The sequence below is a fragment of the Marinobacter arenosus genome, from assembly GCF_019264345.1.
Taxonomy (GTDB): domain Bacteria; phylum Pseudomonadota; class Gammaproteobacteria; order Pseudomonadales; family Oleiphilaceae; genus Marinobacter; species Marinobacter arenosus.
Map to the genome: position 1 here is coordinate 1 of NZ_JAHVAO010000003.1, position 57,671 is coordinate 57,671.

A 57,671-nucleotide genomic window follows, 5' to 3' on the forward strand; every position below is an offset into this window, starting at 1 on the left:
TGGTTAATTTTTTAAAGAGCGTTTGAGCCGTTGCTCAATCAAGGCCGCGTATTCTACATCGAACCGCCACCTTGTCAACCGTTTATTTTTCGTTGTTTTCCGTCTCCGGAAACCGCCGAAAAACCACCCGGCTTACTGCTTGTTTCGGGCTGCGCATTCTACGCTGAATCGCTACCCTGTCAACCGTTTTCTGAAGAAGTTTGAAACTCATTTTCTTCAATACTTTCAAACGGTTATCCTTCGATTTCTGGCCCGCCTCAGTGGCGTTCCCCTCGAAAGAGATGCGCATTCTACAGACCTGCTCGGAGGTGTCAACGGTTCGTTTCAGGTTTTTTCGAAAACTGTCATTTTGCCAACACCAGAGCCTGTCCAGAAACACCGTAGAGCACCGGAAAAACTAAAGCTCTACCTTCACCGCAGCCGCGGAATGCCGTGCTTTTTCCCGCGCCTTCTCAACGGTTTCACCGAGTGCCAGCGCCACCCCCATGCGCCGACGCCCTTTGAGCTCCGGCTTGCCAAACAGCCGCAACTGGGTGTCTGGCTCAATCAGCGCGTGTTCAATACCACAGTACGAGACATTAGCAGAGTCACCCTCGGGCAGGATCACGGCTGAAGCCGAGGGCCCGTTCTGCCGAATCGCGGGAATCGGCAATCCAAGGATCGCACGAGCATGTAGAGCGAATTCGGACAGGTCCTGGGAAATCAGGGTTACAAGGCCGGTGTCATGAGGACGCGGGGATACCTCTGAGAACCAGACATCGTCTCCTTTTACAAACAGTTCGACGCCGTACAGACCGAAGCCGCCGAGATTCTCCACCACAGCCCTCGCAATCTCCATGGATCGATCAAGGGCGGATGCCGACATTGGCTGCGGCTGCCAGGATTCGCGGTAATCGCCATCCTCCTGCCGGTGCCCAATTGGGTCACAGAACGAGACGCCATCACGGTGCTTAACTGTCAGCAGGGTGATTTCGTAATCGAAATCCACGAACCCTTCTACGATGACCCGACCTTTACCCGCCCGTCCGCCGGACTGAGCGTAGTCCCAGGCGGACTCGATATCCGGATCGGAAGTGACCGTACTCTGCCCTTTACCGGACGAACTCATCACCGGCTTGACGACCAGAGGCAATCCGATTTCATCGACCGCCGCCAGATATTCTTCGCGGTTACCAGCAAACCGGTACGGCGAGGTCGGCAACCCGAGTTCTTCTGCCGCGAGCCGGCGTATGCCCTCACGATTCATGGTCAGGTTCACGGCACGAGCCGTCGGGATAACCCGGTAACCTTCCTCCTCCAGCTTCACAAGCTCGGGAGTCGCAATCGCCTCTATCTCGGGAACGATAAGATCCGGCCTTTCCTGTTCGATAACGCCACGAAGGCTTGCCGCATCCAACATGTCGATCACGTGACTGCGATGAGCCACCTGCATGGCCGGCGCATCGGCATACCGATCAACAGCAATGACCTCGACCCCAAAACGCTGCAGCTCAATGACCACTTCTTTACCCAGCTCACCCGAGCCGCAAAACAATACCTTGAAGGCACCTCCCTTCAGGGGCGTGCCGATTCGAACTGTGTTGGTACCTGCTGTCATATCACTGCCTGCCTGAGTATCTGTTGTTGGGCGTCGTTACCGATGCGGGTCGTCAGAGCGCTACCTTTTCTTCGCGGATGGCGACCTGTCGCAGAACTTCCCTGCGCTCGTCATTGGTCATCTGGGTCCATCGAAGAATCTCATCGCCGGTGCGCTGACACCCAATGCACATATCATTTTCATCCAGGGCGCAAACCTGAACACACGGCGACCGCACTTTATCTGACACGCTCATCTTTCGGGCTCGCACTCTGTCAACGTTTCGAGATAACGCGCGGCATTCTGCACATAGTGCTGCGCACTCATCTCCAACATCTTTCTCTGGCTGTCGTTGAGCTCCCGTTTGATCTTGCCCGGCGACCCAACCACCATGGAGCCATCGGGTATTTCCATACCTTCAGGAATCAGCGTGTTAGCACCAATCAGGCAATGCTTGCCAATTTTTGCGCCATTGAGAACAACGGCATTAATCCCGATCAGACTGTAATCCCCGATGTCACAACCATGCAGCATTGCCTTGTGGCCCACCGTCACGCCCCGCCCCAATGTCAGCGGGATGCCCGGATCGGTATGAAGCACGGATCCGTCCTGGACATTGCTCTCCGGACCGATGGTGATCAGGTCATTGTCACCACGAATGACCACGTTGAACCATACACTGGCCTTCTCCATCAGGCGCACACTGCCAATGACCGTCGCGTTCTCCGCAACAAACTGACCGTCGCCGTTCAACACAGGCTTTCGGTCTTCCAGCTTGTAAAACATGTCAGCCTCCTCGGGGCGGTTCCAATAAATCGATTCCGGCATCGTACACAGCGTTCATGAAATCAACCAGAACCACGGCTGATAACCCCCAGATCTCGTAACGCTCCCACCGATAGCAGGGAACATAAAAGGTGTGATTCAGGAAGTTCAGAGCGTCTGTGCGCTCCCTTCGATCTTCGTGGAAGAACGACAGGGGTACACGGAATACGCTTTCGATTTCATCCGGATTGGGCTCCAGGGGATGATCTACCGGAATAACGCCGACATACGGCGTGACCAATATACCGTACCGGGACATGACCTGGCTGAGAGGCGCGATGACCTCGACGTGCTCCGGCGGCAGGCCGATCTCTTCGTGGGTTTCGCGCAGTGCCGTAGCAGCCAGAGACGGATCCCCCGGGTCCCGCTTGCCACCCGGATAAGCAACCTGACCACGATGAGTGCTCAGATTCGAGGATCTCAACGTAAACACCATTTCCGGGTTACGATGATCGTCGGTTACCGGAACAAGGACGCCAGCTTCGGGGTAATCCAACGCCAGTTGACGGGGTGCGTAGCCGGATAAACGCTCGGCGAGTAGATCGCGCAAATTTCAGCTCCGTGGAACATCACAATGTTGGATGAGACACAGGCAGCCACGATGGTTAAACTGACTACCTAACCAATTTCCAGTATACGGGGAAACACATGAAGTACTGCAGCACATGCGGCCATCCGGTTGAACAACGCATCCCTGAGGGGGATAACCGCCACCGCTATGTATGCATCAGCTGCGAGACCATACATTACCAGAACCCGCGCATTGTCGCCGGCACGGTTCCGGTCTGGAACGGGAAAATCCTGTTGTGCCGCCGAGCCATTGAACCCCGTTATGGCTACTGGACGCTGCCAGCCGGTTTCATGGAAAACGCCGAAACCACCATCGAAGCTGCCGCCCGGGAAACCATGGAAGAGGCGTTGGCCGAAGTACACATCGAAGGCCTGTATTCAATCATTGATGTGCCACACATCAACCAGGTTCACATGTTCTACCGGGCCACCCTCAAGAACGGTCAATTCGGCGCTGGCGAAGAGTCCCTCGAAACCCAGCTGTTCGAGCTCGAAGACATTCCCTGGGATGAACTGTCATTCCCGACCGTCAGGAAGACGCTCGAGTTATTCATTGAGGATTTTCGCCGCGAATCTTTCGGCGTGCACGTACAGGATATTCGCCATCCGATGTCAGGCACTGCGGCCAGACGCTGATCACATCTCTTCCATCCGGTACACTTCGTAAGCAGGCTCCTCATAGGGGTGAGCCTGCTTGAGCGCTTTAAGCGCCTCGCCCACCAGATTATCCTCGCAGACCAGCTCAACCTTGTACTCATCCACAACTTCCAGGGCACCCTTCTTGCCTAGAAACGGGTCACTGCCATCAAGCGGTCGAAACTGGCCCTGACCCGCGCATTGCCAGGCACAACTGTCGTAATCGCCAATCCTGCCGGCGCCGGCTTCGAACAACGCACGCTTGGTCGTTTCAAGGTGAGATTCAGGCACGAAATAACACAGCTTGTACATAATCATCCCTCCTTCAATACGGGTATTTTTTGTACAGATTAATGGCTTAGACACTTACCCACAGAATCTGTGGATAACTCTGGGGAAAGTTTTGGGGAACACGGCTCCCGCCCCCGTAATCACTGTACTTCCGTTAAATTGGCGACAAAATCGCCCAATTACTTTTATCTTTATTTTTCAAATAGTTATATATCGAGGACAAAAATTGAACCAAATTCTCATTCTTTGTACACAGAACGCACAACCAGGCACCAGGAATGTGCATAAAAATACTGAGTCAAGCTCAGATTGGCCGATTTTACGAATTTTCTCCTTTAAAAATCGCGCCGGAACCGGGCACACAGGAACAAAAAAGCCGACCGTGAAAAATGCCTTGAACAGACACCTTCCAGGGCCGGCTTTTCAAGCCGAGGCGCTTAGCCGAACCACCGCCTCGCATTCCTGAACATACGAATCCAGGGGCCGTCTTCCTGCCAGCCCTCTGGACGCCAGGAATGCTGAACCGCCCGGAATACCCGCTCAGGGTGAGGCATCATGATGGTGACTCGACCATCGCGCGTCGTGACGCCGGTAATACCGCCTTCTGACCCGTTCGGGTTGAAGGGATAGCGAGTCGTCGCCTGGCCACTGTTGTCCACGTATCTCAGGGCAACCAGTTCATTGTCGGTGAGCTGAGCAGCAGAGCTTCCGCCCGCAAACTCGACCCGCCCCTCGCCATGAGCCACTGCAATCGGCATGCGTGACCCTGCCATACCGTCAAGGAATGCGGACGGCGAGGACATCACCTCGGCCATCACCAGGCGCGCTTCAAACTGCTCCGACTGATTGCGGACAAACCGCGGCCAGCCCTCGCTGCCCGGAATCAGCTCGTGCAGATTGGAGAGCATCTGGCAGCCGTTACAGACCCCAAGTGCCAGGGTATCCTGACGATTAAAGAAGCCGGCAAACTGGTCGCGTACCCGATCGCTGAACAGAATTGACTTGGCCCAACCCTCGCCGGCACCCAGAACGTCCCCGTAGGAGAAACCACCGCAAGCCACGAGACTATTGAAGCCCTCCAGAGTCACGCGACCGGACAACAGATCACTCATGTGGACGTCCACGGATTCGAATCCCGCACGATCAAACGCCGCGGCCATTTCGACCTGACCATTGACGCCCTGCTCCCGCAACACCGCAACTTTTGGACGCGCGCCCTTACTGATGTAAGGCGCGGCCACATCGTCGTTGATGTCGTAGGTGAGGTCCGCACCAAGACCGGGATCGGAAGCATCCAGCAGATTGTCGAACTCTTCCTGGGCGCAATCCGCGTTGTCGCGCAGGGATTGGATGCGATAGCTGGTTTCCGCCCACAGACGCTGCAGGGATACCCGGGATTCATCAACCACCGTCTCCCCTTCAAAGGTCAGACGCAGCTGATCGTCTTCGTTCAGGGTACCGATCACGCTGGTATGGTCGCCCAGGCCAGCGGCAGAGAACTGCTGCAGAACAAAACCGGTGTCGTCACGGCGAACCTGAATGACAGCGCCCAGCTCCTCGTTGAACAGCTCTCGGGCGAACTGGGACGGATCTTCCGCCAGCCCATCCAGCTTGATGTCGACACCGGTGTGACCGGCAAAGCACATCTCGGCCAGGGTAACGAACAAGCCGCCGTCCGAGCGGTCGTGGTAGGCCAGTAGCTTGGCGTCGGCATTCAGGCCCTGGATCACCGCAAAGAACGCCTTGATGTCCTCGGGGTCGTCCAGATCCGGTGCCACCGCCCCCACCTGCCGATACACCTGAGCAAGCGCTGATCCACCAAGCCGATTCTGGCCGGCAGCCAGGTCAATCAAGATCAGATCGGTTTCACCGCCATCCTTGACCAACTGGGGGGTCAGGGTCCGGGCCACGTCCGTGACCGGTGCAAACCCACTCACGACCAGGGACAAGGGGGCAGTGACGCTCTTCTGCTCGCCATTATCCTCTTCCCACATGGTCTTCATGGACATGGAGTCCTTGCCAACCGGGATGGTAATGCCCAGCGCCGGGCAGAGTTCCATACCCACGGCGCGCACGGTTTCGTAAAGATTCTCGTCTTCGCCGGGGTGCCCAGCAGCGGCCATCCAGTTGGCGGACAGCCGAATGTCAGAAAGCTTCGCGATGGATGCTGCTGCGAGGTTGGTAACCACCTCCCCAACCGCCATTCGTCCGGAGGCCGGCGCATCAATCACCGCGACCGGGGTGCGCTCACCCATGGCCATGGCCTCGCCCGCCCGGACATCGAAAGAACTGGCCGTGACAGCAACGTCACTCACCGGCACCTGCCAGGGCCCCACCATTTGGTCCCGGGCAACCAGGCCCGTGATGGTGCGGTCCCCGATGGTGATCAGGAAACTCTTGGAGCCCACCGACGGCAAACGCAGGACACGGCGAATCGCGTCGTGCAGATCGATCTTGGTGGAATCGAAAATTGGCTTTGTGAAGGACGCGCGGCTCACACTGCGATGCATGCGCGGCGGCTTGCCGAACAGCACTTCCATCGGCAGATCCACCGGTTTGTCGTCAAAATACGAGTCGCCCAGCTCCAGATGGTGTGTTTCTGTCGCTTCGCCGATGACAGCGTAGGGGCAACGTTCGCGACGGCACAGCGCATCGAATTGCTCCAGGTTCTCCGGGGCAACCGCCATGACATAACGCTCCTGGGACTCGTTACACCAGATCTCCAGGGGCGACATACCAGGTTCATCGCTCGGAATATCGCGAAGCTCGAACTTGCCGCCCCGTCCGCCATCCTTGACCAGCTCCGGCATGGCATTGGACAGGCCGCCGGCACCCACGTCGTGGATGAAACAGATCGGGTTGCGCTCACCCATCTGCCAGCAACGGTCGATCACTTCCTGGCAGCGGCGTTCCATTTCCGGGTTGTCACGCTGGACCGAGGCAAAATCCAGGTTCTCGTTGCTTGAGCCGGAGTCCATGGAGGACGCCGCGCCGCCACCCAGTCCGATAAGCATCGAGGGGCCACCCAGAACGATCAGCTTGGCGCCGACGGGGATTGTGCCCTTTTCGACGTGCTCCTCACGGATGTTGCCCAGGCCACCTGCGATCATGATCGGCTTGTGGTACCCGCGCACTTCTTCGCCCGCGGCCCCCGGCACCTTCTCTTCGAAGGTCCGGAAGTAGCCGGCCAGATTCGGACGTCCAAATTCGTTGTTGAACGAAGCGCCCCCGATGGGACCTTCGATCATGATATCCAGCGCGGAGGCAATTCGCTCCGGCTTGCCGTATCCAATTTCCCACGGCTGGGGATCGCCGGGCAGATTCAGGTTCGACACGGTGAAACCGGTCAGACCGGCCTTGGGTTTGGAGCCGCGCCCCGTTGCGCCCTCATCCCGAATCTCACCACCGGACCCCGTTGCCGAACCCGCAGCCGGTGCGATGGCCGTCGGATGGTTGTGGGTCTCCACTTTCATCAGGATGTGAATGTTTTCTTCGTTGTAGCCGTAGACGCCGGTTTCCGGATCCGGGTAGAAACGGCCGCCGCGACTGCCACGGATTACCGAGGCGTTGTCCTTGTAGGCCGAAAGCACCCCTTCGCTGTTCATCTCGAAGGTATTGCGGATCATGGCAAACAGGGACTTTTCCTGGCCCTCGCCATCGATATCCCAGGATGCATTGAAGATCTTGTGGCGACAGTGCTCCGAGTTGGCCTGCGCAAACATCATCAGCTCGACGTCGGTCGGATCCCGCTGGAGATCGGTAAACGATTTCGCGAGGTAGTCGATCTCATCCTCCGCGAGCGCCAGACCCAGCCGGGCATTGGCTTCCACCAGCGCCGAGCGACCGCCGGCCAGTACCGACACCCGACCCAGTGGGCGAGGCTCCTCATGGCTGAACAACAGCTCGGCGCCTCCCATTTCGTGAAACACCTTCTGGGTCATGCGGTCGTGCAGCAGAGCCGCAATTTTTTCACGCTGGGACAGGCTCAACTTGCGGTTGGCCCGCACATAAAACGCGGTACCGCGTTCAATCCGTTGAATCTGGCGCAGACCGCAGTTCCGTGCGATATCGGTGGCCTTGCTCGACCACGGGGACAAAGTGCCCGGCCGGGGAACGACCAGGAACAGAACACCGTCGGGGTCCTCCACCGGGACACTCGGGCCGTAGGTCAGAAGACGGTCGAGAATCGCCTGGTCGGATTCGGAAAGGCTATCCTCCAGATCCACAAAGTGCATGAACTCGGCATACACATGCTCGACTTCAGGCACAACATCCTGAATCCGGGTATGCAGTTTGCGGGAGCGGAAGGGCGAAAGCGCGGGAGCGCCGCGAAGTTCAAGCATGATATCAACCTGTATCGCGCGAAACGGGGAAGCCTGGGTGCAATTTGAAAGGCCGCCATGATACTCGAAAGCGAGGTCGGGATACAGCGCCGGTCACCTTAAATCCATCCTGTATAATTGACATTGTTTTGCATGTTAATTAACCAGCTTTATTGACCAATGTAGCAACAGCGACGATCATATAAAGGTGGAAGCGGAAGCCACAGCCATGACACACCGGATGCGTCCAATCCCCACTGACTGACGTATCCCGACGATCCAGCGGTATTGGAGCCTAGGGACTTGTCCAGATTTCTGACTGCTTTCGCGGCTGCGCCGACCCAGGCGGCACTGCTTTTCGGTGCCGTCATTGCGGTTGCCGGCTGCTCGCGCCCAAGCACATTGCAGGAGGTTCTCGCGGAGGACGTTCTGCACGTGATTACCCGCGAAGCGCCCTCTATCTATTACGAGGGTCGGGACGGGGCAACCGGCTATGACTACGAGTTGGCAAAACTGTTTGCCGAAGAGCTCGGGGTCGAGCTTCGGGTGCGCGTGGCGAATGACAACACGGAAGTGCTGTCGGTCCTTTCAAGAAATTTCGCTCACATTGGCCTGGCCGGATTGTCTGGCCAACCCGGCATCGCTGGTCAGTACAAGATTCTGCCAACCGGCATTGCGGCCCAGTCCGTCGTGGTATACAACCGGGATGCCGCAAGACCGGGTTCGCTCGACGACCTCAGTGGCCAGACCCTCCACCTGGTTGCAGAGAGCAATCATGAGTACCTGCTTGAGGGCGAAGAAGCCGGTTTCGACTGGCAGGTACATCCCGGCCTTGACCCCGCGGGCGTCCTGGCGCGGGTGGAGTCCGGCGAATTCTCCTATGCCGTGGTTTCCTCAAATGAGCTGGAACTGAATCACGTCTTCTTCCCCCAGGTAAAAGAGGCGTTCTACCTGGGGGAACCCGAAGAACTGGCCTGGCTGTTCCCTGATGAACAGGACGACACCCTGATCGAAGCTGCCAACGAATTCCTGGCCAAACTGCAGGCCGACGGTACGCTCGCACAACTCGCAGAGCGCTTCTATGGACACCTGGACCAACTGAATTACGTAGGCGCCCGGACGTTCATGCACCACGTAGAAAACCGCCTGCCAAAGTACGAGTCCCTGTTTAAGGATTACGCGGCCGAGTATGGAATCGACTGGCGCCTGCTTGCGGCCATTGGCTACCAGGAATCGCACTGGCGCCCGAACGCCGTATCGCCAACTGGCGTTCGTGGCCTGATGATGCTGACCCGGAACACCGCCAGCTACATCGGCATTAATAACCGGATGGACCCTGAAGAAAGTATCCAGGGCGGCGCCAAGTACTTCCGCATGGTGCACGAGAGAATCCCGGAACGTATTCCGGAGCCGGACCGGACCTGGTTTGCGCTCGCGTCCTACAACGTCGGCTTTGGTCATCTGGAAGATGCCCGCCGCCTTGCCGAGAGCGGTGGCAAGAGCCCCGATCGCTGGATGGATGTCAAAGAATTCCTGCCACTACTGGCCCAGAAAGAGTGGTACACCAAGACCCGTTTCGGATATGCCCGCGGCCATGAACCGGTTCTGTACGTGCAGAATATCCGCCGCTATTACGATGTCCTGGCGCGGATCACCGAGCGCCCCGAGACGCCGGTCATCCAGCCGGGAGAGGTGGTCAACCTGGATTCCAAGTCACGGACTCCGGGTGCCGTTACGGATGGGGAGACTCTCCCGGATCTGAGAGCCGGCTTGCCCCGCGAGCTGGGCATGATTCCCCCGACCCTCTAGAAGAGGCCCGGCACCTATTCAACGATCCGGGGAGCGGGTTTCCAGAGCCCGCTCCACCTGCCCTGCCGAGAACCCCCGACGATTAAGAAACCGCGCCTGGCGTACTTTCTCGTCCCAATCATCGTTGAGATCGGACAATCCGAAGCGCTTTTCCCGGAGCGCCACCGCCCGGCGACACCAGTCTTCGTCGCTCATGTCTGAAAGGCACGCCGGCTCGTGGTGCACACCGCGCTGCTGGAGCTCGCCGAGTATCCGCAAGGGGCCATAGCCGAGATCCATTCTCTGTCGGGCATAGACGTCCGCAAAGCGGTTATCGTCAAGCCAGCCCTCGCCCTCATAGTCGTCAAGCACCGCCTCAATAATGTCGGCCTCAATTTTGCGCTGCCGCAGCTTCAGCGACAGCTCCGTGCGGCTATGTTCCCGCCTTGCCAAAAGCCTGAGGGCAGTAGCGCGAGCCTTGTATTCCTGATCGTCCTGATTTTCCGGTTTTGCCATACAGACCCTTCCCGCGTGCGCGTACAAAACGCTAGACTAGCCCCCGCATTCATTCTTGCCGGCGTGCCCGGCAACAGCACCCGGCTCGCCATTACGGTGAGCCGAAGGCCGGTGGCGGATAACTTTGCCCGACACCGAGGACTGGTTTCAATCCCAAAGGATACCTTTATGGCGGCATTCATCCAGAAACTCTTCAAATCCCGCAAGTCACCGGAACCAACGGGCAAGGCTCGAAACGAAGCACCGGCGGCCCAGCAGGAGGACACGCGCGCCAGCCTGCGGGACACTCAACTGGAAACGCTTAAAGGAGCGCCGGAGCAATCCAGGCTCGCGGAACTGGCCATCGAGGGTGTTACGGCTGACATTCGGCTTGAGGCCGCGGGTCGGCTGACCGAGACTGAAAACCTCCAGCACGTTCAGAAGAAAGCCAAAGGTCGGGATAAAACGGTGTACCAGACGGTCCGGCAGGCACTCCAGAAGCTGCGTGAAGAACAGGCGCGGCTGGACAGCCTGTCCCAAACCATCACCACACTGATCAATCACGCCAAGGACCAGGCCCGAAGCGACGACACCAAACTCTACGAGGCGCGACTCGGGGCCCTCACCCGACAGTGGGCGGAGGTCGAATCCCACGCCAACGCAGAGCAGGCGCAAAGCTTTCTTGAAGCCATTCACCGGTGCAAGGAGCGCCTGGAAGCGATCCAGTCAGCGCAAGCGGATGAAGAACGCCAGAAAGAGCAACGGCTACAACGGGAAGAAACCCTGGCCCTGCTGTCAAACACCCTGGACGACCTGAAGGCTCAGGCGCCAGACACCCTGCCCTCCGTGGCATCTCTGGACGCTCTCCAGAAAACCCAGGAAAACCGCTGGCTGGAAGCGACACGGGACACCTCCGTGGACAAGCAACAGCAGAAGGCCTACGAGGCCAACATGCTGTCCCTGCGCAACTACATCAGCGCTGTGCGCCGCGCTGCCCAGGAAAAAGACACCCTTGCCGAGCTGGCAGCGGACGGCGCATCCGGGGATGACCACGCCAATGAAGGGCGCGAAAAGGCCAAGGCACTGCTGCGAGAAATCAATTGGCCCGACGGTTTCCCGATGCCGGCACTGATGGAGCCGGTTCGACAGTTGGCGGGCAAGCCCGCGCCATCGCAACCGGCCAGGACGGAGGACCTCGAGAAGCAAAAGACCACCGCGGCGGAGCTGGAGAAGACCCTGGCCAGCCTGGAGGCGGCGCTTGAGGCCAAGCAGCTCAAGGAATCCCGGCAACTTCTGAAAACGGCACAGCAGCAGTTCAAATCCCTCGATCGTCGCCACGGCAAACCGTTCCAGGCCCGTCTGCAGTTATTGAACGGCCAGTTGCGGGAACTCAGTGACTGGCTTGGTTTCGCAACCGAGCCCAAGCAGATTGAACTGTGCGAGCAGATGGAGTACCTCGCCGATCAGCCCATGGAGCCGGAAGCCAAGGCCGAACGGATCAAGGAACTGCAGAACGAATGGCGCAACCTTGGGGGTTCCTCTGATCGCTCACTCTGGACTCGTTTCAAGGCGGCGTCGGATAAAGCCTACGAACCCTGCAAGGACTATTTTTCGGCAAAATCCGGCCTCAAACGCGCCAACCTGGAGAAGCGCAAGGCCATTTGCGCGGAGCTGGAAAATTTCCTGACCCACGCCGACTGGTCCACCATGGACTGGAAAGCGGCCGAAAAGATCCATCTGACAGCCCGTCAGGAGTGGAAGGCGGCCTGGCCAGTGGAGTTTCGGGAAAATCGGCAGGTCCAGAAACAGTTTGATGACCTGCTGAAGAAACTTGAAGCCCCCCTCGACGAGGAACGCCAGAAAAACGAAGCTCTGAAACAGGAGATCGTTGACAAGGCCAATGCCCTGATTGACCACGAGCCGTTGCAGGAGGCCATGAACCAGGCGAAGAACCTGCAGGCGGACTGGAAAGTGATTGGCATCACCCGCCACCGGGAGGACCGCAAACTCTGGCAGGCCTTCCGGAAAGCCTGCGACCAGATTTTCGGCCGCCGCGATGCTCAGCGAAATGAGCAACAGCAGGCGGCTCAGGCAGCCGATGATGCGGCAACACCAGTGCTTGGGGAAATCGAGACGCTAACCAGCGCCGATGACGGGGCCACCCTGGCGGGTGCACTCACTCGGCTGAACGACCTTTCGGTGTCGGCGTTGTCACCGGTACTCAAAGACAAGGTGCAGAGCGAAAAGCGGCGACTGAAGCAAGCTCTGACGGATCAGCAATTGCGGGCGAATGTCAGTGCCTGGCAGTCACTGGTCATGGCACGCACGGACGGGCCCTCAGACGAAGCGCAGGTTCCCGATCACTGGCCGGCGCTGGCCGCAGGGCAAGATCCTCTCGACCACGGCGAGTTAGTTATTCGCGCCGAAATTCTCGCGGGCGTCACGTCACCGGATGCCGATCAGCAGCGCCGGATGGAGATTCAGGTCCAGCGCCTCGCGGAAGGCATGGGGTCGTCTGAACAGGCGAGCAACGGAATCCAGGAACTGGAGAAGCTGGTTGCGTGCTGGTGCCTCCTGGCCTCCGATTCCGCACCGGATCAGGCCCTCGCCCAGCGTCTCAACAACGCTCTGGCTGCACTGGTACCGGCATAACGCACCACCGGGGATTCAGCCCCGTTGATGCTCGCTGACAAAATCCCTGGCCGCCTTCACCTCGGCCAGGGATTTTTCTTTCATGCTCTTCAATTCCTCGTCGGGCAGAAAGAACATCATGTCAATGGAGTGCCGGTAATACCGGGCCGGCAGGTGATTCAGCGCAACACACATCACGTCGGTCAGGTAATCCGCGTTATCTGCGTCCTGCCGGGTTGCGTCGATGGCATCCAGCACCAGCCGTTCGTAAAAGTTGTCGATGGCATCTCTGAGGGACATAACACGGTGCCTCCCACATTCCCACGCCCTTATCTTTAACCATAGAAGTCGCCAGGTCGCTTGTCATGGCGGCTGAGCAATTTTGCCAATGCAATTGGCAGCCGTCGTCATTACAACCGGTCCCTGCTACCGGCTATGGTTACGCCAACGGAAGTAATTTCTGAACCAACCATCACCAGAGGACAGACAATGACCACCGAGGCGTATATCTTCGATGCAGTCCGCACCCCCCGAGGTCGCGGCAAAAAAGACGGTTCCCTTCACAGCGTCAAACCCATCACGCTGCTGAAAACCGTGCTCAACGCGCTGCAGGAGAGGAATAGCCTGGACACGGCCCAGGTTGATGACATCGTCATGGGCTGCGTCACTGCCGTTGGCGACCAGGGCGCGGACATCGCCAAGACCGCCGCACTGGCAGCCGACTGGGATGAAAAAGTGGCAGGCGTCACCCTCAACCGGTTCTGTGCCTCCGGACTGGAAGCCGTCAATCTGGCGGCCATGAAGGTGCGGTCCGGATGGGAAGACCTGGTGGTTGCCGGAGGGGTGGAAGCCATGTCCCGTGTCCCCATGGGTTCTGACGGCGGCGCCTGGGCGACCGATCCGGAAACCAACTTACACACCGGGTTTATGCCCCAGGGCATTGGCGCCGATCTGATTGCCACCATTGAAGGCTTCAGCCGGGAAGACGTCGACGGATTCGCGGTCAAGTCCCAGCAAAAAGCCGCGAACGCCTGGCAGAACGGCTATTTTGCCAAGTCCATTATCCCGGTCACCGACCAGAATGGCGTGGTCATCCTGGATCGGGACGAGCACGTTCGCGGCAATGCCTCCATCGAGTCCCTGGCGGGCCTCAAGCCCTCGTTCCAGATGATGGGAGAGATGGGCTTTGACGGTGTCGCCCGGGAGAAGTACCACTACGTGGAGAAGATCAACCACGTGCACCACGCCGGTAACTCCTCAGGAATTGTGGACGGCGCTACCGCCCTGCTGATTGGCAGTGAAGCGAAGGGCAAAACCTTGGGCCTCAAGCCGCGAGCCCGGATTGTCGCCACCGCCGTCACCAGCACCGACCCCACCATTATGTTGACCGGCCCGGCTCCGGCGGCCCGCAAGGCCCTGGAAAAGGCCGGCATGACCGTTGACCAGATTGACCTGTTCGAGGTTAACGAAGCCTTTGCCTCGGTGGTGATGCGCTTCCAGCGGGAGTTATCCGTTCCTGATGAGAAAGTGAATGTGAATGGCGGCGCCATCGCCATGGGCCACCCGCTCGGCGCTACCGGCGCCATGATTCTGGGCACCCTGATGGACGAGCTGGAACGCCGGGAACTGCGTTATGGCCTCGCCACCCTGTGCGTCGGCGGCGGCATGGGGATTGCCACCATCATTGAACGCGTCTGAACCCGACCCTTTTTCTGACAGGAGAACCGATTATGAGTGCTATCCGTTACGACCTGGGTTCAGACCAGATTCTGACCCTGACCATCGACATGCCCGGGCAATCCGCCAACACCATGAACGCAGCGTTCCGGGAAGCGCTGACAGACACAGCCGCAAAGGTGAAAGCCGATCTGGACAAGATTCGCGGCATTGTCATCACTTCCGCCAAGAAAACCTTCTTTGCCGGTGGCGACCTGACCGAGCTGCACAAGGTCACCCGCGAGGATGCCCAAACGTTCGAAGACATGGTGAATGGCCTGAAAGCCGACATGCGATTCCTCGAGACCATTGGCAAGCCGGTGGTCGCGGCCATCAACGGCAGTGCGCTCGGCGGCGGGCTGGAGATCGCCCTGGCGTGCCATCACCGCGTTGTGCTGAATGATGAAAGCATTCAGTTGGGCCTGCCTGAGGTCACTCTGGGATTGCTGCCCGGCGGAGGCGGAACCCAGCGCCTGCCGCGCATGATTGGCCTTGAGGCGGCTTTCCCATATCTGATGGAAGGCAAAAAAGTGAACCCGAACGCCGCCCTCAAGGCGGGCATCGTTAATGAGCTGGCTGAGTCGCCGGACGAAATGATGGCCATGGCCCGGTCTTTCATCGAGGCCAACCCCACGTGCCAGCAACCCTGGGACCAGAAAGGCTTCAAATTTCCGGGGGGAGCGCCGCATCACCCGGCCATGGCCCAGAAACTGGCTATTGCACCGGCCATGCTCAAGCAAAAAACCCGGGGTTGCTATCCGGCGCCAGAGCGCATTCTTTCGGCTGCCGTTGAAGGTGCGCAGGTGGACTTCGACAACGGCAGCCTGATCGAGACCCGATATTTTGCGGAGCTGGTGATTGGCCAGGTGGCGAAGAACATGACCGGCACCTTCTGGTTCCAGCTAAACGCCATCAAAGCCGGCGGCAGCCGCCCCGAAGGCGTGGCCCGGGAAACCTTCCGCAAGGTCGGCGTGCTGGGCGCCGGCATGATGGGCGCGGGCATTGCCTACTCCACTGCCACCCGTGGTATTGAGGTGGTCCTGAAAGACGTTTCCGTCGAGAACGCCGAAAAAGGCAAACGTTACTCGGAGACACTGCTGGCCAAGAAAGTCAGCCGTGGCCGTATGACCGAGGAGCAAAAAGCCGACATCCTCAGTCGCATCACCCCAACGGACAGCGCCGGGAATCTGGACGGTTGCGATCTGGTCATCGAAGCGGTCTTCGAGGACAGCGACCTGAAGGCGACCGTCACCCGGGAGGCCGAGCCCAAACTGGCGCCCAATGGCATCTTCGCTTCCAACACCTCGACCATCCCCATCACCCAGTTGGCGGAAGCGTCAGCCCGGCCCGATCACTTTATCGGCCTGCATTTCTTCTCCCCGGTGGACAAGATGCAGTTGGTCGAAATTATCGTGGGTGAAAAAACGTCCGATGACACTCTGGCGCGTGCCTTCGACTACGTGCAGCAGATTGGCAAGATCCCGATCGTGGTCAACGACAGCCGCGGCTTCTTCACCTCACGGGTGTTCGGCACCTTTGTCAATGAAGGCATCAGCATGCTGGGAGAAGGCATCCACCCCGCCAGCATTGAAAACGCTGGACTGCTCGCCGGTATGCCCGTTGGCCCACTGGCCATCTCTGACGAAGTCAGCATGACGCTGATGCAGCACATTCGCGATCAGAGTAAAAAGGACACCGAAGCGGCGGGTGGCACCTGGCATCCACATCCGGCCGAGGCCGTGATCGACCAGATGGTCAATGAGCAGGGACGCAAGGGCAAGGCCGCGGGTGCCGGCTTCTACGACTACCCGGAAAACGGGAAAAAACACCTCTGGCCTGAGTTGGAGCGGCTTTATGTGGACACGGACAAGGCATCGTCGGTCGCCCTCCAGGACCTGAAAGATCGGATCCTGTTCATCCAGGCCATTGAGACCGTTCGCTGTCTCGAGGAGGGGGTTCTGCGCACCGTGGAGGATGCCAACATCGGCAGCATCTTCGGTATCGGTTACGCGCCCTGGACCGGCGGGGCCATCCAGTTCATCAATCAGTACGGCGTGCGGGCATTTACCGAGCGCGCCCGGGAACTGGCCCAGCAGCACGGGGACCGCTTCGCGCCGCCCAGGCTACTGCTCGAAAAGGCCGAAGCCAACGCGCTCTTTTCCTGATCGGACGTGCCGGAGGGGCGTCGCCTCTCCGGCCTCCACTCTCTCACCGCTTGACTGTCAGAAAACCATCCACACCTGACCATTTCATGGACAGATTGTCACGAACCGATACGTGCTGCCTATGGCAACGGTGGTAGCCCTTGCCTACAATAAATTTATTCGCCAACGGGAAAGTATGGTTCATTCCTCTTGAACTCTGTCCCCAGCACCGTCAGGTATGTATTTATGACCATCGCGGAAAGAATTGTCGCCCAACGCGCACCCTCCAAAAATGCCCGGACAGGGATCTGCAAGGCTTTGACCATCGCCCTGCTGGTTTCAACGCCCCTGGGCCTGAGTGCGAAGGTGGACGATTCACTGGTGTACGAACCGGTCGCGCCAACGATTGATCAGGCCCGGGCCAATATCCTGATCGCCCGTCAGCTCCAGTTCACCCACTTCCGGGATCTTGGCATCAGTGACGAACTGTCAGGAGACGTGTTCGACGCGTACCTGGAATACCTGGACGGTCAGCGCATCTATCTGACCCAGGAAGACCTGAACAAATTCAACCGGGTAAAAACCCAGCTGGGCGCCGCGCTGAAGACCGGCCAGCTCCAGCCGGGCTTCGACATCTACAACCTGGTTCAGCAGCGGATCATTGAACGCCTGCAGTTCGCCCTCTCCCTGATCAACGATGGCATCGACAAGCTCGACTTCGCTGCGAACGAGACCATTCTGCTGGATCGTTCAGAGACCAGCTGGGAAGCTGACAAGGCGGCTCTGGATGCGCTTTGGGTGAAACGCATCAAGAACGCGGTGTTGGCACAGCGCCTGAACGGCACTGAAGACGAAACCATCGAAGAGAACTTGCGCCGTCGGTACGAGGGCCAGTTGAAACGGGCCTATCAGGCCCGCAGCGAGGACGCGTTCCAGGCCTACATGAATGCCTTCACCGGCATGTGGGATCCGCACACCTCTTATTTTTCCCCGCGCACGTCGGAAAACTTCAACATCAACATGAGTCTCTCGCTGGAAGGCATCGGTGCCGTCCTGCAGTCCGACAACGAGTACACCAAGGTGGTGCGCCTGGTTCCCGGTGGGCCCGCCTCCAAGCAGGGCCAGCTCCAGCCGGCAGACCGGATTGTCTCCGTGGCCCAGGGTGAGGAAAAGCCAGTCAATGTCATTGGCTGGCGCCTGGACGAGGTCGTCGATCTCATTCGGGGCCCGCGCAATTCCGTGGTCACCCTTGAGGTGATCCCGGCCAACGCCAGTGACGAAACCATCACCAAGGCCATCGCCATCAAGCGCGACGAAGTGAAGCTTGAGGAACAGAGCGCCAGCAAGGACGTGATTGAGCTGGAACGCAGCGGAACTGACTACACCGTCGGGGTGATCACCATTCCCACGTTCTACGCCGATTTCCAGGCGATGCAGGCGGGTGATCCGAACTACAAGAGCACCACCCGGGATGTCCGGAACCTGATCACCGAACTCGAGCAAGACGGTGTGGATGGCCTGGTTATCGACCTGCGCAACAACGGCGGCGGCGCCCTGCACGAAGCCAACGATTTGGTTGGCCTGTTTATCGACGAGGGCCCAACCGTCCAGATTCGCAACGCCAACAACGACGTTCAGGTTCTCAACGACGAGGATCCCTCCGTGGCCTACGACGGTCCGCTGGTTGTGCTGACCAACCGCATGAGCGCCTCAGCCTCGGAGATCTTTGCCGGTGCCATCCAGGATTACGGCCGTGGCCTCGTGGTGGGCTCACAAACCTTCGGCAAGGGGACGGTCCAGGCCGTTCGGCCCCTGAATCACGGCCAGTTGAAAATCACCCAATCCAAGTTCTATCGGGTTTCCGGCGGTTCCACCCAGCACAAAGGGGTGATTCCGGACATCGAGATTCCGTCGCGGATCGACAAGAGCCGCATCGGCGAGGACGCTCTTGAACATGCCCTGCCCTGGGACCAGATTGAAGCCGTTCCCCACGAGCGCTATTTCGACTTCAGCGGCATCATTGACGAGCTGAGGAAACGCCACGAAGAGCGGTTTTCCGCCAGCCCGGAATTCAGCCTGCTGCAACAGGAAATCGACTTCCTCAAGAAGCAACGTGAGATGGAAACGGTCAGCCTGAACTTTGACAGCCGAAAATCCCAGCACGAGCAGATTGAGCGGACTCGACTGACGATCGCCAACGCGCGCCGGGAGCTGCGGGGCGAAGAGCCGTTTGCGACCCTGGAAGACCTTGAAGATTGGCAAGACCAGCAGGCCGCGGACCTGGATACCACCGATGACGAACTCGATTTCGTCATTCGCGAGGGTGGCCACATCATGGCCGATATGCTCGAACTGGACCGGCAAATGGCCTCCATCATGTCTCCCCGGCATTTAGCGGCCCAGGCGCCGACTCCATAGAGGAACGAGCCTGAGCATGACGGAGCGTACCAGGGACCAGGAACCCCGACAGAAAACCCGCATGCTGCAGGACATGCTGTTGGATGCCCTGCACGCCATGCGGTCCATGGAAGAAATTGAGGGGCTGGAGGAAGCCGACACCAGCACGAGCAGGAATCCGGATGGCCTGCTCGACCGGCTGGCCAACCTGACAGGATCCGCCCTTCGGTTCGGCGTCAGGGCCACCGACACATCCATGAGAGTCGGTCGCGCCCTGATCAACTCCCAGGATCAGCTCCGCGCCATGCTGACCGCCGGTCAGTCCCTCAAGGACATTCGCGAGGTGGCGGGACTGACACTCTCAGAAATGAGCGAAGCGCTGAACCTGCGTGACAAGTCGGTGCTCGAGGCCATCGAGAACGGCACCGCCACCCTCTCCTTCGAACTGATTCTGCGCCTTGCGGCACTGATTGCCCGCAACGATCCGATACCGTTCATCATGCGCACCACGCGCAATTACAATCCCGAAGTCTGGCAACTTCTGAACGATTGGGGCGTCGGGCGTCTGCCTCTGCAGTTTGAACGGGAACGGGAATTCATCAACATCTTCCGCCGGCACGACGACGCACGGAACCTCTCCGACGAGGGCTTCCGGAAGGTGCTGGACTTTACCCGCCAGAGTTTCGAGATGTCCCTGCATTTCGTGGAAGAACAGGAAAGGCAGGTTGCCGACCTGGAAGCCCGCTATGGGGACAAGGCGGGGGCGGCCGGCAAGCCCTCTAATGGAGGCCGGAAGCCCTCAACCAAATAACTCGCGCATCCCGGTGATGTCGGGGTTATGGACCACGCCTTTTTCCGTCACGATGGCGTCGATCAGACTCGCCGGAGTGACGTCAAAAACCGGATTGAATACCTTGACGCCCGCGGGTGCCAGCGGCACACCTCGAATCTCCCGAATTTCCGTGCCTTCACGCTCTTCGATCGGTATGTCCTGCCCGGAGGCCAGCGACATGTCGACGGTGCTGGACGGTGCCACCACCATAAATCCGACATTGTGATGGCGAGCCAGAACCGCGAGGCTGTAGGTACCGATCTTGTTGGCGACATCCCCGTTGGCGGTAATCCGGTCGGCACCCACCACCACCCAGCGTACCTGGCCATCCGCCAGAATGGCCGCTGCGGCGCCATCGGCGTTGAGCGTCACCGGGATACCCTCCTGCGCCAGCTCCCAGGCCGTCAGGCGACTGCCCTGCAGCCAGGGGCGGGTCTCATCGGCGTATACCGTTTGCAGCATCTTTTCCTCGTGGAGACGACGGATAACGCCCAGGGCGGTGCCATACCCTCCGGTTGCCAGGGCGCCAGTATTGCAGTGAGTGAGCACCGACATGGGCTTCTCCGGCCGCATGACGTCCAGGGCATGATCGGCCATGGCGAGGTTGGCCGCCAGATCCTCCTCGTGGATGCGAACGGCCTCGGCGGACAGGCGCTTCACGGCTTCGTCAAGTGAATGGCATTCGTGAAAGACCCGTTCCATGCGCTGCAATGCCCAGAACAGGTTTACTGCCGTGGGCCGAGAAGCCGCCAGTTCGCGGATGGCCTGCTTGATTTCGGCTTTCCAGTCGCCCCCGCCAGCGTGCCGGGCCGCCAAAGCAACGCCATAGGCTGCGCTGATACCGATGGCCGGTGCACCGCGAACCACCATATCGCGAATACACTGGGCCACGCCCGAAGCGCCCTCCAGGGTTATCCAATGTTCTTCCACCGGCAACAGGCGCTGATCCAACAACTCCAGGGTGTCGCCATGCCAACGAATGGCCACCGTGCCAACGGCCCGGGAGGATGGATGTGTGGGGGATTTCGCCATAAGTCAGCTCTGCCTCTCAAACGCTGAAAACCGCCAGTATAACGTTTATACTTCGGCCCTACATTTTCAATGCGCGCGTTTTACGCGCCCGGCCCTGAAGGCAGGTACATGACGGCAGACACCATCACCGCAGCTGATATCCGCATCAACGCCCGGTGGCTGATTCCCATCGAACCGGATGCAGTCGTCCTGGACAACCAGGCGGTCATTATCCAGGGCAACCGAATAGCCGCGGTGGTTTCACAACGGGAAGCCGACCAACGTTTCCGGACACGGGAGACGGTGGACCTGCCCCATCATGTGGTGATGCCCGGCCTGATCAACGTTCATGGGCACGCCGCCATGTCGCTGTTCCGGGGCATGGCCGATGACCTGCCGTTGATGTCCTGGCTGAATGACCACATCTGGCCGGCGGAAGGCGCCTTTATCAGCGAAGCCTTCATCGCCGACGGCACCCAGCTCGCCATGGCCGAAATGCTGCGCACCGGCACCACCACCTTCTCGGACATGTATTTCTTCCCCGAGATTGCGGCCCAGTGCGCCCACGACGCCGGCATGCGTGCCCAGATTGCTTTTCCGCTACTGGATTTCCCGACGCCTTGGGGAACAGGGCCTGACGACTACCTCGAAAAGGGTGAAGCATTCATCCGAGACTGGCAGGACGACCCGTACATTACCCCCGCCATAGGCCCGCATGCCCCTTACACGGTGTCCGATGCACCTCTGAAGCGTGCGATCCAGCTGTCCGCCGATACGGGCGCCCCGATCCAGATCCACCTGCACGAAACCGAATTCGAAGTTAACGAAGCCACCGAAAAGCTGGGGCAGCGCCCGGTCGCGCGCATGGCTGAGCTGGGGCTATTGGGCCCGAACACCCAGTGTGTCCACATGACCCAGGTAAACGACGCCGATCTTGAGACGGTCACCACGTCCGGCGCCCACGTCATTCACTGTCCGGAATCCAACCTCAAACTGGCGAGTGGCCTTTGCCCGGTGCAGAAACTGATGGACGCCGGCGTGAACGTCGCCATCGGCACCGACGGGGCCGCCAGCAACAACGACCTGGATCTCTTCGGGGAGCTGCGTACGGCCGCCATGATCGCCAAGGTGGTCTCGGGCGATGCCGCGGCCCTCTCGGCACATGGGGCACTGACCATGGCCACCCTGAATGGCGCCAGGGCGTTGGGTCGCGACCACGAACTCGGTTCACTGGTGGCAGGCAAACTGGCCGACATCATCGCCGTGGACCTGAGCGATCCTTTCCTGCAACCGGTCTACGACCCGATCTCGCACCTGGTGTACAGCAACCATGGCCGGGCAGTAAGCCATAGCTGGATTAACGGCGTACCTCAGTTACAGGACGGCCGACTCACCCGCATCGATGTCGCGGACCTGATGTTGCGCGTCGATGCCTGGAAGGAACGTATTCGCAACCAGCAGGCTCAATAACCGAATTCCGACAGATTGATCAGGCAGCACAGACCATGACAAACCAGAACGTAGACCGGAATGAAATTGCTAAGTTTGAGGCACTGGCCAGTCGCTGGTGGGACCCCACCAGTGAATTCCGCCCCCTGCATGACATCAACCCGCTTCGGTTGAACTACATTGATGAGCGGGTTTCTCTCGCAGGCAAACGGGTCCTGGACGTGGGCTGTGGTGGTGGCCTGCTGTCGGAGGGCATGGCCCAGCGCGGCGCCCATGTGACCGGGATCGATATGGGCGAAGCGCCCCTGTCCGTCGCGAAACTGCATGGTCTGGAAAGCGGTATCAAAGTGGACTATCGCCAAACCACCGTCGAGGACCTCGCCCAGGACGCTGACCACGCCGGCCAGTACGATGTGGTCACCTGCCTCGAGATGCTCGAACACGTACCCGACCCGGCGTCGGTGATCCGGGCCTGCTCCACCATGCTCAAGCCCGGCGGCCACCTATTTGTGTCTACGATCAACCGGAACCCCAAGTCGTTCCTGTTCGCCATCGTGGGCGCCGAGTATGTCCTGAACATGTTGCCCAAGGGCACGCACGAGTGGAAAAAGTTCATCCGTCCCTCGGAAATGTCCGACCACCTGCGCCACGCCGGGCTTGAGATTCTGGAGCTGACCGGGATGACCTACAACCCCATTACCAAGATCTACAAGCTGGGTCGCGATGTTGACGTGAATTACCTGATGCACGCCCGAGATGCCCGTGAAGCCTGAAACCTTACCCTCGGCCGTGCTGTTTGATCTTGACGGCACACTGATCGATACCGCGCCGGATTTCATCCGCTGCCTGAATCAGCTCCGCGAGCAGCATGGTCTGCCACCACTGCCGGCTGACCACATCCGGCGCTCGGTCTCCAATGGCGCGCGAGCCATGATCCGGGTCGGGTTCGGACTGGAACCGGACCATCCGGATTACCTGTCCAAGCACACCGAGTTTCTCGATCTCTACGAGGCCGGTGTCGCCATCGAAACGGCCCTGTTTGAGGGCATGGATCCGATTCTCGAGACACTGGAAGCACGCGGAATTCCCTGGGGCATCGTCACCAACAAACCGGTGCGCTTTGCCGCTCCGCTGGTGGACGCGCTGGGTCTGGCTCAACGCTGCGCCGTTGTTGTCTGTCCCGATCACGTCGCCGAGCGCAAACCCCATCCCGAAGCCCTGTTCCTGGCGTGCAAACAGATCGGCGCCGATCCCGCCAGCGCGGTGTACGTGGGCGATCACGAGCGCGATATCGAAGCGGGACGCAATGCTGGCATGCGGACCATTGCCGTGCGCTATGGCTACATCGAGGAGCCGGAATCGGTTGACCGTTGGCAAGCAGACCTCGTGGCCGACACCGTCGCTGACCTGGCAAAGCTGTTACAATAAAAACCAGATTCGAATTCCTACCCGGTAACCGCCTGACACGGAGAACAGGTTATGCATGACTACCAAGCCCCCGCCGATTTGCTGCGCGACCGGATCGTTATGGTGACCGGCGCCGGTAGTGGCATTGGCCGGGCCGCAGCCATTGCGTACGCCGCCCATGGCGCGACCGTAATCCTGCTGGGCCGTACCGTTTCCAAACTGGAATCGGTGTACGACGAAATCGAAGCCGCCGGGTACCCCAAGCCCGCCATCGTACCAATGAACTTCGAAGGGGCCGCGGTTAAGGAGTACGAGGAACTGGCCATGACGCTGGAGGAAAACTTCGAGCGACTGGACGGCATTCTGCATAATGCCGCGATTCTCGGCGATCGCAGCCCGGTCGAGCTGTACGACCCCGAAGTCTGGAACAAGGTGCTTCACGTCAACGCGACGGCGCCCTTCCTGCTGAGCCGGGCCATGATCCCACTGCTGCGCAAATCCACCGATGCCTCGGTGATCTTCACGTCCTCGGGCGTGGGCCGCAAAGCCAAGGCTTACTGGGGCGCCTACGCGGTGTCCAAGTTTGCGGTTGAGGGTCTGAGCCAGCTGATGGCCGACGAGCTGGATGACGAACGCCACAATGTGCGTGTGAACAGTCTGAATCCAGGTGCGACCCGTACCAACATGAGGGCACGCGCGTACCCTGCTGAAAATCCGCAACAGAATCCCGCGCCGGAAGACCTGATGCCGATCTACCTGTATCTCATGGGCAAAGACAGCCATGGGGTTACCGGTCAGCAACTGGACGCACAGCCCAAGTAATGGAATTGCTGTTTTACACCACGACCCAATGCCACCTTTGCGAACTGGCCGAAGCCCTGCTGGTGAATACACCCATGCCAGCGCCGATACCGGTCGATGTGGTGGATATTGCCCAGTCCGAAAAGCTGGTCGAGCGTTACGGCACACGCATCCCGGTGCTGCGCCGCAACGATACCGGTGCGGAGCTGGACTGGCCATTTACCAGGGATCAGTTACTCACGTTTCTCCAATGAGGATTGCCTGACATGCTAATGGTCATCTCCCCCGCCAAGACCCTCGACTACGAGAGTCCCCTGGCCACGAAAACCTACACCCAACCGGATTTTCTGGATGACGCCTGCGAGCTGATCGATCAGCTTAAAGAGCTGGAACCTCATCAGGTCAGCAACCTGATGAGCATCAGCGACAAGCTGGGCCAACTCAACGCCGAGCGGTTCCGGACCTGGCACACGCCGTTCACGCCAGACAACGCCCGCCAGGCGGTCCTGGCATTCAAGGGCGATGTCTACACCGGCCTCGATGCCGAGAGCTTCAGTGAGGACGAGTTCGCGTTCGCCCAGAAGCACCTGCGGATGCTGTCCGGGCTGTATGGCATCCTTAAGCCACTGGACCTGATGCAACCCTACCGGCTGGAGATGGGTACCCGATTCGAGAATCGCCGGGGCAAAGATCTCTATGCGTTCTGGGGCAATCGGATTACCGATGAGATTAACCGTCTGCTGGCCGAAGACGACGGCGTACTGGTCAACCTGGCGTCCAATGAGTACTTCAAGAGCGTCCGGAAGAAGGACCTCGACGCGCGACTGATCACCCCCCAGTTCAAGGACTGGAAAAACGGCCAGTACAAGATGATCAGTTTCTACGCCAAGAAAGCCCGTGGCCTGATGTGCCGGTTTGCTATCCAGAACCGGATTACCCAGGCCGACGACCTCAAGGGCTTTAACCTTGAGGGCTACTACTTCAGCGAAGACCAATCCGACAAGAACAACTGGGTTTTCCTGCGGGACGAACAACCGTAAATCCCCGTAAAACCAGGATCCTGTTTAAAATGAACGAAGCAGTCTTTTCTCAGATCGCCATGCTGGTGCTTCTGACCGGGCTAATTGTCTGGATGGGCATCATTGTGTGGGATCTTGCCAAGAAATCCAGGGCGGGCAAGTTTGGCACCCTCGCCCTGTTTATCGTGCTCGGTGCCGGCGTGGTGGGCTTTATCGTCAAGACGGTTATGGTAGAGATCATGAACCTCTGACGCCTGTGTAGCCACTTTACGGTCACCAACCGGTGGCCGTATCATCCCCGCCTCTCTACGTTTCCTGAACCGTCTACAACAGCAAGGATCAAACCTGATGTGGTTTCGTAATGCCCGTGTCTTCCGTTTCACCAAACCGTTTGATATCTCAGCCGAAGAGCTGGAAGAAAAACTCCAGGCCGACGCCTTCAAGCCCTGCGGCCCCCAGGAAACCAGTCGCCAGGGCTGGGTCCCGCCACTGGGTAAGCACGGCGAGCAACTGGTTCACAGCGCCGGCGGCTACCACCTGATCGCCCTGCGCAAGGAAGAAAAAATTCTGCCTGGCGCCGTGGTGAAGGAAGCGGTGGAAGAGAAAGCCGAGGCCATCGAGATCGATCAGGGTCGCAAGGTCCGCCGCAAGGAAAAGGACGAGATCAAGGAACAGGTTATGCTGGAAATGCTGCCCCAGGCCTTTTCCAAAAATCGCCGCGGTTTTGCTTACCTTGCCCCGAAGGACGGCGTTATGGTTGTGGACGCAGGTTCTGCCAAGCAGGCTGAAGACCTTGCCTCTACCCTGCGTAAGAGCCTGGGCTCACTGCCCGTCCGGCCACCGGCGGTGGAACAGGCACCGGCGTTCACCTTTACCGGCTGGCTGAACGAGACCATTGACCTGCCCAGCCAGGTGGTACTTGGCAACGAGTGCGAACTGAAGGATCCGTCCGAGGATGGCGGTGTGGTGCGCTGTAAGGGATTGGACCTGAAGGCGGGCGAAATCCGGAACCATCTGGACGCCGGCATGCAGGTCACCAAGCTGTCCCTGACCTGGGATGACAACGTGTCCTTCGTGCTGGACGAGGAACTGGGCATTCGCCGTCTGAAATTCGGGGAAACCCTGCAGGACCAACTCGATGACGTCGACGTGGATGACGCCGTCGCCAAGTTCGACGCCGCGTTCACCCTGATGACCCTTGAGCTTTCCCGCCTGATTCCTGGCCTGCTGGAGGCCATGGGTGGCGAAGACCGCTCGGCAATCGTCGAGGAATAAGCAATCAAGGCAAGAGCGTTCCTAGTGGACGCTCTTGCCCAGCCGTTCCCGCTGCCAGTCTTTCTCCGGCTCATTGAGCACCAGCCGCAGGTCCATCACTTCCTCGTCCGGGTTGTACTTGATCTCGAAACCAAGGTGCTCCGCCAACTGCAGCATGGGCCGATTGTCAGGCAGCACGTCACCAACCATTTCCACCGTACCCCGGGCACGGCAATAGTCGATCATCTTCTGCATCAACGCGCCCCCCAGACCCTCGCCTTTCATTTTGTCGTGCACCATCACAGCAAACTCGCATTGCAGGTTATCGGCGTCGGTCCAGGTCCGCACGGTGCCGAGGGTTTCTTCCCCTTCGCCATCTTCACGGGGGGCGTTGGCAATGAACACCATCTCCCGGTCGTAATCGATCTGCACCATCTGGGCCACGTCTTCCCGTGAGAAGTGCTTACGGTACTGGAAGAACCGGTAGCGGATGGACTCCGGCGACTGCAGCTCATGAAACGCCCGGTGGGCAGGCTCATCCTCGGCCAACACCGGGCGGATGATGACCCGGCGCCCGGACTTTGGCAGTACGATCCATTCCTCCAGTTCCCTCGGATACGGCTGAATGATGGGTTTACCCGGCTTGTCGGCCAGGTTAATGGCAATGTTGACCGCTACCGCGCCCTGCTCGTTGAAGAGGAGGGGCGCAATTTCCAGCCCCTCAATCTCAGGAATATCAATCACGATCTGGGACAGGGTCACCAGCGTTTCGGACACGGCCCGGATGTCTTCCTCGGGTTTGAGACTGTGCTCTTTCAGTAACTTGTACATGTAGGTCCGGCGCAGGAGTTCCCGGGCCAGCACCATGTTCAGTGGCGGCAGTGCAATCTGGCGATCGGTCATCACATTGATCTGGGCGCCAGCCGCGCCACACACGACCAGCGGACCGAAGAGCGAATCCCGGGTGATGCCAACGCTGAACTCGATCCCCCCGACATGCTGGTAGGAACGTTGCACCGCGAACCCCAGGAAACCGCTTTGCGGGAAATGCGACTGATACTCCTCCATCAAATAGCGACAGGCGTCCATGATGGCGGCTTCACTGTTCAGCTTCTGAATGGTCCCCTTGTACCGTCGCTGGGTCGGGCTGAGATCCAGGAAAGGGTGACAGCCCTGCTCATGGATGATGGTGATATCCACCGGACGACGCTCCACTGAAAAGACCTCCAGCACCTCTTCCATGTCGTCACAGTACATGGTGTCGATGGTACTGATGCCGTAATCGTCGATCAGGTCCCGGGCCTCCCGGTTGGACAGGTGCTTGCGACCGTTCCGCAGGGCTTTCATGACCACGCGGCGGGTGTGGCTTCGATCGGCAAAATGATCGGTAAAGGACTCGGGCGTTTCCGTGAGCAGGCGCTGGACCCGCTGATGCCTCACATGCTGCATGAACGCCATGACCGCCTTTTCCGGGTTGAAGAACGACGGCAATCCAGCCCGGTAGAATTCTTCCCGGGCGTCCATGACCGTGCTTTGGCCGAGCCAGCAGGTAAACACGTTCAGGCGCGTCCCCTTGGATGCCTGCACCACGGCGTCGGCAATCTGCAGGCTGTCTTCCGTCAGACTCGGCGCATACATCACCAGCACGTTGGCCACCTCCGGATCCTTGGCAAGAATCCGGATCGCATTGGCGTAGAGTTCCGGCGACGCGTCGTAGTTGAGGTCGATGGGGTTGCGGCGGGTCCAGTACGGCGGCAACAACTCCGCCAGCGCCTCGATGCTCTGCTCGGACAATTCCGCCAGTTCCCCGCCCAAATCGGCCAGGCGATCAACGGCGAGCACACCGGGGCCGACCCCGTTCGCCATGATCGCCAGCGTCTCCCGGCGCAATGGCCGCATCCGCGTGAGGGTTTCCAAGGCATCGAACATCTGGCCCAGACCATCCACCCGCAACACACCGGCCCGCTGGAGCATGGCGTCGTAAATGGGATCGCTGCGGGTCAGGCCGTCCGGCAGTTCATGGGGAAACCATTCCGATTCCGGCACCCGACCGGATTTGACCGCGATCACTGGCTTGGTTCGGGAAGCGACCCGGACCGCCGACATGAAGCGGCGGGGGTTGGGGATGTTCTCTATGTGCAGCAGGATGGCCCGGGTGTGGGTGTCCTGGGCGAGATAATCGATCAAATCGTCGTGGTCGATGTCCATGCCGTCGCCGAGGGTCAGGAAGTAGGAAAACCCCACGCCCCGGGCAAAGGCCCAATCAATCACAGAACTGGCGATGGTGCCGGACTGGCCAACAAACGCGACCCGCCCCGGAATGGCACCCATGTGGGCATAGGTGGCGTTCAGGCTCCGGGCCGGCACCATGAGCCCGATGGTATTTGGGCCCAGTACCCGAATGCCGGTTTCCCGGGCCGCTTCGCGCACCGAATACATCAGCGGCTGCCCGGTCTTGCTGTGGGTCCGGGACATACCGCCCGTCATCACGATCGCGGTTCGAACGCCCGCCTCGCCAAGGCGCTTGATGGTTTTGGCCACGGTGTCCGGGGGCGTACAGACAATCGCGAGATCCGGCGAGAAATCCATCTTGGATACTTTTCTGACGCAGGGAACCCCGTGCACGTTGTCATAATCGTTCTGATTCACCACCAACAGCTTGCCGGGGTAGCCGCCGCCCATCAGGTTCCGAAGCACCATACCACCGAGGCTGTCCGCCCGCTCAGACGCACCGATAACCACGATGGAGTCGGGATTAAACAGACTTTCCAGATAACGGGTGCTCAAGCTGGCTCTCTCCTTGGACGCCGGCCGCGTGGCCGTGCGGATGATAATGTAACTAAATCAGGTGACTTATGAGTGTATACCTTATCTTAGGCGGAGATGAGTTGATGTGAAACGACGATCACCGCCATTACGACCAAAGAAACACGGCAGCCGGTATTGTTCCCTGATAACATTGTTGAAAATAAAAGCAGATCCAGGGCGTTCAGAGGCGTATGACCACGGCATTCTTTTCTCATGATGACTGCATGAAACACAACATGGGTCCGGAACATCCGGAGAGTCCCGAGCGAATCACAGCCATCCTCAGTCACATCGCAGAAACCAATCTCGAGCAGGACCTGGACTGGGTCCGCCCGGAAGAAATCACCCGTGATCAGCTGCTGACCGTTCACCCGGAAAAATACCTGCACCAGCTCGACCTGATGCAACCCACCCGGGGCCGGGTATTCACCGATCCCGACACCGCCATGATGCCGGATACCCTGCGCGCTGCCCGCCTGGCCGCTGGCGCCAACATCCAGGCGGTGGATATGGTCATGAGCAGCCAGGTTACCAACGCCTTTGTCTGCGCCCGCCCGCCTGGGCACCACGCCGAGCGGAGCAAATCCATGGGATTCTGCTTCTACAACAACGTGGCCCTGGCCGCGATGCGCGCCCTCACCTTTCATCAGTTGGACCGGGTGGCCATCATCGATTTTGATGTGCACCAGGGCAATGGCACGGTGGATATCGTGGGCGGGGATGAGCGCATTCTCATGTGCTCCAGCTTTCAGCACCCGTTCTATCCGCACTCGCACGTGCACCGGCAGGCACCAAACATTATCAACGCCCCGATTGAGGCGGGCTGCGCCGCGATTGAATACCGTAAGGCGGTGGAGTCGGCCTGGGTCAAAAAACTGCAGGACTTCAAACCCCAGGTGATCCTGATCTCGGCCGGGTTCGATGGCCACCGGCTGGACCCGATGGCCGAATTGAATCTGGAAGTGGATGACTATCGCTGGTTAACGGAAATGATTGTCAGCGTAGCCAATGACCACGCCAATGACCGGATCATTTCGACGCTGGAGGGAGGCTACAACCTGAAAGCCCTGGGCGAGAGCGTGACGGCCCATCTTGAGGTACTGAACGCCGTCTACTAGGCGAACCTCAGCCGGCGGAGTCACCGCCATAGCCGTTGGCCTGCTGGAATTCCGGACGTTCGCCCTCACGCTGGAGCCGGATGTTGGTGCGACGGTTGTCGGCAGGTCGCCGGGATACCGGGTACTGGTCACCATGGGCCCGCACCGTAATCATGTCCTCGGAAATCCCTCGCGCCTTCAGATAGTCCGCCACCACGTTCGCCCGCTCCTCCGACAGCGCGCGGTTGTCGATACGGCTACCCAACCGATCACTGTGCCCGTCCACGAAAATGCGCTCCACCGTTGAATCCGCCAGCACATAGGTGACCAGGTTATCCAGCAACTGCCGGTCGGCTTCGGAGAGGCTGGTACTGCCACTGGCGAAGGGAATGCGCGAGCGTCGCACCTGGTCGTAGTTCACCGGCAACAGATTCGCCGCGCACCTCCGGTAACTCTGGAACTGGCCGGCGAAATTGACATTGGACACCTGAACCCGAACCGGGCGGCCATCAAACCAGGATTCCCGGGTGACCGTCGGGCGCATGCCCTCAAGCAGTCCCTGAACGAGCACCATGGCCTGGCGGGTTTCGAGCAGCACCGGCCGATGACCGTCCGACACGGTGACTTTGCCCAGCGGCCTGGGGGCTACGCCCGGGCGCCATGCCGGTGCTTCAACAACAAGTTCCCCACGGCCCGGCCGCATGAGCGGCGATGCCGACTCCAGAAAGAAGGTAAGCCTTTCGCCGGCCCGATGCCGAAACACCGCTTTGCCATAGCCTGGCACTTCGTGCACCAACGAGCACTCAAAAACCGACTCTGCCAGATACCACTGGCTGTTTTCGATGCCCGCACCGTAACTCGAAGCCCCTGACGGTGCTGCCAGACCGAGCGCCAGAGCGCTCATCAGACCAAGAGACAATGTTCGGAAGCTGGATGCCATAGCGAATGACCAACGCGTTTAACTGATTCGGTAGTTACTCCGGTTAACGGCCCTGTCCCTCCTTACTTTAGGGTCGGATACAAAAACAAACACGCTCCCCTTCTGGTATAATTCGCAAAATTTTTCAGGGCCACGGCCCACCGATGGAACCGCGGAAACCGCTCATGACCGATCAGATTACCCTTACCCGTCCGGACGACTGGCACCTGCACGTTCGCGACGGCGATATCCTCAAGGATGTCGTCCCGGCCACCGCCGCGTGCTTCGGACGCGCGATCATCATGCCCAACCTGGTTCCGCCCGTGACCACCGCCGCGGACGCGATGGCCTACAAAGAGCGCATTCTGGACGCCGCCAAGGATACCGGATTCGAGCCGTTGATGACGCTGTATCTCACCGAAAGTACCAGCCCGCAGACCATCCGCGAGGCCAAGGCCGCTGGCGTGGTCGCCGCCAAACTCTACCCGGCCGGTGCAACTACCAACTCGGCATCCGGTGTCAAAGACATTCGCAATATCTACCCGGTACTGGACGCGATGGCCGACTGCGGCATGCTGTTGCTGGTGCATGGCGAAGTGACCGATGCCGACATCGATATTTTCGATCGCGAGAAAGTGTTCCTCGATCGGGTGCTCGGCCCCACCATGGAGGCCTTTCCCAACCTGAAGGTGGTTCTGGAGCACATCACCACGGCCGACTCGGCAGAGTTCGTCCAGCGGCATGGCGGCGACAACCTGGCCGCCACCCTGACGCCCCAGCACCTGATGTACAATCGCAATCACATGCTGGTCGGTGGCATTCGTCCGCACCTGTACTGCCTGCCCATCCTCAAGCGTAACCGCCACCAGCAGGCGCTGCGCGATGCCATCACAAGTGGCAACCCAAGGTTCTTCCTGGGCACCGATTCCGCGCCTCATGCCCGGGACCGCAAGGAAGCCGCCTGCGGCTGTGCCGGATGCTACTCAGCCTATGGGGCCATTGCCCTGTATGCGGAGATCTTCGAAGAGCTGGGCATTCTGGACAAACTGGAAGCGTTCGCCAGCTTCAACGGCGCGGATTTCTACGGGCTGCCGAGAAATACCGATACCATTACCCTGGTTCGGGACCCCTGGACCATGCCGGAGCAGCTGCCTCTGGCGGATGGCAACATCGTGCCATTGAAAGCGGGTGAAACCGTTAACTGGCGCCTGGCGTAATCACCCTGACCTTTCATAACACGGCTAAGACCGGAGTTTGAGTGACTGACGAAAACAAAGAACCGCATCCTATGTCCCGCCGCTTCCGCGGTTTCCTGCCTGTCGTTGTCGACGTCGAAACCGCCGGCTTCAACCCGGAGCGGGACGCCCTGCTGGAAGTCGCCGCGGTACTGCTGACCATGGACGAAGACGGCTACCTCCTGCGCGGTGAGACCCACGTGCAACAGATCGATCCGTTCGAGGGGGCGAACCTTGAACAATCCGCCCTGGACTTCACCGGCATTGATCCCTGGAATCCGGAGCGGGAAGCGGTTCCCGAACGCGAGGGCCTGAGCGAAATCTTCACCCCCATTCGCAAGGCGGTAAAGGCTTTTGACTGCAAGCGCGCGGTCCTGGTCGGTCACAACGCCACGTTTGATCACAACTTCGTGTTTGCCGCTGCCATGCGGGCCGACATCAAGCGCAACCCGTTCCACCCGTTTTCCACCTTCGATACCGCCACCCTGGCGGGTCTGGCCTACGGCCACACCGTTCTGGCCCAGGCCTGCAAACTGGCTGGTATCCCGTTCAGCAACAAAGAAGCGCACTCTGCGGCCTACGACGCGGAGAAAACGGCGGACCTGTTCTGCGGGATTGTCAATCGCTGGAAGGATCTGGGCGGATTTCCCCCGCCTCTGGTTGAAGAAACCGAGTGACCGACACAAAAAACCCCGCCAAGGCGGGGTTTTTTGATCTCAAGGGGGACCGTTTACCAGTAGATGCCCCGCATGATTGCCGCAAAGGCCACCTGCTCGCTGGACACCTTGGGCTTCTGGCCGGACTTGCTGCCCGCCGCTGCCGGGGAATCCGGGAACATGCGGTAACCGGTGTTCATGACGATCTCGCCCATCTTCGGCGCCAGGGCATGCAACACCTGAGCGAAGATGCCCAGTCGGGTCGCAATGCGCTTCGGACGATAGACGATGGCTTCGGCCACCATGTCGGCGGCTTCCTCCGGCGTCAGCGTTGGCACTGAATCGTAGATCTTGGTCGGCGCAATCATGGGCGTCTTCACCAGCGGCATGTTGATGGTGGTGAAGGTCACGTTGCGATCCGACCACTCGGCCGCCGCACAGCGACTGAACGCGTCCAGTGCCGACTTGGATGCCACGTAGGCGGAGAACCGGGGAGCGTTGGTCAGCACGCCGATGGAGGAGATGTTGACCACGTGACCGCGGCGATTTTCCAGCATCTTTGGCGCAAAGCCCATGATCAGGCGCACGGAGCCGAAGTAGTTCAGCTGCATGGTGCGCTCGAAATCGTGGAACCGATCGAACGACAGGTCGAGAGAGCGGCGGATGGAGCGACCGGCATTGTTCACCAGCACATCCACGTGACCGTGGTTGTCGAGGACCGTCTCCACAAAGCGGTCGGCGTCTTCCATGTCGGAGAAGTCACACTGGTAGGCGTGCACGCTGGCGCCCCTGGATTCCAGCTCAGCCGCCACTTCTTTCAGGCGCTCCGGCTTACGGGCACCAATAACCAGGATCGCACCGGCGTCGGCCAGTTTCTGCGCGGTTGCCAGGCCAATGCCTGAGGTTGCACCAGTCACCACGCACACGCGGCCTTCTACGGTGCCACGCAGGGTGCGGTCCTTGAACAGGTCCGGGTCCAGATTGCGCTCCCAGTAGTCCCAAATCACGGCGGAATAATCGGTCAACCGTGGGACTTCGATGCCGGTGTCTTTGAGCACACGTTCCGTTTCACGGGCATCGAACCGGGTCGGGTAGTTCACGAACGACATGACCGAGGGCGGAATCCCCATGTCGTCGAGCACGGCGGTCGTGAGTCGCTTCACCGGGGGCAGGTTCTTCAGGCTCTGACGAATGAACGGCGGAATGAACCCAAACATGCGGGAATCGATCCGCATCCCCATCTTGGGCGCATGGCCAGCCTCGGAGAAGATGTTGAGGATCTCGCCAACCTTGTAAGGGTCGGAATCCACCAGATGGAAGCAATTGCCGTCCTCGCCGTCGAGGTGGGCGATGTGATCCATGGCGTTCACCACGAAATCCACCGGCACGATGTTCAGGCGACCACCTTCGATACCGATGGTCGGTACCCACTGTGGCAGTGCGTGGCGGATTTTCTGGATCATCTTGAAGAAGTAATAGGGGCCGTCGACCTTGTCCATCTCACCAGTCTTGGAGTGGCCGATGACCATGCCGGGACGGTAGATCCGGAACGGGACCTTGCACTCCTCGCGGACGACTTTTTCGGACTCGTGCTTGGTCAGCAGGTACGGGTGGTCCAGCTTTTCGGCTTCCTCGAACATGTCCTCGCGGAACGTGCCTTTGAACAGACCGGCCGCAGCAATGGAGGACACGTGATGGAAATGCTTGGCGCCCATGGCTTCCGCTGCATTGACGGCAGCGCGGGTGCCTTCGATGTTGGTTGCCTGCTGGGCTTCCTCGTCTGCGCCCATGTCATAAACCGCGGCGAGGTGAAAGAAATGATCAATAGTGCCTTCGAGGGACTTCATGGTCTTGGCGTCGATACCAAGATTCTTGCTGGTCAGGTCACCAATCACCGCCTTGACCCGGGACTCATCAGCGCCCCAGCGCTCCCTCAGGACGTCAAGCTTACCCTGGGACTGCTCGCGCACCAGCACGTATACCGTACCGCCGCGGGCCAACAGTTTTTCAACGAGAAAACGGCCAATAAATCCGGTGCCACCCGTCAGGAAATAGTTCATCAATTATCCACCCTGCCTGTTGCTCATTTGTTGTCTATCCATGCCGGCACCCAATTAGACTAAAGTCGTAGAGTCTTCCGGGAACGACGGCATTGTACTTAATTGCAACTCTCATGTATCGAACTTTTTTAGAGCTTTTACTCTGTAACCTCTTGTTTTTAATAGAGCTAATACTCTAACTCAGGATACGATCCGCAGCCGGACGCCTGTCCCATATGTCGACACAATGATTTTGAGACTAGCACAGGAATTGGACTGTGCCTGCCCTCTCACCTGATTACTGGAAAGCAATGAAACACCCTGCAAGCAATGACATAATCAGGAACTTATTGCGCCATCCGGCGTCATCATTGTTCAAAGAAATTCTGGATTTTTCGGAAGCCACACCATGCCCAAAGACAACCCGAACACCGAACGCTACATCACCATTGCCCGCGCCTGCCTCAAGGCCATCAACGACACCGCCGAAACATCCGGCAGCCGTGAGGAAAAAATCCAGGCCGTCTACGAGGCAATCGACTCGGCGTTTCAGGCAGAGTTTGCCGATTACCGACAATCCGTTGCCATCATGGCGACGGTGCTTGAGCGCATCGCCTCCGGGCAGATGGAGGCCGACAAGGCGGTGGATCTCGCCCGCAAGACTCTGGAACAGCAACCCGAAAGTACCCGCAACGCCCTGATGCACTGATAACGCCCGAACTCTCAACGGATGAACGAGGCCCTATGAGCACTGGTACCCCCCGGAACGCACACCTACGCCATGTGATCGCCACCACGCTGGTCATGCTCACACTGTTGTTGAGCAGCGCCTTTACTCTGGCGGCACAACCGCCGGTCAAGAGTCCGGCCGATGACAACGACTACCGATTCATCGAGCTGGACAACGGGCTCCGGGCAATCCTGGTATCGGACCGTGACGCGGATAAGGCCGCGGCCTCCATGAACGTGGCGGTGGGCAGTGGCGATGATCCGGCCGACCGGGAGGGGCTCGCACACTTCCTCGAGCACATGCTGTTCCTCGGCACGGAAAAATACCCGGAGCCCGGCGAGTACCAGCAGTTCATCAAAAGCCACGGCGGTAGCCACAACGCCTACACGGCGTTTCAGGACACCAACTATTTTTTCGACGTCGAAGCGCCCTACCTTGAGCCAGCGCTGGACCGGTTCGCCGAGCAGTTTGCCGCTCCGCTGTTTACCGCCGAGCTGGTCGACCGGGAACGCAACGCCGTGCACTCGGAATTCAGCTCCAAGCAGAAAGAAGATGGCCGCCGGTTCTACTCGGTCAAGAAAGCGGCCAGCAATCCCGAGCACGCTTTCAATCAGTTTGCGGTGGGCAACCTCAGCACCCTGGAGAATACCGAAGAGAACCCGCTTCGACCCGACCTCATCCAGTTCTGGAAAGACCGTTATTCCGCCAACCTGATGACGCTCGCGGTGTATGGCCCCCAGACCCTGGACGAGCTTGAGCAGATGGTGCAAAGCCGCTTTGGCGCCATCGAGAATCGAGAGCTGGAGCCAAAGCAACATACAGCCGCCGTCTACCAGGATGACAGGCTTCCAGCCAAGGTCACGGTGGATGCCATCAAGGACGTTCGCAGCCTGACCCTGTCGTTCCCGATTCCCTCGCAGGAGAAGAACTACCGCACCAAACCCGCGGGTTACGTTGCCAACCTGCTGGGGCACGAAGGCCCCGGCAGCCTGTTCGATGTGCTGAAGCGTGCCGGACTGGTGGAGAGCCTCTCTGCCGGCCTGGGCTTGGACACGGGTGAAGGTGCCACGCTGGACATCAGTATGTCCCTGACACCTGAGGGTCTGCGCCGCCAGGATGACATCCTGCCGCTGGTGTTCGCCTACATCGACAGAATCCGCAGCAATGGCATCACCGAACAGCGCTTCAAGGAAATGCAGCAGTTGGCCCGCATTGATTTTCGTTTCCGTGAGCAGGGCGAACCGGTGCATGAAGCCATGGCGCTGGCCAGTCAGCTCCAACACTACCCGGCCGAAGATATTCTCAGCGCGCCCTGGCTGCTGGAACGCTATGCGCCGGAGCAATACCAGACCATCCTGGACCACCTCACCCCAGACAACCTGATGGCATTCGTTCTGGCGCCGGAGCCGGCGCTCGAGAATCCGGAACAAACCCAGTGGTACGGCGCGGAGTGGCAATGGGAATCGCTTGATCCGGAAAACCTGACGCGCAACTCGTTGCCCGAACTGGCGGCGCAGCTCAAGCTGCCCCAACCCAACCCCTTTGTTCCGGAAGAACTTGCGATGGTCGCGGGTTCAACCATGGAGCAGCCTACACTGCTGGGTAGCCAGGACGGTCTGGAAATCTGGTTTGCGCGGGACACCCGGTTCGACACTCCCAAAGCGAACGTGCTTATCAGCCTGCGCACACCCGCCGCACGGGTTTCTGCCCGCAGTAGCGTCCTGACCCAGTTGCTGGTGGATGCGGTAAATACCAATCTGAACGCCTGGGCCTACTCGGCACGCCTTGCCGGCCTGGATTACAGCATTTATCCACACCTGCGTGGCATAACCGTTCGGGTGGGCGGCTACAGCGACAAGCTGCACACCTTGATTAACCGAATCCTGATGCAGGTCGCGGAACCGGACCTGACGCAACAGCGGTTCGACATCGCCCGCCAGAACCTGGTCGACAGCCTCGGGAACAAGGCCAAGAATCCTCCGGTGGAACAGACGTCCGAATTCATCCAGACCGCCCTGATCGAGGGCGCCTGGAGCTCTGAAGACAAGCTCGAGGCGGCGCAACAGGTCACCCTGGATGAACTGAAGTCCTTCTCCCGGGCCCTGCTCTCGGAGGTGGATCCGGTCATGCTGGCTCACGGCAACCTCAGCCGCGCCTATGCCCTCAACCTGGCCCAGCAGATCCGGGCCATTGTGCTGGATGAGAGCAGCTTTGCCGACGTCGAGCGCAGCCGTGTACGCCAGTTGCCGCCGGACGAAACCCAGGTATCCCTGGACGTCAATCATCCGGATACCGGCTACACCCTGTACATGCAGGGCGACAATACCAGCTTTGAAGAGCGGGCCCGCTTCCGGCTGCTGGCGCAAATCATCAGCAGCCCCTTCTACGAGAACATCCGTACAACCCGACAACTGGGTTACATCGTCTACGCGACCCCGTTTGAAATCCTGGAAACCCCGGCGCTCGGCTTCGTGGTTCAGTCCCCCGGCGCCAGCCCGGAACAGATTGACCAGGCCGTTCAACAATTCTCAGCGAACTTTGAGGCGCAACTGGCCAATATGGACGAGACCGGCCTGAACCGGGAAAAACAGGCGGTGATCAGCAAACTGCTGGAACGGGACCGTCAACTCGGGGACATCTCCAGCCGGTACTGGCGGGAGATTGATCGCAACGCCACCGACTTCGATTCGCGGGAAAAACTGGCCAAGGCGGTCCAGGGCGTGAGCCGACAGGCGCTGCTTGAAACATTTAGAAAGGCGGTCCTAAACCGGGAACAGGCACTGAGAGTGGTCACAGGCGAGGACGGTCTGAATGCAGACAGTGCCCTGACCCGCCTGATGGCGAGGCCGCCCGTTCCGGCGACCTGAGCTAGGCCTCGGGCAGGCGCTGGAAGCGCGCCCAGTCCTCCGGCTCGTCCACATCCCATCGGGGCTCCAGCAGACTGACACGGAGCCCCGATTTCTCCATACGGGCCAACGTCTGAATCAGGACATCCTCGGTGCCCCAGTCAATGTCGTCCAGCATCCCCGGAACCGCCCGGCTTGCGCCAATCAGAACGTACCCCCCGTCGTCGGACGGTCCAAGAACCACATCGAACTCTTTCAGCCGGTCGATGGCCTGGCGGACGTACTGGGGATCCACCGAGGGACAGTCACTGCCGATCACCACGGCACGCGAATAGTGCTGCAGCGACTCACGCAAGGCCGCCTGCATCCTGTCGCCAAGGGTTTCTCCCTGCTGGACTTTCTGCTCCAGACCCGCGCTCTCAAGGTTCCGCACAATGACCTCGGCTTCTTCGGGCACCGTCTTCAGCCCACGATCCCACCAGAACTCAACGGGATACCCGGTGGCGCAGAGGTTATCGAGGACTGCCAGGGTAAGCGTGACGTGGGCCCGAAGCGCACCGCCTGCCCCGAGTGCAGGCATCAGGCGGGTCTTGACCCGCCCTTCCTCGGGCCATTTGGCGAACTGCATCAATATTGCGCTTGCAGGGGTATGGTCAAGCATTGCGAACATCCGAGCGATAGGCCTGGGCCAGGGATTCCGGCGATTCACCGCGCCAATATCGCCAGCGCAACCGCCACATCAGGAAAATCGTACGCCAGGGGCCGTGCCTTTCCCAGCGGCGACTGTCGGTAATCACCGGTGATTGGATGCAATAAGGGCGAGATACCAGACACAAACGCCGCGAGAATTCGACGTCCTCCATGAGGGGCTGCGCCCGAAAACCGCCGAGGGCTTCAAACGCATCCCGGCGCACGAACATGGCCTGATCGCCGGTGCAAACGCCGGTGATCCAGGACCGCTTGTTCATGAACCAGGCAATGACCCGGAACAGCGGCCGATGCCCACTCAGCCGAACATCAAAACGCCCCCAGGCACAACGGCTCGCCGTGAAGTGTTCCAGTTGTGCGAGGGCATCGGCAGGCAAGCGCGTATCAGCGTGCAGGAACAACAGGAGATTGCCACCGGCAGCCGCCGCGCCCGCATTCATCTGGACACCACGCCCTTTCTCGGAGTCCACAACCCGGTCACACAGGGGGCGTGCCATCGCGGCCGTACCGTCGTCGCTGCCTGCATCCACCACAATGACTTCGTGACCGGCCCTACGAAGGGGGGCCAGGGCTTCCAGCGTACTCTGAATGCCTGCAGCTTCCCGCCACACGGGGACAACGACACTCAATGAAAAGGGGTCAGGCAACGCTCACTCCGGAAAACCGTGGAATCGGGGCAACACCTTGAGCCATCAGCTCCAGACCGCTATCATACCGCCCTTCCTGAGGAATTGCCCCCGTAGCTCATCTGGATAGAGCGTCCCCCTCCTAAGGGGAAGGTAGCAGGTTCGAGTCCTGCCGGGGGTACCAACTTACCAATAACATCAGTTATTTAGCTCTACGAAATCAGAATACCTACCGACCTACCCCTCAACCCAAAAACGATCAAATTCTCGCCTCAACCTTAGGTGATTGGTCCTCGGCGATGTGAAACTGATCGTCGGTGCCCGCGGCTGACTGAGTTGACATCGAAAATCACCCGCAATAATCTCGTCGTTGGAGGATGTTGAAAAACATCTGAGGGTGATTCGTTCTCCTAGGCAGTGACTGGCCTGCAACTCGAAAATATTATCACTTAGACTCACGATCAACATTTTTAATCAGTGTGGGACCGCTCTAACAGTCACCAGATTCCCGCAGGAGATTGAAAATGTTTTTAGTTTTCTCTGCAGATAGCTTCTACAAAACGGGTGAAAATTTCCGTCGATACACAGCGAAATGTGGCGTCGGATTTAGCCGGACGAACACCGCTCACAACATTTGGTCTGAAATCGTTGCCGGTGAAAACCAGTATGCAAGGGTGATGGGCAGATTAAATGCAGGTAGCAAGCTCGAATCTTGCTTCAGACCCGAGTCGTTCATATCAATCATGCGGTCGCATCACAGAGATAGCATTGATGAAGAAAAATCTGCTGAAATATTCGCAGAATCAATCTATCCACAACTTGAACAACTTTCTCCCCTTCTTTATTCCACCCTATCGCAGTATTCAGACCCCCAAAAATACTGTTTTTTTGGATCAGATGGCAGTTTGGGAGTTTTCGAAAATGGTCTTCCTGGTTATGTAAAAATCGTAGAAAGTTCAAGCATTGACTATGACGAAACGAAAGCAGCAGCCGCGCTCTTGAACTATATGCTGGGACATGACGCTCAACGCTGTTTTGAATTTTTTGCGAACGCCCGCCGGGAAGCTGATAAAACGGCCGAATTTGAGTTAGAGGTCATGTTTAGAACAAATCGAAAACGGCTAGTACCAAGATTGGCTATCGAGATTTTCGACACGGTGACTGACACGTCTGATTTTGAAGAAATACGAGATTCGGTCTATGAGGCTATATTAGATTCCATTGAAGAATACAGAGCCAATGGTGGCCCTTTCGCCTGTTTTCTTGATATTGACAAAAATATTGTTGCTGATTTGATCGATCTACTCGCTGGCGGTCTCGTAAGCGAATCAAAATGGATCATTGACAATGAGGACGAAGAAGCTAACTTGCGCCAAATCGAATTCACTGTAGAAAGCGCTTTCGAAAGACTATTACCTAAAAGTTTTGAAAACGTTATAAGTTGACAGATAAAAATTCTTAGGCAAGGAAACACTTTTAACGAAATAGCAGGTGCAGCTCGGATCACTTCCAATTCATCCACTTTACATATGAATTTGAGATTTTCTGGCTGTTCCTAACAAGAAAAGTAGTTAATGGGTGGACTTCCCCCAATTCAGTGGACACGCATCGATAACTCCGTAGGAGGAGCAAACCGATGCCGGAAATGAAATTGTTTTGGGGAATATTCAGGTCGGATATCGAGAGAATGACAAGCGAAAAGCATCGAGCACCTCACTCTTGCGTGGCCACAGCTTTAAGCTCGGGCCCTCTTACGTCAAAGGAGAAGCGCGTTTTAGTCGACGGCGGAGCCCGTGTCTCCGTTCCTGAATTGTGCCCTTACGTGCAGAAAGTCCTCGGTACTCCGGTGACTGATGTGCTTTGGATTAACTCAGCAGTGGCTCCTCCGCTCCGATCGACAAAACCTAAACGTACCCCGCCGAAACGTCGAAAGCTTAAAGAGTAGTGAACAAGTTGTAATCCCCCATCGGTGCACCTAAAACGGGGATGTTTACAATTAGGGCGTTACGCACCTACAAATCAGTTACGATAGACCTGCAATCTTAATTTCAGCGCTGTAGACCCCTAGAGATTCTCAGTTTATGCACTCTCCCACCGAGGTCCGGTCGATCAAGGAGATTTGCTCGGGCAACAAGATAGACCTACCACACGAGGCTGGCCTGTATGCCTTTTGGTGGATTGGGGACCGCGACAAGCTAATGAACTCAAACCGATCAATTATTCTCAAGGGGCCAGGGGGCCGCTTAGTTAAGGTCAGTTACGGAGACTGGTGGCCAACTGAGTTGGCCTATCCTTGCCTATACGTAGGGAAAACCACCAACTTAAGAAGAAGGTTTTCGCTTCACTTAAAACGCGGCTGTGGCGGACGATTGCACGATTACCATCCCGAAAACCACAAAACACCGCCCAAAACGACATCCTGCCAAGTCCGCTGGGGCATCGAACATATATTTCCGGAAGTGAAGGCGCCACTAAACATTATCGAGAATTCCGTTGGCTTCTCTTATCGCACTGACTTCGGTGAAAACGACGTTGCAGAACGTTTTTTTCAAGAGGACCTTTTAATTGGCACTTGGCGGCCATGGTTCAATATCGACTCGGAGCGATAAAAAATACGCGCCGCCTTTGTCAGTAGGTGCGGCGGAAATACCAATTTCCCTACTGCCAAGGTTACCTACCTCAAAAATAGCTCGACTCCTGCAACTGCGTGATCACGTCAAAGGCGAGCTGCTCATCCCTATCGAATGCTGTATCGAGCATCTGGGTGTGTCGCGAATCCGGATGAACTCCATGTAAACAAGCTAGCTCTTGGACAAATGGGTCATCACTTCTCATTAGCTCGGAGCCCGATCTCCACTCTGCAAAATCGTTGATTGGAGCACGATGAACTTCGATCCCATCAAGTCTGAGCCCATTTATCACTAGCATCGCGGCGCCTTGACTTTGCACCTCATCCAATCGTTCAGTTTTACAACTGATTTGAGCTTTTCCAGTCCGCAGTACCTGAGCTGCTGCATTGACTGCATTCGTGCCAAGATTCAAAACATCTGTCACATCCTTGGTGGCAATAGCTCTACTGACCCGGGAGATGAGAAATAACTCGGGGTGTTCTTCCAGCTTCCCAGCCATTGCTAACAGCTGGTCGTCCGGGAGAAGGTAAATCAGTCTGCCTGCAAAATAGCGAAGCTTTGGGATCGCCCGTTTTCGTCCAAAGCCACTAACAGGCACGTGTTCCAAATGGCTATCGAGAGCTTCGGTATAATTACTCCGTGCCAGCAATGCTTGGCGCACCAGGGATGCTACCGAGATTTCCTGAATCCGCCTTCTTGCCCAACTATATCGACGAGCCCAGTCGCGTGTCCGTTCAACAAAAGATGACTCGGCAACGGCGCTTTCGTAATCCAAGAGTGGGAGGCGAATTCCATTGTCTGAAAAGGCCCGATGAAGCTCAGCTTTCAGTCCTGGCTTATAAAGGAGCAGCTTTTTTATATTCGAGACGAGCTCCATCCAAAGACGGCTGTCTGAATTCGTGAAATCATTCTCGCCTTCTAACCAGGTCGAGGCTGAAACCTCAAAGTCTTTATCCCCGGTATGAAGTTCGAGCTCAAGCTCGCCCATTAACTCAGAGAGGCGACGCCTACCATCCGCGATTCTTCCCTTCGTACCAGCTATTACAACATCATCAACGTAACGCCAGTAATGACCGGGAAACTCTGACTCCATCTTTTGGTCGATATCATCCATCACCAAGTTCGCAACAAAATGGCTGAAGGCAGGCCCAGTTAGGAGCCCCTGCGCGCCTGAACGGTCTGAGATCAAACCGTGGTCATGGATTATTCTTTCCCCTAACTCAATCCAATCCCGCTCAAGTCCTCCCAGTTCACTACGCTTCTTCCATACTTGCAGTGCCCTATCTATCTTTATTGATGGGTAGAACTTCCTGATATCTGTGTACAAAAGAGAGTCGACGTCGTCACCGTGGCTGGCTGCTGCAATTGATCGGTGTCGCTCACGAAAGCCATTGAAGTAAGGCTCAAATATGCCGTCTTCAGAACCGTTTTGAGGAAGGCGATAGCTGTATACACAAGACCGAGCTTGAAAGGGAGCTTCCGCAGCACATCGGTTGATCAGAGCAGCTTCGGCGTACATCTCTGTGGGAGAGGGTATATCTATTCGTCTATGCAGAACTTCCCCTTCGTCATCAACCTCCTTGAAATGCTGGGATCCGAAGTAAGGGGTGTTGCTCCGAGTCCGGACCAAATGCGTCGCTATCTCATCCGCCCACCGATCTCTGCGAGCACACCGGTTATTTAGAAAATAACGCAGCCCAACATAGGCTAGCGTATCTCTCCGTCGATACTGGTTGATCGCCCGCAGTGCCAGAGTCTGAGCCCTCATTCCGCACCACCTACTTCCGGCAAATCGAATCGAACAACGGTTAGATTGGAACGAACGTCATGGTCTTTCAGCGGATGCTTAAACTGACTCGTCGAGGAAGCAAAACCAATGTCCTTCGCGTTCCTGCCATTGCCGAAGACAACTTGGAAATTATCCTTGAACCACTTCGTTACTTTGCCAAAAAAGCCGGATTCACTAGTGACATCGTTTTTTCCTGGTTCGATCCAAATTGCTGTACTAAAGATTTCGTCGGTGCTGTGCCGGAAAATCTCTTCGAACTGAGGTTTGGCTTTCTTCCAATTACCACTCGAATTCAGAAAGCCGGAAAAATTGGCCAAAATAACCATTCGGGCAGCTGCGTTTTGAGAGTGGAGGGTCATTTTTCGAACCAAGTTCGTCGTCGAGAATGCATCCAAGGCATTCCATGGCAGTATGTGAGGCTCAATGGTGATAGCCTGATCTGCCAGATCTTTTTTGACACTCTGCAGCATCGAGTTCGCGTAACCTCTGGAGAACTCTGAAAGCTCTCCAGCAAGGATCACCACTGTCAGAGGGTTCCTCGGAATACGTTCTTGCTTGCGAAGCTCTGCGAGAGTTGTAAGTACCGTGAGGATGGACGCCCCTGCACCTGCGGGAATATCAGCGATAAAAACGCGATTACCGGAAAACGTTTGATAAAAAGCGTCAGAAATATCATCTAATTTTCCTTTTGGATCGAGCATTAGCATCGATACCCTCGCTGACGAACCGGTGAATCGCCACGTCAAATGATCTTTAGATTCCTTCTCAGTCAAACCACCGATTAACTTTTTTGGCGCAGGTTGTCTGGCCTTATCGAGCAGTCCATGCTTCTTGAGGAGGCCTGTCCATGAAGAAATCAACATGGGAGGCAGGTGAATCATTGAGGATACTGAACACCAGAGCTCTTCCGGTATATCGTCGCGCCCAACAAGCCGTCTTTTACCCCGCTTGAACAATTCCATGCGTACTGCCTTACCTATCCGTTTGTATCCATTAACATCAAGCAGAAGCAGACTGCTTGGAATGAGCGCTAATAACATCCCGAACCTGGCTAGGATCGAACACGGTATCAAAGCACCAGGAACCGAACCCTCCCTGCTCGTTAACCGCCTTGATCCATGTATCCATCGCTGCACGCTTGGTCCGGTTCTGCTCTGAATCCTGGCCCTTTACTTCAAGAACCAGAGTCTGTCCGTTCTTAAGTCGAATCAGATAGTCGGGCACAAAGTTACGGGATGAGCCATTCCAGAGATATCGAACTTTAAAGCCGAGATGATCATTTTTAGCCCAAGCCTGAATCGACTCATCCTTCTCACAGATGTCCGCCACCGGTTTTTCCCAGGTACTGTCATACACTACATGGCTGATCTGTGAACGCTCGGTCGGCCGACAGGGTTTGGTAGTCAGCCACGGACGCATTTGTGAGGTCGCGCCAATAGGCTGGTGCTCATCGAACAACGCCTCCAGGCGCTCAACGTTCTGCTTGCTCACGAAGCGGTTTACATGGGTAACCACGTTGTCCATATTCAGAGCAAACAACAATCTGCGACGCACCGGGTTCTGGTGCCAGAGGCTTGGGATATCGAGTTTGTCGGACTCCAAGAATTGCTCAACAATTCGAATCAGCTGCACCGCCAGATACTGCTTGTCTCCTTCAAAACCGTCACTACTACTCAGGAACAGTTTTCGTGCGGCCCGGAAGATCAGGTGCTGTAAGCGGAAGTCTTCTACAGCCTTCTCAAGGTCGATCTGAGAGACCTGCGCAAGGTTTGGGATACCAGTCAGCGCAGGGGCAATCTCAGCGTTGAGCGGTGTTTGAGCGGGATCCAGCGTCAGAGGCTCAACCGCGTTCCAATCAATCTTTAGTTCAGGTTTCAGAACGGTCTGAACGCGGTCAATATTGGGCCAGCGTATTTCGAAGTGGTTTCTGCCTGGCTCCACTTCAACACGCACACTCGGTTTCGGCGGAGGAGGTGTTTCGCCACCCTCACCGACCTCCTGAAATATCGAAAGCGGCACACCGAACACATTCACGTACTCCGGAATAAACTTACCGCTCTCGTCCATGTCGTGAGCGACACGCCGAAGGCCTCGACCAATCACCTGCTCACATAAAAGCTGGCTACTAAACGCTCTCAGGCCCATGATGTGAGTTACGTTGGCTGCATCCCAACCTTCGGACAGCATGGCCACTGAAATCACGTTCTCAAGGTTCTGGCCAGGCTTGCCACGCTTCCCTACCGTGTCAACCAACGCCCGTAGCTGGTCCTCTTGTTTTTCCGCCAGCAGGGCCTCTTTCTTGTCTGCGGGCAAACCGGATGCCTCTATAATTTCCTCAAGCCGAGCAACGTAATCTTTATCCTTCGTGATGCTCTCGCCTCGCTCTGCTTTTTCCAGAACCTTTGAGTCCACGCGTAAGGCTGCCTTTGGGTTCTGGGTGCCAGAAATCAGGCAATCACCGCTGTTAAAGAAGTGCTCAATACGAGAAGCGGTTTCCGTCCTGTTGCAAACAGTGAGCAGTACCGGTGGAATAGTGTGCCCGTTTTCCTCCCAGCTCTTCGCAGTCTCCCTCCAATCATAGGCCAGAATGGCATAGGCTTTCTGGACCAGATCTGGAAGCGGATCGGTGGGCTGAGCCTTCCTCGCCAGGTCCTGTTTTACGGCCGCGTCGCGATACAGATGGTAGAGCTTGCTGGCATAGGTCTTCGCATCAGGCAAGGCATCATCCCTGACTACGATTCGAGGCGTTTTGACCAACCCCGCCTCAATCGCATCGTTCAACCCAAAGTCCGAGATGATCCACTCGAAGAGCCCTTTCTCAGTATTCTTTTTCCCGGTCGGCGAAAAAGGCGTCGCCGTCACGTCGAAGCAGCGACGAATACGGCGGGTTTTATGGATACGGTCCAGCCCCTCGATCCATCGAGTCGCTTCCTCCAGATCGATCCCCATTTCCTCCGCTTCTTTCTTACTGACCTTCACTTCAGCTTTCTGGCGGTAGGCGTGATGGGCTTCATCATTGATGACCAGAATGTCTTTGAAGGAGGCCAGCTTGCCCAATACCCGGCGGGTGAAAGCTTCATCGCTTTCCTTGCCTTTTTTCACCACTGAGCGAGTTTGTTCCTTCAGGGGCATCAGGCTATGCCAGTTCTCAATCACCAACGCTACCTGGTTCAGCTTTTGGCGCATTGCTTCGTTAGGGCACAACACAAACTCGTCGTAGACGTTGCTTTCGTTGCCTGGGTTCAGAACCTGAAGTCGACTTTTAACCGTCAGACCCGGTGCCACGACGAAAATGGCTTTGGAGTAACGCTTGTCTTTCGGATAGGTGACGGCATTGAGGGTTTGCCAGGTAATAATCAACGCCATCAAGGAAGTCTTGCCAGACCCGGTGGCCATCTTGTTGCAGATACGCTCCCACGGCCCACCATCGCCTTGCAGGAATATACCTTGACGATATTCCTCCGGAGCCTCCAACCACCAGATCAAGGACTCGATGGCTTCGAGCTGACAATAGTAAAACGGGTATGGTCTCGGACCACCGTTCCATCGTTTCGAATCGGGATCCCACTCACCTCTAGAATACCAGTGGTTGAGCAACTCCCGGGATACGCTAGTTACACCAGGCCAACCGGCATCGCGCCAGTCATCTACTCGCTGGCGGATTCGGTTGACCGTTTCCAGTTCCTCTACCCGTCTTGTGTTGTTACGGGGGTCATAAAGCTCGTAGGCGGCAGGCCTGCGACCCTCAGCTACCCCAGCAACCCGACCATTATCGTCCTGAGACCAGTATTGGTTGGGTTTGTCATAAGGTGAATTGATCACCAGGGAATTCGGTTTATCAGCCATGCCCCCTCCTCAATCCAGCCTGATGACTTTCAGTGACTCAATACCGCGATCGTCGACAATCTTGACTGCGATGCAGCGATTCTCACCTGGCTCGAAAGGGATGGACTTGGTGCCATGAAATTTGTCCAGCAAGTCTTCATTGAGCTCTGCACGAATATCTTTCTTGAGCTTGTACCAACCATCCTTCTTGCTAGCCATGGGGAAGAAAACCTGACGGGCGTAGAGTGAACGGTTGTCGTAATCCGTATCAAGCTGCCACATGGCGATATTCTTCTTGCCGCCTGATTTCAGCTCACCGGTTTTGGTGTCGAAATAGTCAAAGCCATGAACCTCGACCTGCAATTTACCACCCTTAAGTTCATGGACTTCAATATCTGGCTGCCCCATGAGCCAGAAAGACTGGTTGCTCGCCCGCCCCTTTTTAAGGTCGTCGGTGAGCAGGTCCGTGTTCATCTGAACTTTAAGCGCCTGGATACCTTTGATGTTATCTATATCTTTCGCTGCTTCAGGATCAAAATTAAAAGCACAGAAGATTAATATCTTTGGAAGTGGAAAAAGGTCGCCTGCATCTCGCATAGCAATTTCCACTTGCCGCTGCTCAAGAGCCGCGTGCTCAGGACCAAAGCTAACCGCAACGCGCTCTCCACTGTCGGCCACCGTACCAATCGCGTGAATGTAGTGAGCCCCCGGTAGTGTTTCCAAATCCTGGAGTTTAATTTGTTGCCCACCTTTACCCCGAATGCCTGAGTTGAGTAACTCTTCTCGCCACTGCGATTGACGCGACGTCGCTCCAGATCTTGCCAATGCAACATCCGCTTCGACAGGCTGATCGCCTTCGTCTAATCCCAGTACGGTCGCAAACGGGACCGCTTCAACAGTAAAGGGTCCGGTAATTCGCACTTTGTCTTTACTTACCTCAGGACGGTCATAGAGTACCTCTTGGCCAGAATGAGCAGCTATGCTCGCATCGATTCTTTCTTTCATGGCAGAGCGGCTTGCATGAAATTCTTCAAAAGCTTTTCTCGCACTCTCGGGCCAGTTTTCTGGCCATACTGAGGGCACTTCCCATTCCAAAAGTGCGTTTGAGTAGGCGACTTCCCCGCTTGGCATGGTCTCTTGCGAACAATCTTTATCCAGAAACGTCAATACTTGGCCGGATCTCGCTCCTTCTCTGACCTCAAAAGAAGTTCCAGCATTGCTCAACTTCTGATTTAAATTTACAAGCGCTCGGTCCACATTTGGATGCATGCTAGCAGCGATTTCGTCTATTTCTGAGTTGTTAGCAATTGCTTTCAGTCCAATGTGCGGAACGGTCTTGTATATGAACCCCCCACTCAGCCCCTCTTGGGGATACTTTAGTTCGTAGAAATCAAAGCTTGCCGTCATCAGCCGCTGTTTCGCCAGAGCAATCGCAACTCTAGACGTATCGCACGTCAGCCAACGCCTACCCCATTTTTCCGCCGCATATGCGGTTGTTCCAGAGCCACAGGTTGGGTCGAAAACAAGGTCCCCTGGGTCCGTTGTCATTAACAAACAACGCTCAACCGCTTTCACAGAGGTTTCGACTACATATCTTTTATCGGAAGCAAAGCCTGCAACACCAGTATCGGTCCAACTGTTATTTATGGGATAAACTGGGAAGTCTTCAAAGTTTCTTACGTAATAAATAGATGTCTTTGTAGATTCGATACGGGATGCAATGCTAAGCCGGTTGAACCCGTTTTCGTGCGTCTTCCAGTATCCTTTTCCTGGGGTATATACGTCCCCATTAAATTTGACAGGGAAGCTTCCAGGCGGCCTTTGACTTGTAAAATTATCGATCCGATATATGCATGCTCCAGCCGGGAGAACCTTAGGATCAAACTTTTCATTCTTTGTTAACGGACGCTTTCTTCCGTCTGGAAGCCTAACTTTAGAGTATGCAGTTCCACCAGCACCGCCCAAAACCTTTTCAGAGTATAACGAGTTAAATTTTATTCTAGACCGATCTTTGGAGTACCAAACAATGTAGTCGGCAACATTAGCTAATAAATCACTAGTTGCACTAGATGTTTTTGCAAAAGAAATCACTGATATGAAATTATCATCGCCAAACACCTCATCCATTAATTCACGTACATGATGTAAATTTTCGTCCGAGATCTGAACGAAGATACTTCCAGAGTCAGAAAGTAAATCTTTTGCAAGTAGCAACCGATCCCTCAAGTATGTTAAGTAGGAATGGATACCAAGCTCCCAAGTATCACGGAATGCCTTAATCATTTCAGGTTCTTGGGTTAAGTCTTCATCCTTCTTGTCCTTAACATCCCTTTTATTTACGAAAGGTTGGAAGTTAGACCCGTACTTGATTCCATATGGAGGATCGATAAATATCGTCTGCACCTGCCCTGCCATACCCTCCTTCTGCAGCAGGGAGTTCATAACCAGCAACGAATCCCCCGCAATCATGCGGTTGGCCCAGTCCCTCTCATGCTTGTAGAAGTCGATGGCATCCCGGAGCGGCAGATTCTCAAACGGAGCATGAAACAGGTCAGGCTGCAAAGCGGGAGAGGACTTTCCCTTTGCGTCTTTAATTCGTTTCTGGACAGCAGCCAGTATTGTTGCCGGATCAATTCGCTCATGAACATGAAGCGAGACGGTATCCACTTCGAAACTGGTGCGCTCCGCTTTACCAGTCCAATTCAGATAGGGAGCCTGCATACGCTTAAGCTCAGAAAGATCCTCTCGCTCCCGTTCCAGGAATTCCTTATCAGCCACCCTTTTGCGAAGATTCGCTACTACCTCACGAATAGCAGCTTCGTTATCAGCCGCCAGCGCATGGTCCAGCCACGTCAACAGATCATCTTTCGCCTGTTTTGCTTCGACTTCTCGGGCGTGTAGCGCGTCCTCAATCAGATCTTCGACTTGCGACCTGCTTGAATCGAATTGCAGCTCTGGAGAGAGGTGCGGGTCATACTGCCAGGTCGTTTTTTGCTCCTCACCGTCAGAATGGGTATCCACCATGCCCACATGCGGGTTGTTCTTCCGCTTCTCGTCATATCGGTACGACAAAACCTGACTGTGCTCTCCCTTTTTCTTTGCCGGCTGGCGAGGCGATTTCGGAGAGGCTGGCTTCTGACTGGAATAGACGAGATCTTCCTGTGAAGGCGCTTGCTGAGCTTGCAACTCAAAACCATCAGGTATCGCCTGCTCGCCTGCGACAGGCTGGTTTAGGAAGGTTGCACCACCGCGTCCACGCCCTTTCCCAATAGCCCCCTCATCGAGGAGCTGGTTTCGAGCCGCGTCAAAATCCTCGTCGCTGATGGCAAGTTGATGGTCGTCGCGAATCTGGTCTTTGAGGCTCATGTTGCCGACGGTTGATCCATCCTTGGGTAGCAAGGAAAGCAACAGGGATTTGATCTGCTCGATATTGGTGCTCATGGAATACTCGCTGCGAAAACTTGGTTCCGTCCTCCCCGTCGTTGCGACAGGGCTGGCAAGTGGCCGAGCTGATGGGCTCAGGCTTCGACCACGCTCTTGAATGTTGTCAGCTGGTAAAAGTAGCAGAAAGAGACATAAACATCAGTTGTTTATCTCATCTACCCAGAGCGCTGGAGACAGCATGCGGATCGATATTCAGTACGCTCAAAGTTCTGTCAGCTATTACCTACATACTACGAACTTAACCCATCCTCCGAAGTGCGAGGTCCCATGGAGATCTCAGAGTCTATGGATGTGTTCCGGAAAAGCTCTTTGACAAGGTTTGCTAGACGCGGAGATGAGGAGTCATTCGCTATAGACCGGCAAGCTTTTACAAAATGCTCCGTAGCGGTACCGAAGTGGGGATCGTAAGCCGACCGATTAATACGCATTTTGATCATCTGTCGCATGAATTTGCCAAGGATTCGCAAGTCTTTCATATCGCGTATAGCAGCCTCAAAGTCCTGAACCGATGCTCTACTGAGAGCGACTTCTTCCAACGTTCCCCAACCACTATGGTCAACAATGTGTATACAGGCATCGACTAGATTGGTGTCATTCTGAGCCGCTGACTCTGCCTTATCGAGCTCTGCTTGGATTCTGTGATCTATTGGATTTCCAAATGGATTTTCGAAAGAGATCTGTAGTCGACCCTCCCGATAAGCTTTAATCCAAGCATCGATGATCAAGGTGGCTTTTGCTGCGCCCCCAGTCATCCGGGAAAGCTCTGCACTCAACTGGCTCACAATGAAAGGGTCAAGAAGGCCTGCAATTTTTGGGAAGCCAGCCGCTTCCTCCACCAACTGGTTTTCGTCGGCTCGATGGTCCCAAAAAGATCGAAAAAGGAAATCCTGGATCGTTTTCCTTGCTTCCATGGCCTCAGTCTCAGAGGCATAACGGCTAATGATGGCTTCTATTTTGACTGGCTCGAATAGACCCGACTCCAAAAACTCGACCAATCGCTCCTCAAACTCGTCGCATCCATGGATGCCCAGTTCTTGCATAAGCATCCTCCAGCCATCCTCCCTTTTTTCCTGAACAGTAGGCTCATCATCATTGTCCCTTCCAAAGTTGGCCCAGTCAGGGTTACCAATATTCAGCGCGAATTTGAAATCCGGACCGTCCTCCAAACCCCGATGGTAGATAGATGAAAATAAGACGATAGATGGCACCACCCGATCCAGAATAGGCTTGTCCAAATCCCTACCTGCCAGAATCTGATTAGTCGCCTTGATGACCCGCGTGACGATGCGAATGTTGGTCAACCCGCATATCACAGACGCTCGCTGAATCGCTTCTGCGTACTTGGATGGCTTAAGGGCAATTGCTATCGAGAAGGCTTCCTCAGGCGTGGTGGATAGCTTTATTTCGTGATCAATGATCTTTTCCCTGAAGGTTGCCCACAGTTCAGCCTGGTCCTCCTTGGTTGAAAGCTGATCATCATTAAGAACGAGGATGAACCGCGAACCATGCTGCTTTGAATATTCATCGATGAAACCAAGGACCTCATTGATACCAAGCGTCTCATATTTGCGTTCGATGTCATCAATAACGATCAGCTTATTGCGTAATACAGCAGGCGCCATTAACAACAAATTCAAATTATTTATGGCAGCCAGTGCTTTGTAATGCTTGGAGGCAGCCTCTACACCCGAATTGAACAGATTCTTTAACCCGTCGAACACCCCACCGTGAGACTCCACTCCGGGTACCGATGCCTCAATAAGTTTGCGCTTCAGCTGATCAATGCCCGATAAGCCAAAGAGTGAGACGTAAAGGGCATTCCTTACCTTATCATCACGAGCCTCAGCCTGGACCTCAGTCCAGAGATGGGTTTTACCTGTTCCCCATTTGCCCGACAGCGCAATCACCTTGTTATCTGATTCGCTGAGCGATTGGATCATTTGTTCCTTTGCTTTCTTTAACGACACGCTGTCTCCAACGATAGATTGACGCCTATTACGTCCATTTCGGACCGTTAACTTGTGAACAATATCTAGCCAACGTCGATGTGTATGTCAGCTTCTGCAATTAACCTCAAATCATCTAGCTATTCATCTTATCTAGCTCACCAAAGCGGACGGACGAGAGTCCCAGTTGGTTCTGTGTCTGCGTTTCAGAGAGGAGCTTCAAAACTGATCTTCCTCGCAAACCAGGAACTCCAACCGGTCACTCTCCACCGCAAGCACATGAGCGCAGTAGACGAATTCCCGCCAATGCAGGCTATCAACCGGATGAACGCAGCGGCCAACAATCTCCCGGTGGTCATTCAGCATGAACTCAACCACGTCGGTAGATCGATTCCGCTCCCAGGTTAGCTCTACAATTTTCTCAACAGGCATTGCGCTGACGGCGTTTGAAGGCACTGCCGGGCTGATGAAAATACACTGCCCGTCGCACTCCGATAGGAGGACGGTCTGGGAGCGCTGCAATTCGCCCTCTTTGAACCAAAACCGGAGTCCGATCGTTTTCCCGGAATCGACCACATCGACCTTCAGGGCCTGTTGACCGACTTGAATTTCTTGGTCCTGCCGAAGTCGTTCGAGATGCTGAGAAACGACAGAGCCTGGCGGTCGGTATTGCTTCGGGTCGTGTCTTTCATGAAACCGAGCAAGAAGCGCCGTCATATCCCTCTCGACCGTTACGATCTCATCCCCCACCAGCATTTCGGCATCGTAGGCCAATCGCCAAACATTCCTGGCAGTTTGATAAGCAAAGGTTCTATGGAGCGTGGTCCAGGAGTGTTGGTGCATCAACATGGCCAATTCACTGTGAGAGCCTATCTGAACTTGCGTTCCACGACAGTCCTGATGATCAACCACAACTCGGGCAAGGATTTCTCCAGATGCCCTGGCTGTCGTCAGACGAACTTCCGCAATATCGGATACCTGTTCGACCAAGTCGCTTACCTTCAGGTTAACTCTCAACGGCCAGCGAATGCGTTCACTAACGCCGAGCGCGGTGGCGATCAGTTGCTTCGCTTGAGTGACGTTCGCCTGCACTTGTTTCTGCGTTTCCTTAATCTGCTGCTTGAGAAAACTCAGGTGTTCCAGATCCGATCTCGGATCTGCTGGATCAAAAGGACTTTCCAGGAAATCTCTTATCTGGGGCTCTATTCGGGTGCGATCGGCGATTTCGGATTCGGCGATTTCCTCCTTGTCTGAAGCGACGGTGCTTCCAATCTCATGGAGCGAGGCCATGTAACGATTGATGCTTTCCGAGAGTCGACGAATCTGAACGCGCTCAATGCTCTCTTTCACGTGGGGGAAACTGACCTGTATTAAGTCATCCTCTTCCGGATCACTGAAGCCTCCACGAGTGAGCCGACGCTGTGCCAACGAGCCAACACGATCAACCCGACCGTTCTTCTGTTCGATGCTTACTGGCGAGCCTGATACGCCATAGTGGACAACGCTATCGCAGAAGAGGTGCAGATCTTCACCTTCCTGAAACACATTCGTGCTCACAAGTACCAATGGATACCCTGGCATACGAAACTTGCGGGCCTGGGCTGAACGCTGTCCCGGCGCATTGGTCTCGCCCGTCGCACCAATGATCGGGGCGATCGGGTTAAGCTGATTACTCAGGTAGCGGCGATATTCGTTGGTACCCAGGTCGAAAATGCCAGGAAGGTTGGCTTTCAGTATCGCCGGCAGCTCATCCGCCAGCCCTTTTAGCTCACGATAGGTGGAAAACCCTTGAACCTGGGATTGTCGAGTCAGCTCCGTGACGAAATCTTTAATCCAGTCAGTGAGGACGCGGCTACTGAGATCTCCCTCTCCCTGCCTCAGGCGCGACACGTACAGATCAATCATGCCGTGGCCCGTGCGTAGCACTGTCGATACAATTGCTGTGTGTATATCAACGGTTCTCAGCAGCGCTTTTATGTCATCACGGTTAGTGCAAACAGGCGTTTCAGTGAGCCGACGAAACAGCTCTCCTATACTTGGGAGGATTTGCCCCTTCAGCTCATCACTGACTTCCAGTTCAGAAAACAATGTTGGTAAGCAGAGCTGCTCTCGAACGTCCTGGGGGCTTAGTGGAACACCCTCGCCCTGCGCGTTCTGGTGACTGAGAAAAGCTTGTAGATGATCTCTAAGTGGCGCAAAAGCTCTGTGTCCGAGCTGATTGACCCAGGCGTCCAGAAAGAACAATTGCGACAGCCTGAATTTCCGAAGGTACTCTTGTGCCTGAACCTTTCCAAGATCGGCAAGGGACGCTTCAGTATCAGCGGCTAAGCATTGCTCGATAACTTGGCGCAGGTCCACACCGCTGAAAAAACACATGAGCTGCGCCCAATTCACCTCTAAAAGAGGGCTAGCCAGGCGCGTGGGTTGGGAAAGGCTTTGCCTCACCTGATCCGGCGTTAAAAGATCCCCCCAGTTCTTCCGTTTTTGAGGCTTTGGCGCGTCGCCTCGGAAGAACCAGTTGAAAAAGTTGTCGTTCTTGGGTGGCTGCCGGAGTTCGGCCTCTCCAGTGCTGTCCTCCTCCGCGAGGCCTTCATCTATGCGCTCGTCCCTGAATCGGCTGATTTCACCGTATTCGCTGATCACGCCTTGCACAGAACTCAGTGCTTTCGGGCGATCTTGCAGGCGGAAATTCAGGTAATTGATCAGCCAATCGTCATAGCATTCATCGAGTTTCTGCTTGAGTTCTTTGACGCTTTTCACCCGACGCACGAATACAAGCTGTTTGCGATTCTCCTGAACAACCGCATTGGCCAACTGCTTTGCAACGGTGTCCATTTTAGGGTGTGGCAGTGAGCGCCCGAGGTTTGCATTTACATAACTGTCGACAATAGCACCAACCACGTTCCGGTCCTGCGCATCGCGTCCTCTATCATCGGGATCTTCACTATCGAACTCCACCCGGGGTGAACGAGTGGTTTCACCATAGCTCTCGAAGGATGCAAGCATTCCCATTTGGAAGGACGGAGAGCCATGCTTGTGCCCCAATGCATCGCCAACCTTCTTCTGAACCAGGGCGGTGACCAGCTTCTGTTCATCCGTTTCCAGTTCAATCGCTGCCTTGTGCCCATCGCGCCACTCCGCACGGTACATATTACGGGTGTATTCCCTGTCTCCGATTTTCAACCGGTTGAGGCGGCGGACCATAAACC

41 protein-coding genes and 1 tRNA gene (1 of these 42 running past the window's edge) are annotated in these 57,671 nt (G+C 56.8%); 22 read left to right on the plus strand and 20 right to left on the minus strand.

Annotated elements, in window-relative coordinates; all coding sequences use genetic code 11:
* Nucleotides 1-397: 397 nt before the first annotated feature.
* Genes purT through KXD86_RS16095 form a run of 4 tightly spaced genes read right to left on the minus strand, consistent with a single transcriptional unit; the run spans nt 398 to nt 2,951 of the window.
* Nucleotides 398-1,597: a formate-dependent phosphoribosylglycinamide formyltransferase gene (gene purT / locus KXD86_RS16080; RefSeq protein WP_218637183.1), complete on the minus strand. Its 1,200-nt coding sequence runs from the start codon at nt 1,595-1,597 to the stop codon at nt 398-400.
* 52 nt (nt 1,598-1,649) lie between these two features.
* The gene (locus KXD86_RS16085; RefSeq protein WP_218637184.1) at nt 1,650-1,832 is read right to left on the minus strand and encodes a DUF1289 domain-containing protein; all 183 of its coding nucleotides are present in this window, start codon (nt 1,830-1,832) and stop codon (nt 1,650-1,652) included.
* The gene (locus tag KXD86_RS16090; protein ID WP_218637185.1) at nt 1,829-2,362 is read right to left on the minus strand and encodes a gamma carbonic anhydrase family protein; all 534 of its coding nucleotides are present in this window, start codon (nt 2,360-2,362) and stop codon (nt 1,829-1,831) included. Before KXD86_RS16090 ends, KXD86_RS16085 begins: the two co-directional genes overlap by 4 nt.
* Nucleotide 2,363: 1 nt before the next feature.
* On the minus strand, nt 2,364-2,951 hold the full coding sequence (locus tag KXD86_RS16095; RefSeq protein WP_218637186.1) for an NUDIX hydrolase: 588 nt from the start codon (nt 2,949-2,951) through the stop codon (nt 2,364-2,366).
* A gap of 98 nt (nt 2,952-3,049) precedes the next feature.
* On the opposite strand from KXD86_RS16095, the gene KXD86_RS16100 reads away from it, so the two are divergent.
* The gene (locus KXD86_RS16100) at nt 3,050-3,607 is read left to right on the plus strand and encodes an NUDIX hydrolase (RefSeq protein WP_218637187.1); all 558 of its coding nucleotides are present in this window, start codon (nt 3,050-3,052) and stop codon (nt 3,605-3,607) included.
* Here the strand turns inward: KXD86_RS16100 and KXD86_RS16105 are convergent, their stop codons facing one another.
* Complete coding sequence (locus tag KXD86_RS16105) at nt 3,608-3,919, minus strand: YqfO family protein (protein WP_218637188.1); 312 nt, start codon at nt 3,917-3,919, stop codon at nt 3,608-3,610.
* 416 nt (nt 3,920-4,335) lie between these two features.
* Complete coding sequence (gene purL / locus KXD86_RS16110) at nt 4,336-8,241, minus strand: phosphoribosylformylglycinamidine synthase (protein ID WP_218637189.1); 3,906 nt, start codon at nt 8,239-8,241, stop codon at nt 4,336-4,338.
* 330 nt (nt 8,242-8,571) lie between these two features.
* Between purL and mltF the strand changes: the two genes are divergently transcribed.
* Nucleotides 8,572-10,029 carry a membrane-bound lytic murein transglycosylase MltF gene (gene mltF, locus KXD86_RS16115; protein ID WP_376770986.1) on the plus strand — a complete coding sequence of 486 codons (1,458 nt, stop codon included), beginning with the start codon at nt 8,572-8,574 and terminating at the stop codon, nt 10,027-10,029.
* 18 nt (nt 10,030-10,047) lie between these two features.
* On the opposite strand, the gene KXD86_RS16120 is transcribed toward mltF, so the two are convergent.
* Nucleotides 10,048-10,524: a regulatory protein RecX gene (locus KXD86_RS16120; protein WP_218637191.1), complete on the minus strand. Its 477-nt coding sequence runs from the start codon at nt 10,522-10,524 to the stop codon at nt 10,048-10,050.
* Nucleotides 10,525-10,692: 168 nt separating this feature from the next.
* Here KXD86_RS16120 and KXD86_RS16125 point away from each other — a divergent pair, with 168 nt between their 5' ends.
* On the plus strand, nt 10,693-13,155 hold the full coding sequence (locus KXD86_RS16125; RefSeq protein ID WP_218637192.1) for a DUF349 domain-containing protein: 2,463 nt from the start codon (nt 10,693-10,695) through the stop codon (nt 13,153-13,155).
* Nucleotides 13,156-13,170: 15 nt separating this feature from the next.
* Here KXD86_RS16125 and KXD86_RS16130 read toward each other — a convergent pair whose 3' ends face one another.
* Nucleotides 13,171-13,434 (minus strand): late competence development ComFB family protein, encoded by a 264-nt coding sequence (locus KXD86_RS16130; protein WP_218637193.1) that lies wholly within the window; start codon nt 13,432-13,434, stop codon nt 13,171-13,173.
* 189 nt (nt 13,435-13,623) lie between these two features.
* On the opposite strand from KXD86_RS16130, the gene KXD86_RS16135 reads away from it, so the two are divergent.
* The 4 genes from KXD86_RS16135 (at nt 13,624) to KXD86_RS16150 (ending at nt 20,202) form a co-directional block, all read left to right on the plus strand.
* Nucleotides 13,624-14,832, plus strand: a complete 1,209-nt coding sequence (locus KXD86_RS16135) for an acetyl-CoA C-acetyltransferase (RefSeq protein WP_218637194.1) — start codon at nt 13,624-13,626, stop codon at nt 14,830-14,832.
* A 32-nt stretch (nt 14,833-14,864) separates the two neighbouring features.
* Nucleotides 14,865-17,015 carry a 3-hydroxyacyl-CoA dehydrogenase NAD-binding domain-containing protein gene (locus KXD86_RS16140; RefSeq protein WP_218637195.1) on the plus strand — a complete coding sequence of 717 codons (2,151 nt, stop codon included), beginning with the start codon at nt 14,865-14,867 and terminating at the stop codon, nt 17,013-17,015.
* 225 nt (nt 17,016-17,240) lie between these two features.
* The gene (locus tag KXD86_RS16145; RefSeq protein ID WP_218637196.1) at nt 17,241-19,412 is read left to right on the plus strand and encodes a carboxy terminal-processing peptidase; all 2,172 of its coding nucleotides are present in this window, start codon (nt 17,241-17,243) and stop codon (nt 19,410-19,412) included.
* Nucleotides 19,413-19,428: 16 nt separating this feature from the next.
* The gene (locus KXD86_RS16150) at nt 19,429-20,202 is read left to right on the plus strand and encodes a helix-turn-helix domain-containing protein (RefSeq protein WP_228739645.1); all 774 of its coding nucleotides are present in this window, start codon (nt 19,429-19,431) and stop codon (nt 20,200-20,202) included.
* Here KXD86_RS16150 and mtnA read toward each other — a convergent pair.
* A complete protein-coding gene (mtnA, locus tag KXD86_RS16155) occupies nt 20,191-21,255 on the minus strand; it encodes an S-methyl-5-thioribose-1-phosphate isomerase (RefSeq protein ID WP_218637197.1) in 1,065 nt (354 codons plus the stop codon). The genes KXD86_RS16150 and mtnA overlap by 12 nt on opposite strands.
* A 108-nt stretch (nt 21,256-21,363) precedes the next feature.
* Here mtnA and KXD86_RS16160 point away from each other — a divergent pair, with 108 nt between their 5' ends.
* From KXD86_RS16160 to rdgC, 8 genes are all read left to right on the plus strand, one after another.
* Nucleotides 21,364-22,704 carry a TRZ/ATZ family hydrolase gene (locus KXD86_RS16160; protein WP_218637198.1) on the plus strand — a complete coding sequence of 447 codons (1,341 nt, stop codon included), beginning with the start codon at nt 21,364-21,366 and terminating at the stop codon, nt 22,702-22,704.
* A 35-nt stretch (nt 22,705-22,739) separates the two neighbouring features.
* The gene (ubiG, locus tag KXD86_RS16165; protein ID WP_218637199.1) at nt 22,740-23,456 is read left to right on the plus strand and encodes a bifunctional 2-polyprenyl-6-hydroxyphenol methylase/3-demethylubiquinol 3-O-methyltransferase UbiG; all 717 of its coding nucleotides are present in this window, start codon (nt 22,740-22,742) and stop codon (nt 23,454-23,456) included.
* Complete coding sequence (gph, locus tag KXD86_RS16170; protein ID WP_218637200.1) at nt 23,446-24,111, plus strand: phosphoglycolate phosphatase; 666 nt, start codon at nt 23,446-23,448, stop codon at nt 24,109-24,111. Before ubiG ends, gph begins: the two co-directional genes overlap by 11 nt.
* 51 nt (nt 24,112-24,162) lie before the next feature.
* Nucleotides 24,163-24,912 carry a YciK family oxidoreductase gene (locus KXD86_RS16175; protein WP_218637201.1) on the plus strand — a complete coding sequence of 250 codons (750 nt, stop codon included), beginning with the start codon at nt 24,163-24,165 and terminating at the stop codon, nt 24,910-24,912.
* On the plus strand, nt 24,912-25,145 hold the full coding sequence (locus KXD86_RS16180) for a glutaredoxin family protein (RefSeq protein ID WP_218637202.1): 234 nt from the start codon (nt 24,912-24,914) through the stop codon (nt 25,143-25,145). Before KXD86_RS16175 ends, KXD86_RS16180 begins: the two co-directional genes overlap by 1 nt.
* Before the next feature lie 12 nt (nt 25,146-25,157).
* On the plus strand, nt 25,158-25,931 hold the full coding sequence (yaaA, locus tag KXD86_RS16185) for a peroxide stress protein YaaA (RefSeq protein ID WP_218637203.1): 774 nt from the start codon (nt 25,158-25,160) through the stop codon (nt 25,929-25,931).
* 29 nt (nt 25,932-25,960) lie between these two features.
* The gene (locus KXD86_RS16190; protein ID WP_218637204.1) at nt 25,961-26,161 is read left to right on the plus strand and encodes a DUF2788 domain-containing protein; all 201 of its coding nucleotides are present in this window, start codon (nt 25,961-25,963) and stop codon (nt 26,159-26,161) included.
* A gap of 97 nt (nt 26,162-26,258) precedes the next feature.
* Nucleotides 26,259-27,185, plus strand: coding sequence for a recombination-associated protein RdgC (gene rdgC, locus KXD86_RS16195; RefSeq protein ID WP_218637205.1), 927 nt, complete (start codon nt 26,259-26,261; stop codon nt 27,183-27,185).
* A gap of 21 nt (nt 27,186-27,206) precedes the next feature.
* Here the strand turns inward: rdgC and KXD86_RS16200 are convergent, their stop codons facing one another.
* Nucleotides 27,207-29,951 carry a bifunctional acetate--CoA ligase family protein/GNAT family N-acetyltransferase gene (locus tag KXD86_RS16200; RefSeq protein ID WP_218637206.1) on the minus strand — a complete coding sequence of 915 codons (2,745 nt, stop codon included), beginning with the start codon at nt 29,949-29,951 and terminating at the stop codon, nt 27,207-27,209.
* A gap of 212 nt (nt 29,952-30,163) precedes the next feature.
* Between KXD86_RS16200 and KXD86_RS16205 the strand changes: the two genes are divergently transcribed.
* Entirely contained in the window at nt 30,164-31,090 is a 927-nt protein-coding gene (locus tag KXD86_RS16205; protein WP_218637207.1) for a histone deacetylase family protein, read from the plus strand.
* A 7-nt stretch (nt 31,091-31,097) separates the two neighbouring features.
* Here the strand turns inward: KXD86_RS16205 and KXD86_RS16210 are convergent, their stop codons facing one another.
* Entirely contained in the window at nt 31,098-31,973 is an 876-nt protein-coding gene (locus tag KXD86_RS16210; RefSeq protein WP_376770987.1) for a flagellar protein MotY, read from the minus strand.
* 200 nt (nt 31,974-32,173) lie between these two features.
* Between KXD86_RS16210 and pyrC the strand changes: the two genes are divergently transcribed.
* Nucleotides 32,174-33,205, plus strand: a complete 1,032-nt coding sequence (pyrC, locus tag KXD86_RS16215; protein WP_218637209.1) for a dihydroorotase — start codon at nt 32,174-32,176, stop codon at nt 33,203-33,205.
* Between the two features lie 41 nt (nt 33,206-33,246).
* Nucleotides 33,247-33,900, plus strand: a complete 654-nt coding sequence (gene rnt / locus KXD86_RS16220; protein WP_218637210.1) for a ribonuclease T — start codon at nt 33,247-33,249, stop codon at nt 33,898-33,900.
* Nucleotides 33,901-33,953: 53 nt separating this feature from the next.
* On the opposite strand, the gene KXD86_RS16225 is transcribed toward rnt, so the two are convergent.
* On the minus strand, nt 33,954-35,939 hold the full coding sequence (locus tag KXD86_RS16225) for an SDR family oxidoreductase (RefSeq protein ID WP_218637211.1): 1,986 nt from the start codon (nt 35,937-35,939) through the stop codon (nt 33,954-33,956).
* 388 nt (nt 35,940-36,327) lie between these two features.
* Between KXD86_RS16225 and KXD86_RS16230 the strand changes: the two genes are divergently transcribed.
* Together KXD86_RS16230 and KXD86_RS16235 are read left to right on the plus strand one after the other, a co-directional pair.
* Complete coding sequence (locus KXD86_RS16230; protein WP_218637212.1) at nt 36,328-36,627, plus strand: hypothetical protein; 300 nt, start codon at nt 36,328-36,330, stop codon at nt 36,625-36,627.
* Nucleotides 36,628-36,662: 35 nt separating this feature from the next.
* Nucleotides 36,663-39,515 carry an insulinase family protein gene (locus KXD86_RS16235; protein ID WP_218637213.1) on the plus strand — a complete coding sequence of 951 codons (2,853 nt, stop codon included), beginning with the start codon at nt 36,663-36,665 and terminating at the stop codon, nt 39,513-39,515.
* A 1-nt stretch (nt 39,516) separates the two neighbouring features.
* On the opposite strand, the gene KXD86_RS16240 is transcribed toward KXD86_RS16235, so the two are convergent.
* Both KXD86_RS16240 and KXD86_RS16245 read right to left on the minus strand, forming a co-directional pair.
* Nucleotides 39,517-40,155: a TIGR04282 family arsenosugar biosynthesis glycosyltransferase gene (locus KXD86_RS16240; RefSeq protein WP_218637214.1), complete on the minus strand. Its 639-nt coding sequence runs from the start codon at nt 40,153-40,155 to the stop codon at nt 39,517-39,519.
* The gene (locus tag KXD86_RS16245; protein WP_218637215.1) at nt 40,148-40,849 is read right to left on the minus strand and encodes a TIGR04283 family arsenosugar biosynthesis glycosyltransferase; all 702 of its coding nucleotides are present in this window, start codon (nt 40,847-40,849) and stop codon (nt 40,148-40,150) included. The genes KXD86_RS16240 and KXD86_RS16245 overlap by 8 nt, the downstream gene beginning before the upstream one ends.
* 86 nt (nt 40,850-40,935) lie before the next feature.
* Between KXD86_RS16245 and KXD86_RS16250 the strand changes: the two genes are divergently transcribed.
* Together KXD86_RS16250 and KXD86_RS16255 are read left to right on the plus strand one after the other, a co-directional pair.
* Nucleotides 40,936-41,012, plus strand: a tRNA-Arg gene (locus KXD86_RS16250).
* A 340-nt stretch (nt 41,013-41,352) separates the two neighbouring features.
* Nucleotides 41,353-42,273 carry a hypothetical protein gene (locus tag KXD86_RS16255; RefSeq protein WP_218637216.1) on the plus strand — a complete coding sequence of 307 codons (921 nt, stop codon included), beginning with the start codon at nt 41,353-41,355 and terminating at the stop codon, nt 42,271-42,273.
* Between the two features lie 1,234 nt (nt 42,274-43,507).
* On the opposite strand, the gene KXD86_RS16260 is transcribed toward KXD86_RS16255, so the two are convergent.
* The 6 genes from KXD86_RS16260 to KXD86_RS16285 all read right to left on the minus strand — a co-directional run.
* On the minus strand, nt 43,508-45,226 hold the full coding sequence (locus KXD86_RS16260; protein WP_218637217.1) for an RNA-directed DNA polymerase: 1,719 nt from the start codon (nt 45,224-45,226) through the stop codon (nt 43,508-43,510).
* Nucleotides 45,223-46,209, minus strand: coding sequence for a hypothetical protein (locus KXD86_RS16265; protein ID WP_218637218.1), 987 nt, complete (start codon nt 46,207-46,209; stop codon nt 45,223-45,225). The genes KXD86_RS16260 and KXD86_RS16265 overlap by 4 nt, the downstream gene beginning before the upstream one ends.
* 37 nt (nt 46,210-46,246) lie before the next feature.
* Nucleotides 46,247-49,093 carry a BPTD_3080 family restriction endonuclease gene (locus KXD86_RS16270; RefSeq protein ID WP_218637219.1) on the minus strand — a complete coding sequence of 949 codons (2,847 nt, stop codon included), beginning with the start codon at nt 49,091-49,093 and terminating at the stop codon, nt 46,247-46,249.
* A gap of 9 nt (nt 49,094-49,102) precedes the next feature.
* Nucleotides 49,103-52,513 carry a site-specific DNA-methyltransferase gene (locus KXD86_RS16275; protein ID WP_218637220.1) on the minus strand — a complete coding sequence of 1,137 codons (3,411 nt, stop codon included), beginning with the start codon at nt 52,511-52,513 and terminating at the stop codon, nt 49,103-49,105.
* Nucleotides 52,514-52,746: 233 nt separating this feature from the next.
* On the minus strand, nt 52,747-54,483 hold the full coding sequence (locus KXD86_RS16280) for a P-loop NTPase fold protein (protein ID WP_218637221.1): 1,737 nt from the start codon (nt 54,481-54,483) through the stop codon (nt 52,747-52,749).
* 198 nt (nt 54,484-54,681) lie between these two features.
* Nucleotides 54,682-57,671: the 3' portion of a DEAD/DEAH box helicase gene (locus KXD86_RS16285; protein WP_218637222.1), read on the minus strand. It continues 904 nt past the right edge of the window; 2,990 of the gene's 3,894 nt are visible here — the last part of the coding sequence; its start codon lies off the right edge, out of view; its stop codon occupies nt 54,682-54,684.

What these genes read in the sequence shown, in the direction of transcription:
- KXD86_RS16130 (WP_218637193.1), bottom strand. Translation starts at nt 13,434, where the DNA reads ATGTCCCTCAGAGATGCCATCGACAACTTTTACGAACGGCTGGTGCTG.
- KXD86_RS16235 (WP_218637213.1), top strand. Translation starts at nt 36,663, where the DNA reads ATGAGCACTGGTACCCCCCGGAACGCACACCTACGCCATGTGATCGCC.
- KXD86_RS16240 (WP_218637214.1), bottom strand. Translation starts at nt 40,155, where the DNA reads ATGCTTGACCATACCCCTGCAAGCGCAATATTGATGCAGTTCGCCAAA.
- KXD86_RS16140 (WP_218637195.1), top strand. Translation starts at nt 14,865, where the DNA reads ATGAGTGCTATCCGTTACGACCTGGGTTCAGACCAGATTCTGACCCTG.
- KXD86_RS16255 (WP_218637216.1), top strand. Translation starts at nt 41,353, where the DNA reads ATGTTTTTAGTTTTCTCTGCAGATAGCTTCTACAAAACGGGTGAAAAT.
- rdgC (WP_218637205.1), top strand. Translation starts at nt 26,259, where the DNA reads ATGTGGTTTCGTAATGCCCGTGTCTTCCGTTTCACCAAACCGTTTGAT.
- purL (WP_218637189.1), bottom strand. Translation starts at nt 8,241, where the DNA reads ATGCTTGAACTTCGCGGCGCTCCCGCGCTTTCGCCCTTCCGCTCCCGC.
- ubiG (WP_218637199.1), top strand. Translation starts at nt 22,740, where the DNA reads ATGACAAACCAGAACGTAGACCGGAATGAAATTGCTAAGTTTGAGGCA.
- KXD86_RS16175 (WP_218637201.1), top strand. Translation starts at nt 24,163, where the DNA reads ATGCATGACTACCAAGCCCCCGCCGATTTGCTGCGCGACCGGATCGTT.
- KXD86_RS16100 (WP_218637187.1), top strand. Translation starts at nt 3,050, where the DNA reads ATGAAGTACTGCAGCACATGCGGCCATCCGGTTGAACAACGCATCCCT.
- KXD86_RS16125 (WP_218637192.1), top strand. Translation starts at nt 10,693, where the DNA reads ATGGCGGCATTCATCCAGAAACTCTTCAAATCCCGCAAGTCACCGGAA.
- pyrC (WP_218637209.1), top strand. Translation starts at nt 32,174, where the DNA reads ATGACCGATCAGATTACCCTTACCCGTCCGGACGACTGGCACCTGCAC.
- KXD86_RS16135 (WP_218637194.1), top strand. Translation starts at nt 13,624, where the DNA reads ATGACCACCGAGGCGTATATCTTCGATGCAGTCCGCACCCCCCGAGGT.
- KXD86_RS16085 (WP_218637184.1), bottom strand. Translation starts at nt 1,832, where the DNA reads ATGAGCGTGTCAGATAAAGTGCGGTCGCCGTGTGTTCAGGTTTGCGCC.
- mtnA (WP_218637197.1), bottom strand. Translation starts at nt 21,255, where the DNA reads ATGGCGAAATCCCCCACACATCCATCCTCCCGGGCCGTTGGCACGGTG.
- KXD86_RS16120 (WP_218637191.1), bottom strand. Translation starts at nt 10,524, where the DNA reads ATGGCAAAACCGGAAAATCAGGACGATCAGGAATACAAGGCTCGCGCT.
- KXD86_RS16105 (WP_218637188.1), bottom strand. Translation starts at nt 3,919, where the DNA reads ATGTACAAGCTGTGTTATTTCGTGCCTGAATCTCACCTTGAAACGACC.
- KXD86_RS16260 (WP_218637217.1), bottom strand. Translation starts at nt 45,226, where the DNA reads ATGAGGGCTCAGACTCTGGCACTGCGGGCGATCAACCAGTATCGACGG.
- KXD86_RS16205 (WP_218637207.1), top strand. Translation starts at nt 30,164, where the DNA reads ATGACCACGGCATTCTTTTCTCATGATGACTGCATGAAACACAACATG.
- KXD86_RS16265 (WP_218637218.1), bottom strand. Translation starts at nt 46,209, where the DNA reads ATGGAATTGTTCAAGCGGGGTAAAAGACGGCTTGTTGGGCGCGACGAT.
- yaaA (WP_218637203.1), top strand. Translation starts at nt 25,158, where the DNA reads ATGCTAATGGTCATCTCCCCCGCCAAGACCCTCGACTACGAGAGTCCC.
- KXD86_RS16190 (WP_218637204.1), top strand. Translation starts at nt 25,961, where the DNA reads ATGAACGAAGCAGTCTTTTCTCAGATCGCCATGCTGGTGCTTCTGACC.
- KXD86_RS16160 (WP_218637198.1), top strand. Translation starts at nt 21,364, where the DNA reads ATGACGGCAGACACCATCACCGCAGCTGATATCCGCATCAACGCCCGG.
- KXD86_RS16090 (WP_218637185.1), bottom strand. Translation starts at nt 2,362, where the DNA reads ATGTTTTACAAGCTGGAAGACCGAAAGCCTGTGTTGAACGGCGACGGT.
- KXD86_RS16145 (WP_218637196.1), top strand. Translation starts at nt 17,241, where the DNA reads ATGACCATCGCGGAAAGAATTGTCGCCCAACGCGCACCCTCCAAAAAT.
- KXD86_RS16180 (WP_218637202.1), top strand. Translation starts at nt 24,912, where the DNA reads ATGGAATTGCTGTTTTACACCACGACCCAATGCCACCTTTGCGAACTG.
- KXD86_RS16275 (WP_218637220.1), bottom strand. Translation starts at nt 52,513, where the DNA reads ATGAGCACCAATATCGAGCAGATCAAATCCCTGTTGCTTTCCTTGCTA.
- KXD86_RS16210 (WP_376770987.1), bottom strand. Translation starts at nt 31,973, where the DNA reads ATGAGCGCTCTGGCGCTCGGTCTGGCAGCACCGTCAGGGGCTTCGAGT.
- purT (WP_218637183.1), bottom strand. Translation starts at nt 1,597, where the DNA reads ATGACAGCAGGTACCAACACAGTTCGAATCGGCACGCCCCTGAAGGGA.
- KXD86_RS16150 (WP_228739645.1), top strand. Translation starts at nt 19,429, where the DNA reads ATGACGGAGCGTACCAGGGACCAGGAACCCCGACAGAAAACCCGCATG.
- KXD86_RS16225 (WP_218637211.1), bottom strand. Translation starts at nt 35,939, where the DNA reads ATGAACTATTTCCTGACGGGTGGCACCGGATTTATTGGCCGTTTTCTC.
- KXD86_RS16230 (WP_218637212.1), top strand. Translation starts at nt 36,328, where the DNA reads ATGCCCAAAGACAACCCGAACACCGAACGCTACATCACCATTGCCCGC.
- KXD86_RS16270 (WP_218637219.1), bottom strand. Translation starts at nt 49,093, where the DNA reads ATGGCTGATAAACCGAATTCCCTGGTGATCAATTCACCTTATGACAAA.